The sequence below is a fragment of the Synechococcus sp. 8F6 genome (assembly GCF_002252665.1).
In the GTDB taxonomy this organism is placed as follows: Bacteria; Cyanobacteriota; Cyanobacteriia; order PCC-6307; family Cyanobiaceae; genus Cyanobium_A.
The window spans coordinates 1-53,514 of record NZ_NQKZ01000005.1 but is presented as its reverse complement, the minus strand read 5'-3'; the positions used below and the strand labels follow the sequence as shown (position 1 = coordinate 53,514).

The following is a 53,514-nucleotide window of genomic DNA, read 5'->3' as shown; positions in this document are numbered from 1 at the left end:
CAATTTCGCGGTCACCGAGTGCGATCTTTTGATCGCCACCGGCGCTCGCTTCGACGATCGGGTCACCGGCCGGCTCGATGGCTTCGCGCCCCGGGCCCAGGTGATTCACATCGACATCGATGCGGCTGAAATGGGCAAGACCCGCCTGCCGGATGTGGCGCTGGTTGCCGATGTGCAGGCCGCGCTGGAGGCTCTACTGGCGGCGTCTGCCGGGGAGAGCAGCGAAGGCCGCACCGAAGCTTGGTTGCAGCGGATCGACAGCTGGAAGCAGCACTACCCCCTGGTGGTGCCCGCTCCCGAGGGCGACATCGCCCCCCAGGAGGTGGTGGTGGCCCTGCGCGAGCTGGCGCCCGATGCCTTCTACACCACGGATGTGGGTCAGCATCAGATGTGGGCGGCCCAGTTTCTCCACAACGGTCCCCGCCGCTGGATCAGCTCGGCGGGCCTAGGCACCATGGGCTTCGGCATGCCTGCCGCCATGGGTGTGCAAACGGCCTTCCCCCACGAGCAGGTGATCTGCGTGGCTGGCGACGCCAGCATCCTGATGAACATCCAGGAGTTGGGCACCCTCAGCCAGTACAACCTGCTGGTGAAGGTGGTGGTGCTCAACAACGGCTGGCAGGGCATGGTGCGTCAGTGGCAGGAAAGCTTCTACGGCGAGCGCTATTCTGCCTCCGAGATGACCGGTGGCATGCCCAACTTCGCGGCCCTGGCGGAATCCTTCGGGGTGCGGGGCGTGCTGATCGACGATCGGGCCAGCCTGCGCCAGCAGCTCCAGGCGGCCCTCGACCATCCGGGCCCGGTGTTCATTGACGTCAAGGTGCGCCGCAACGAAAACTGCTACCCGATGGTGCCCCCCGGCGCCAGCAACGCCCAGATGGTGGGCTTGCCCAGCCATCCCGAGCTGGCCATCGACACCACCCGCCACTGCCATGCCTGTGGCAGCACCACCGAAAGCGCCCATCTGTTCTGCCCCAACTGCGGCGCCAAGCTTTGAGGTGGCTTGCGGCACTGATCGCGGCCCTCGTCCTGTTGTTCTGGCCTGGTGCGGCGCTGGCGGCTGAGATGCTGCAGGTACGGGGCGCCACCCTGTTGCAACTGGGTGATCAGAACCGCAGCTACACCGTCCAGTTGGCTTGCATCGTGGTGCCCGAGGCCCAGCAGAGCGAGGCGGTGGATTGGCTGCGTCAGGCCGCCCCCCGCCGCACTCGGGTCAATCTGCGGCCCATGGGCCAGAACCAGGGGGTTCTGCTGGCCCGGGTGCAGACCCTCTCGGCTCCCCAATACCGATCAGGCAGCGCTTCCGGCAGCACGGATCTGGCCAGCGGTTTGGTTGCCGCCGGCCTGGCTCAGGTTGCCGCTGACGCCGATCCCAGTGGGGATTGTGCCAATCTCGGCGCCTGATCCTGTTGCTTGGGCTGATTCCGTGAGTTTGAACCGCACTGCGAAAGGCATTGTGCTGGTGCCTTCCCTGCTGCTGGGCGGAGCCTTCCTGGCGGCCGGCGTATGGAGCGACGGACCCGCAGCCAGCAACAAGATGTTGGCCCTGAGCCTCGGGGGGGTGTTGATGGCCGCCGGCTTGCTGGCCCAATTGTTGCCCGACAGCCAGCCGGAAGAGTCAGATCCCGATTGAAGAGGCCCCCCACCGGTTAGCCCCCCAGCCGCGGCCTTCCTACTTCTTTTGCTGCTGCTTGGCCTGGGCCGAGAACTGGGCGATCACGTCATCGACGAATTTCTTGTCGGCGGTGGTGATCTTCGGGTAGCAGCCTTGCTTCACGCGGCCCACGATCTGCACGATGGTGCCGTTGATGATCTGGGAGGCCTCCAGCTTGCCTGCACCGGCGATCTGGCCGCCGTGGGTGGCGGTGACCACGTAGGTGATCGCCTTGGCGTTGGAGATCACAGCGTTCTGCACGGGCACCTTCTGCTCGACTGCCAGTTCGCAGACGTTGACGGCGGCGGCCAGAGCCATGTCGTTCATCGTCTCCAGGCTGGCGGGCTTGGCGGCCGCCGCGGCAGGGGCTGACGACTGGGCCAGGCCGGGCGCTCCGAGCAACGCCGTTGCTCCCGCTACAGCCGTGACGCCAGCGAAAGCCGTGGCGCTAAGGGCGGAAGCAGTGAACCGGGCCAGGGAAAAACGAGACACAGAAACCGTCGGACGGGTAAACAGCATCCTTCCACTGTGGCATCCGTGTCGGGCCCGTGATAGGGGAGCTGCGCTTGGGTGGCCGCCTTCACAGTTGGCCCCAGGCCCGTCCAGTGGCGCCAGAGTTGGTTTGGCTGCCCTTGTCGGATGCGCACCGTCAATCCCCTGCCTGCCGAAACCCTGGCTGCTCCCCTGGTGGTGCCATTCGCGGCGGTGGGTCTTGGGGCGATTGCCCAGGTGGGGGGCAAAAACGCCTCCCTGGGCGAGATGATCCGCGAGCTCGCCAGCGCGGGGGTGCGGGTGCCGGGAGGCTTCGCTACCACCGCCGCTGCCTATCGCCACCTGTTGCGCAGCAATGGCCTCATGGCACCGCTGGCGGAGCTGCTCACGGGGCTGGATGCTGACGACCTCGGCGCCTTGCAGAGCGCTGGCAAGGCCGCCCGTAGCCTGCTGCTGGATGCCGAGCTGCCCGCCGATTTGGCCGAGGCGATCCTGGCGGCCTATCGGGAGCTGGCAACACCAGATGGCGGTTTCCCAGCCGTTGCGGTGCGCTCCAGTGCCACCGCCGAAGACCTTCCCAACGCCAGCTTTGCCGGGCAGCAGGAGACCTACTTGAACATCGAGGGTGAGGCGGCCCTGCTCGATGCCTGCCGGCGTTGCTACGCGTCGCTGTTCACCGATCGGGCGATCTCCTACCGCCAGCTCAACGGCTTCGATCACCTCGAGGTGGCCCTCTCGATCGGGGTGCAGCGGATGGTGCGCTCCGACCGCGCCTGTGCCGGGGTGATGTTCAGCATCGACACCGAAACCGGCTTCCGCGATGCGGTGCTGCTCACGGCCGCCTACGGCCTGGGCGAAAACGTGGTGCAGGGGGCTGTCAACCCCGACGAGGTGCTGATCTTCAAGCCCACGCTGGAGCAGGGTTTCGCGCCGATCCTGAGCAAGCGGCTGGGCAGCAAGGCGATCCGGATGGTGGTTGGCCAGGCGGGGAGTGGCGAGGGTGGCGCGCCCGTGCACAACGAGCCGGTGCCCCAGGCCGAGCGCGATCGCTTCGCCCTCAGCGACAACGAGTGCCTCACCCTGGCCCGCTGGGCCTGCCGGATTGAGCGCCACTACAGCGCCCAGAGCGGGTCCCCCACCCCGATGGACATCGAGTGGGCCAAAGACGGCCTGACGGGGGAGCTATTCATCCTCCAGGCCCGCCCCGAAACCGTGCAGTCGCAGCAGCAACAGGCGGTGCTCCGCAGCTGGCACCTGGAGCCTCACCAGGCCGAAACCCTGGTGAGCGGCCGTGCCATCGGCGCCTCCGTGAGCAGCGGCGTGGCACGGGTGATCCGCCACCCCTCCGAGATTGAGCGCTTCGAGAGCGGCGATCTGCTGATCACCGAGCGCACCGATCCCGACTGGGAGCCGATCCTCAAGCGGGCTAGCGGGGTGGTGACCGACCAGGGCGGCCGCACCTGCCATGCGGCGATCATTGCCCGGGAGATGGGCATCACCGCCATCGTTGGCACCGGGGACGCCACCCGCCGCATCCACGACGGTGACCCCATCACGATCAGCTGCTGCGAAGGCGATGTGGGCCGGGTGTACCGCGGCACCCTGCCGTTCTCGGTGACGGAGCAGCCCATCGGCGATCTGCCCGCCACCCGCACCCAGATCCTGATGAACGTGGGCAACCCGGAGGAGGCCTTCAACCTGGCGGCCATCCCCTGCGATGGGGTGGGGCTGGCCCGGCTTGAGTTCATCATTGCCAATCACATCAAGGTGCACCCGATGGCCCTGCTCCAGCCGGACCGGGTTGCCGATCCAGCGGAACGCATGGCGATCGCCCAGCTGACGGCCGGCTACGCCAGCCCGGCCGAGTACTACGTGGATCTGCTGGCCCAGGGCATGGCCCGCATCGCGGCGGCCTTCTATCCCCGGCCAGTGATCCTGCGCTTGTCCGATTTCAGGAGCAACGAGTACGCCAAGTTGCTGGGGGGCGCCGCTTTCGAGCCCAGCGAGGAGAACCCGATGCTCGGCTGGCGGGGCGCCTCCCGTTATTACGCTCCCGCCTTCCGTGACGCCTTCGCCCTGGAATGCCAGGCCCTCAAGCGGGTGCGCGAGGGCATGGGCCTGACCAACGTGATCCCGATGGTGCCCTTCTGCCGCACCCCCGAGGAGGGCGACAAGGTGCTGGCTGAGATGGCCCGCTCCGGCCTGGTGCGGGGCGAGAACGGGCTGGAGGTGTATGTGATGTGCGAGCTACCCAGCAATGTGATCGGGGCCGAAGCGTTTGCGGAGCGTTTTGACGGCTTTTCGATCGGCTCCAACGACCTCACCCAGCTCACCCTGGGCCTGGATCGCGATTCGGCGCTGGTGGCGGAGCTGTTTGATGAGCGCCACGCCACCGTGAAGGCCATGATCCGGCTTGCGATCCAAACGGCCCGGCGCTGCGGCCGCAAGATCGGCATCTGCGGCCAGGCCCCCAGCGATTACCCCGATTTTGCCCGCTTCCTGGTGGAGGAGGGCATCAATTCGATCAGCCTCAACCCCGACGCCCTGATCTCCACCCGGCTGGAGGTGGCCCGTATCGAGGCGAGCCTGGGCTGAGCGCCCGACCAGATTCGCCTCTCCAATCCGTTTAGCCGATTCGCCGCAGTACCGGCCCCTGGCTGGGGCGGATCTGGGCCGGCAGCTGCTGGCTGGCGATCGGCTGCAGGGTGCGCATGTTGTAGGTGGTGTAAACGGTGCGGCCCGTCGTGCTGCCCTCTCCGGTGCCCTCGCCCCGGGGCCAGAAGGCATCGATCAGGGTGAGCGTCTGCACCGGTGGCGAGGGATCCTGCAGCCGACGGCGCGGCCCACTGCCCAGGGCGCCGAGGTTGAGCAGATCCAGCTGGCCCACCCGGCCGGGGAAGTAGGCGTGGTGGTGGCCACTGATGTAGGCGTGGGCACCGGTGCGCTCCAGCAGTTGGCGCAGGGCGTCGCTCTGTTGCAGCACGTTGCCAGGGGTGTCCCTGCCCTGCCCCACCGCATAGAAGGGCAGATGGCCCAGCACCAGGCGCAGCCGGGCCGACTGCGCCGCCGGGCTGCTCAGCTGGCGCTCGGCCCAGGCCACCTGCTCAGCCGGCACGGTGGCGGAGGAGGCATCCCACACCAGCAGGAACAGGTTGTGTTGGCGCACGCTGTAGGCGAACGGGAACCGGCTGGCATCCACGAAGGACAGCCCCAGCCCGTCTTCCTGCCCGCGCCAGTAGCGCTCGGCCTCCTGCCGGTCGAGCTCGAACGCGTAGCGCCCGCCGGAGCGGGCGGAGGAGGCATCGTGATTGCCCATGGTGATCGCCACCGGCAGCCCCGCCCGCCGCAGCGGCGCCAGCAGCTGGCGGTGGAAGGAGGCCCACATGGCACTCAGGTGCACGCGGCTGAGCCCCTGCTTCTGGCCGGCCACCATGTCGCCGCCGCAGAGCACCAGGTCGGGTTTCCAGCTGGGAATCAGCTCGACAGCCCGCAGCACCTCCGGCAGGTAGCTCGTGGAGCCATAGCTGCTGTTGAGGTCGCTGATGGCCACCAGCCGCAGGTCGCCCCGCGGTGGCAGTGCGGATGCCCCGACCCTGTTGGAGCTGGCTGCAGCAGGCCTTGAGGGCAGGCTGGTAGTCGCCCAGGCCCCCAAGGCCAGCCCCGCCAGACCCAAAACATCCCGCCGCCGCAAGGAGGAGCCTGGCCACTGGTGCATGGGGCGCTCATCCATGGGATGGTCTGCAGGCAAAGGACTGCCCCCTGCTTAGCGCCCGGGGCAAGGGGGATCAATCAAGCCGCTAGGCGCCACAACAGGGTGCCGTGGGCCATGGCTCGCACCACGCACAGCACCGCCAGGGCCATGCAGAGGGGGCAGTGGGTGATCCCCATGGGGCTGGCGCCGTATCAGTTCTCACCCTGGCAGGCCGAGGCGTTGTCCTGACGGCGGACCTCGAAACTGCTGAAATAACGCCATACATCGGCCGCCATCTCCGGTTGGGCCCCCCAGGAGACGGTTGTGCTGCGCCTGAGTGAGCTGAAACTTCCCCTCGACCACAGCGACGCCGAGCTGGAGGCGGCGGCGTGCCGGCGGTTGCGGATTGCTCCCGACCAGCTGCGAGCGGTGCGGTTGGTGAAGCGCAGCGTCGATGCCCGCAAGCCCCAGGCCATCGCCCTGGTGTACAGCCTCGATCTGGACTTGGCCCTCGATCCGCGGGCGGAGGCCCGCCTGCTGCAGCGCTTCGCGGGGGATCCCCATCTGCGGCCCAGCCCCGATACGACGTACCACCCGGTGGCCCAGGCCCCCGGCGCTGGGACCAATCCAGGGGTGGCCGTACCGCGTCCGGTGGTGGTGGGGGCTGGCCCCTGTGGCTACTTCGCGGCCCTGCTGCTCGCCCAGATGGGCTTCCGGCCCCTGCTGTTGGAGCGCGGCAAAGCTGTTAAGGAGCGCACGGCCGACACCTTCGGCTTCTGGAAAGGCAACCGCCCCTTCGACCCCAACTCCAATGCTCAGTTTGGGGAGGGGGGAGCAGGCACCTTTTCCGACGGCAAGCTTTACAGCCAGGTGAGCGAGGCGAAGCCCTACGTGCGCAAGGTGCTGGAAGCGCTGGTGGCCGCCGGTGCCAACCCAGACATCCTCACCTTGCATCACCCCCACATCGGCACGTTCAAGTTGGCCACGGTGGTGCGAGGCCTGCGCCAGCGGATTGAGGCCCTGGGGGGTGAGGTGCGCTTTCAGGCTCGGGTGGACCGCCTGGAGTTGGCGGATGGGGATCGCTCCGTGCAGGCCCTACGGCTCCAGAGCGGCGAGCGGATTGCGGCCAGCCATGTGGTGCTGGCCCTCGGCCACAGCGCCCGCGACAGCTTCGCGATGCTGAAGGACGCCGGTGTCGCAATGCAGCCCAAGCCCTTCGCGGTGGGCCTGCGCATCGAACATCCCCAGAGCCTGATCGACCGCGCCCGTTGGGGTGAGGCCACCGGCCATCCGCGCCTGGGCGCCGCCGAGTACAAGCTTGTGCATCACTGCAGCGGCGAAGCCAGCCAGGGCCGCAGCGTCTACAGCTTTTGCATGTGTCCGGGCGGCTTGGTGGTGGGTGCCACCTCAGAAGCGGGCCGGGTGGTGACCAATGGCATGAGCCAGCACTCCCGCAATGAGCGCAACGCCAACAGCGGCATTGTTGTGACGGTCGACCTCGACGATCTGGCCCCCTACGGCGATGGACCCAACGATCCCCTGGCCGGGGTGGCCTTCCAGCGGCACTGGGAGGGCCGTGCCTTCATCGCCGGTGGGTCCAGCTACCAGGCCCCCACCCAGCGGGTGGGGGATTTCCTGGCCGGTCGCCCCAGCAGCGGCGGCGCCAGGGCTGTGCACCCGTCGTACCAGCCTGGGGTGCGCTTTGGCACGCTTGAGGGTTGCCTGCCAGCGTTTGTGCTGGAGGCCATTAGGGAGGCCCTACCGGTGTTTGAACGTCGCATCCCCGGTTTCGCGATGGACGATGCCCTGCTGACGGGGGTGGAAACGCGCACCTCCTCGCCACTGCGGCTGCCCCGAGACAAAACAGCCCTGGAGTGTTGCAACACCCCAGGGCTCTATCCGGCGGGAGAGGGGGCCGGTTATGCGGGCGGGATCCTCTCTGCGGCCATCGATGGCATCAAGGTGGCCGAGCAGGTCGCCTTGGCGATCACTCGTCCTCGTCTTCAGCGCCCAGGGGAACCAGTCGGATCTGCTTGCGACCCAGTTTGATCTCAAATTCGTCGCCGGGTTTGAGATCGAGCATGCCGGTGTAGGCCTTGCCCACCATCAGGTTGCCGTTGAACTGAACCTTGGTGTTGAAGCTGAGCTTGCGGCCGCCTTTGCCGGTTTTGGCGGTGCTACCGAAATCAACACCTTTGGCGTTGAGCAGGGCCTCGTAAAAGGCCGTGAAATTCAGCCGCTCAGAGCCATCTTTCTTGTGGGAGACATAGCCGCAAGCTCGGACGAGATCGGACTTGCTCACATCTCCATGTTCCTTGACCTTTGCGAGGAGGTCAGCGCCAGTGAGCATGGATGAGATTTATGCAACATCTGCATTATTGCGCAGGATCTGTCCCGACTGCAAGCGAAGGGGTGGGAATCCGGCGTAAATCCGGATCGGTGCTGCGCCAAGACGCATGGATTTCGTCACATCCAGTCGCATGGGCGGCGAAAAAAAATTTGGTTTCGAACATCAGGTCTGGGAAACAATCCCGCTCCACTGCACCGCTTTCACTTGATCACGGCGCCAGGAGTGAAATAGCAGTGGCTCAGTGGCTGTGCAAAGGGGGCAGATTGCAATGCGTTCAGTCGCAACGCCGAGGTTCTCGAGTTGGCGGCGGGCAGCGGCGCGAATGTCCAGCCGATCGCGCTGGGGATCGGGGTCATCTTGCAGGGCGCCGCAGCAGCGCAAGGCCTCCAACAGGTCCGGCAGGTGTTCCGGCTCGTTGGGCGCCAGGGCCGCCGCCACCTGCTCGCTCACCGCCCGCTCCACCTGGTAGCAAGACCCACTGATCGCCGGACCCAGGGCCACCAGCAGCTCGGCGGCGCGGCTGCCGCTGGCTTGCAGTTGTTGCACGGCCGCGGCCAGGATGCCGCCGGCCACACCCCGCCAACCCGCATGGCAGGTGGCCACCCGGCCCGAAACCGGATCGGCGATCAGCACCGGCGTGCAATCGGCGCCGCAGGCCCAGAGACACTGGCCGCCGCCATCGCTCACCAGGCCATCGGCCTCGGGCCAGGGCTCGGCCGTGGCCTGGCTGGCCGGCAGCACCACGGCACTGTGCACCTGGCGCAGACGGTGCACGCTCACCCCGGCACTCACGTAGCCGGCCAGCACCTCAGGCCCCCGACCCTGCCACTGGCGGGTGAAAAAGGCGTGCTCAAAGCTGCCGAGCAGGTCGCACTGGAGGTAGTGGCCGCCATAGGTGCCCACCCAGGTCCAGCCCGGCAGGCTGTTGAAGTCCCGGTCGGGACGGTCAAAAGGGGGATCGAGCGCTTCGGCCATGGTCGGTGCCGGGTGCCAGTGGTGTCAGGCGTCGGGGAGGTCGCGCAGCAGCCAGAAGCCCTCGAAGCGCTGGTCGTCTTCGCGGGCCTGGACGGCGAGAAATTGCAGCCCTCCGGCCTGCTGGCGGGCCGCGGCGAAGGCCGTTACCGCCGCCTTCGCCTCATCGGCCGGAAGATCGCTCAGTAGCCAGCGGTCTTCCAATCCGGCCTCAAGCACCAGCTGTTGCCCGCTGATGTCCAGGCGCACCGGCTCCAACCCCGCCAGCCAACCGGCCAGGGCCAGGGCCCGGGAGGCACTGAACAGGCGAATCCCTGGCACCGGCACCTCTGGGGAGAGGTCTTCCGGCAGAGGCACCAGGCCGGCAAATCCCAGCTCCCAGTCGGCCGCGCTGGCGAGGGCGCCCACGGGCAGGGTGGCCCAGCCCCAGCTCTCGCCCCGAGCCGCTTCTGGCAGGGGTACGGCGATCGGGCGGATCGGCTGGGGTGGCGGTGCCAGGGGGCCGGCCATGTAGCCGCTCTCCTGGGGGTAAACGTCACGCTCCCGCTCCTGCAGCCAGGTCACCAGCGCATAGGTGCGCCGGCTGGGCACCAGTTCCAGGCCCAGACCCTCGGCGGCCCGTTGCACCATGGTGCGCATCGAGGCCCGCCAGCAGCGCAGCCGCCGTGGGGGCCCGAAGCCCTTGGCGGCAGCAGCGGCCAGGGCTTGCTCGAGGGCGTCCTTCAGCCAGATCGAGTTGACGCTGGAGGCGGGGCAGGCCTGCACCCAGCGAAAGATTGCAGCGGAGGGCTGTTCTGCGGTCTGCACCTGGGGCGTGGAGCAGATCAGCAGCTCCCAGCGCTTCTTGCCGTCGGGCTCGAGGATGGGCCGTGAGTAGTAGTCGAGCTCCCAGTCGGGGGAGAGGGCGGTTGTCACTGGGGCCTCCACTGGCTCCGCTGGAACAGGGGCCTTGCTCATCCGGCCTGTTGCTCCTGCTGGCGGAGCACCGAGCGGGCGCGGTTGGCACGGTCGGTGGCTTCGTCCATCACCTTGTCTTTGTCGATCAGCAGTTCGCCCGGCTGGCCTTCCAGCAGGGCGGTGTTGAGGGCGATGCGACCGCGGCCTGGATCGAGCTCGGTGATCAGGGCCTTGAGCCGATCGCCTTGGCCGAACACCTCGCGCAGCTCGCGCAATTGACCGCCGGTGATCGCCGACTGGTGCAGCAGGCCGCTCACGCCCCCCAGGTCCACAAACAGGCCGTAGGGCTTGATCGACACCACCTGCCCTTCCACCAATTGACCCACCTCCAGGTTCTGGAACAGGGCGGCGGTAGCGGCTCTCTTCTCCGACAGCACCAACTTGCGGGTTTCGGGGTTGACCTCCAGGAACGCCGCCCCGAGGGTTTTGCCCACCAGGGCTTCATGGTTTTCACCCTCCTGCAGCTGGGAGCGGGGAATGAAGCCGCGCAGTCCCTCCAGATCGCAGGTGACGCCGCCGCGATTGAAGCCGTTCACCTTCACCTGCACCACCTTGCCCTCCTTTTCCAGGGCGCGCACCTTCTCCCAGCTCTGGCGCAGGGCGAGGGCCCGGGCGCTGATGGTCACCATCCCGTCGGCATTCTGCTCGCGGGTCACCAGCACCTCGAGCTCGAGCCCCTTGGGAAAGCGCTCCTTGAGATCGGTGATCACACCAAGGCCGCATTCCGCTTTCGGCATGAACCCCGGGGCCTTGCCACCGATGTCCACGTACACCCCATCACTCTCCAGGCCTATCACCGTGCCGCGCACCACTTCCCCGGTGGTGCCGTGGGGTTCGTGCTCGTCGAGGGCGGCCAGGAACGCCTCCTCGTCAAATTCGAAATCGTCGACGCTGCGGGCCGGTGCGCTGCCAGCCTGATCGGCGCTCGAGGTGCGGCGCGACTGCCGCTGCTGATTGGAGTCTGGCCCCAGCAGGTCGGCCATGGTGAGGCCTTCCATGCCCCCCAGGTCGAAGAGGTCGTCGTCGTTGCGGGCTGGGGTCCGCACCGGGCTGGGGGGTGGAGCGGCGGCGGCCGGGGGTTCCGGAGTTCGGACGGATTCCGGCTTGGGCGGCGCCACGACGGGCTCGGGCGCTGCCACGACGGGCTGATCCTTGCGGATCATCAACACCTGGGGCGGCTTGCGCAGCGGGGCCACGGGCTGCGGCTGGGCGGCTCCAGGGGGCACCGGGCGCGATGAACCCGGTGCTGGCGCGGGAGATGACGCAGACGAGGGCGGTTGGCTGCCGGTACCGGCCATCTCCACTGGGGGCTGTGAGCCTCACACTGTAGAGATCCGTTCTGATGCAATGGAGTCTCGGCGCCACGTGCAACAACTGGCCTGGCCCCAGGTCGAGCAGATTGCAGCCCGGTGGGGAAGCACGGTGGTATGGCCCTGGGGTGCGGTGGAGCAACACGGGCCCCATCTCCCCTTGGGCACTGATGGCCTATTTGCCGAACGGGTGCTGGATGCGGCGCTCGCCGCCCTGGATGCGGACCTGCCGATCCTGCGGCTGCCGCTGCAGGCCATCGGCTTTTCACCCGAGCATCGCGGCTTCTGCGGCACCCTCAGCCTCCCGCCCGGTCTGGTGATCGACCAGGTGGTGGCCGTTGGCCGTGAACTGGCTGCCACCGGGTTTCGGCGGTTGGTGCTGTTCAACGCCCATGGGGGCCAGATCGCCCTGTTGCAAACGGCCGCGCGCCAACTCCGGGCGGAGTGCCCCGAGCTCGTGGTGTTGCCTTGCTTTTTGTGGAGTGGTCCGGAGGGAATCGCCGAGCTGATCCCGGAGCCGGAGCGCTCCGTCGGATTGCATGCCGGCCTGGTGGAAACCAGCCTGATGCTGCATCTGGCTCCTGAGCTGGTGGGCGAGGAGCGCCCCTGCGATGGACGCAAGGCTGGCCCCAGCCCGGCGGGATGGAGTTTGGAGGGGGCTGCCCCGCTGGCCTGGCTTACCCAAGACCTGAGCGATTCCGGTGTGATCGGCGATGCTCGGGGTGCTTCGGCGGCGCTGGGGGCCCAGTTGTTTGAGCGTCTGGTGGAGGGATGGCTGCAACGCTTCGACGCTCTGCTACGTAGCCCGTGGCCAACGACGGAGACCCCACCACCCAGCCGGACAGGTGCCCGGTAAGGGTAGCTACAGTTGGGGGATCTGTTCCAAGTGCACGGCAGCCATGGCAACCCTCGCCTCCCCTGCAGTTTCCGAGGCGACTTCCGCCCAGCAACTGCCCGATCAACTGCCCGACTTCAGCACCGACGCCTACAAAGACGCCTACAGCCGCATCAACGCCATCGTGATCGAGGGTGAGCAGGAAGCGCACGATAACTACATCGCCATCGGCACGCTGATCCCCGACCAGGCTGAGGAGCTTGCCCGGCTGGCCCGCATGGAGCTCAAGCACATGAAAGGGTTCACGGCCTGCGCCAACAACCTGGGCGTCACCGCCGACATGCCTTTTGCCAAGGAGTTCTTCGCACCGCTTCACGGCAATTTCCAGAAGGCCCTAGCCGAGGGCAAGGTGACCACCTGCCTGCTGATCCAGGCGATTTTGATTGAGGCCTTCGCCATTTCGGCCTACCACATCTATATCCCTGTCGCTGATCCCTTCGCCCGCAAGATCACCGAGGGAGTTGTCAAAGATGAATACACCCACCTCAACTATGGACAGGAGTGGTTGAAGGCCAACCTCGAGACCTGCCGTGAAGAGCTTGAGCAGGCCAACCGCGACAACCTGCCTCTGGTGCGCAAGATGCTCGAGCAGGTGGCTGGTGATGCGTCTGTTCTTCACATGGACCAGGAAGATCTGATGGCGGATTTCCTCACGTCGTACCAGGAAGCACTCATGGATGTGGGCCTCACCTCCCGTGAGATCGCCAAGATGGCAGCGGCGGCCTTGATCGGCTAACCCGCGTTGGCTAACCATCCCGCCAGGCCGATCCTGGCGGGATGTAGCGTCGGCGACATCCCCTGGGGATTGCCCATGTTCGGCCTCATCGGTCACTCCACAAGCTTTGAGGAGGCCCGTGCCAAAGCCCGCAGCCTCGGCTTTGAGGAGTTCGCTGAGGGCGACTTGGATGTGTGGTGCAGTGCCCCTCCCCAATTGGTGGAGCGGCTCGAGGTGACGAGTGCCACCGGGAAAACGATCGAAGGGGCCTACATCGACTCCTGTTTCGTTCCTGAAATGTTGAGCCGGTTCAAAACCGCTCGGCGCAAGGTGCTCAGTGCCATGGAGCTGGCCCAGAAAAATGGCCTTGACATCACGGCCCTGGGCGGCTTCACCTCGATCATTTTCGAGAATTTCAATCTGCTCAAAGAGCAGCAGATCCGCTCCACAACCCTGGAGTGGGATCGCTTCACCACCGGCAACACCCACACCGCCTGGGTGATCTGCCGCCAGGTGGAAACCAATGCCCCGTTGCTGGGAATTGATCTACGCCAGGCCCGGGTGGCCGTGGTGGGCGCCACCGGTGACATTGGCAGCGCGGTGTGTCGCTGGCTCAGCCAGCGCACCGGTGTCAAGGAGCTGCTGCTGGTGGCCCGTCAGCCGCAACCTCTGCTTCATCTACAGCAGGAGCTGTGCGGCGGGCGGATTCTCAGCCTCGAGGAAGCCCTGCCGGAAGCGGATGTGGTGGTGTGGGTGGCCAGCCTGCCCCAGACCCTCAGCATCGATGCGGCCAACCTCAAGTCGCCCTGCCTGATGATCGACGGGGGCTATCCAAAAAATCTCGACACCAAGGCCAGCGGTGCTGGCATCCATGTGCTGAAAGGGGGCATCGTTGAATTTTTCAGCGACATCACCTGGCAGATGATGGAAATGGCCGAAATGGACAATCCCAAGCGTCAGATGTTTGCTTGTTTCGCTGAAGCGATTCTGTTGGAGTTTGAAGGGATTCACACCAATTTCAGTTGGGGGCGCAACAACATCACCCTCGACAAAATGGATCTGATTGGAGCCGCCTCCGAGCGCCACGGTTTTCGGGCCCTGGGTCTGGCCCTGCAGTCCGATCCCAGCCCAGCGCTAACCACGGCCTAGTTCATCCCTCCTCCTCTTCCCTCCCAACATCCTTGCCATGGCTCGCCGCGCCCTGCTGGAGTTCGAAAAACCGCTGGTTGAGCTCGAGGAACAGATCGAGCAGATCCGCCAACTGGCCCGTGATTCGGAAGTGGACGTGAGCCAGCAGCTGCTGCAGCTCGAAACCCTCGCGACCCGGCGCCGCAAGGACATCTTCGATGCCCTGACGCCCTCTCAGAAAATCCAGGTGGCTCGCCACCCCCAGCGCCCCAGCACCCTGGACTACATCCAGGTGATCACCGATGAGTGGCTGGAGCTGCACGGCGATCGCCGTGGCAGCGACGACCAGGCGCTGGTGGGTGGCGTGGGCCGTATCGGTGACCAGGGCGTGGTGCTGCTGGGCCACCAGAAGGGGCGCGACACCAAGGAAAATGTGGCCCGCAACTTCGGGATGGCCTCACCCGGGGGCTACCGCAAGGCAATGCGGCTGATGGAGCATGCCGACCGCTTCCGTCTGCCGATCCTGAGCTTCATCGACACCCCAGGCGCCTATGCGGGGGTGCTGGCGGAGGAGCAAGGTCAGGGCGAAGCCATTGCGGTGAACCTGCGCGAAATGTTCCGGCTGCGGGTGCCCATCCTTGCCACGGTGATTGGAGAAGGAGGCTCCGGTGGAGCTCTTGGCATCGGTGTGGCCGATCGGCTGCTGATGTTCGAGCACAGCGTTTACACCGTGGCCAGCCCGGAAGCCTGTGCCTCGATCCTCTGGCGGGATGCAGGCAAGGCGTCAACTGCCGCTGAAGCCTTGAAGATCACCGGCCCCGATCTGCTCCAACTTGGGATTGTGGATCTGGTGCTGCCGGAGCCCTCCGGCGGCAACCACTGGGCCCCCTTGCAAGCCGCCGAAACCCTCAAGACCGCCCTGCTGGAGCAACTCGCCGAGCTGCAAACCCTCAGCGAGACCCAATTGATTGAGCAGCGCTACGCCAAGTTCCGGCGTATGGGGCGCGTCCTGGAGAGTGAGACCCCAGATCCCTCCCGCAGCTCTTAAGGTTTCCTTCGGTTCCATCGACGTCCTGGCGTTTGCCCTTGTCTGATCCAACGCCTAAGGCGCCTGTGGCCCTGATCTCCGGAGCCTCCCGGGGAATCGGGGCCACGGCGGCACGGCTGTTCGCCGCCGCCGGCTACGACCTGCTGTTGCTGGCCCGCCCGTCGCAGGAGTTCGATGCCCTGACGAGCGAGCTGGGCCAGAGCGGTCGCCGCGTTGAGACCATCGGCCTTGATTTGGGCGATTCCACAGCCGTGGGCCCCGGTCTCGAAGACCTCTGCAGCCGTGGTCTCATCCCTTCCGTGGTGATCAACAACGCCGGCATGGCCTATACCGGCTCCCTGGCGGAGATGCCGCTGGCGCAGTGGCAGCAGGTGATGCAGCTCAACCTCACGGCCGTGTTTCAGCTGTGTCAGGCGCTGGTGCCGCGCCTGCGGGCGGCTGGTGGTGGTCACATCATCAATGTCAGCAGCCATGCTGCCCACAACGCCTTTCCCGACTGGGGTGCCTACTGCATCAGCAAGGCCGCCTTGGTCTCCTTGAGCCGCTGCCTGGCGGCTGAAGAACGCTCCCACGGGATACGGGTCAGCACCCTCACCCTGGGTGCGGTGAATACGCCCCTCTGGGAGAGTGAAACCGTCCACAGCTCCTTTGATCGCCGTGCCATGCTTGAGGTTGAGCGGGCGGCCGAAGCCCTGCTGTATCTGGCCCAACAGCCCGCCACTCTGGTGGTGGAAGACCTCACCCTCATGCCGGCCGCCGGCGCGTTTTGAGCCCCTCCATGACCTCGACCCTGCCTTCAAGTCTTCCCTCCCGCGCAAGTGCCCCGGACGCGGGTCCGTTGCCAGTGAGTCTGCGGATCCGTGAGCGCTTGGATGCAGCAGGTGTGGCGTATCTCGCCAACGACAACATCGCCGAGCATCTCAAGGAGGGCGAGCTCGATCAGCTGGAAATTGAAGTGGCCGGCAAGGTGCGCGAGCTGCTGCGCAGCTTGGTGATCGATATCGACAATGATCACAACACCGAGGAGACGGCCGAGCGGGTTGCCCGGATGTACCTCCACGAAGTGTTCAAGGGCCGTTATCACCACCAGCCCAAGATCGCCAGCTTCCCCAACGTCAAGAAGCTCGACGAGATCTACACCGTTGGACCCATTTCGGTGCGCTCGGCCTGTTCCCACCACTTGGTGCCGATTCTCGGCAATTGCTGGATCGGCATCAAGCCTGGCGATCGGGTCATCGGGCTGTCGAAATTCTCACGGGTGGCTGATTGGGTGTTTTCTCGCCCCCACATCCAAGAAGAAGCGGTGATGATTTTGGCCGATGAGATTGAGCGTCTCTGTGAGCCCCAGGGCCTTGCGATCCTGGTGAAAGCCCAGCACTACTGCATGAAGTGGCGGGGCGTGAAAGAACCCCAAACCAGCATGGTCAATTCCGTGATGCGGGGCGATTTCCGGTTGGATCCCAGCCTCAAGGCTGAGTTCTTCGAGTTGGTCAAGCAGCAGGAAGCGTTGTTGTCCACCTGAGTCTCTGGGCTCTCGCCGTTAAGGAGTCGGCCGCACCGGGCCAAGAGGGGTTGAGGCCTGGCGGTTGGCGCCTCCCTCTGGTGTGGACACCGTCACGACCACCATCACTTCGCTCGAAACGTCCTGGGGCTGGAGCACATAAGTGGGGCCGCTGGCCCCGCTGATCAGCAGCCACTGGCTGGCACCAGGAGTGCGGCGGTACCAGTGGAAGGCCTGCGGCGGCAAGGCGGCCAAGAGGTCGGCAACGGCGGCGGCCTGGAGCACCTGGCCCTGCACCGCCTCTCCCTGCAGCACCAGTTGTTGCAAGCCATCGATCTGCTGCTGCACCGCGCTTTCCTGGGCCAGGTCGGCGCTGATCTGCTGGCGCAGCGCGCTGATCTGGGCCTGGGGATCGGCGCTTACCCCCGGCACGCAGGAGAGCTGACCGTCCACCAGCTGGCAGCCCACCAGGTCCTGGGCCTGCAGGGGCAGCATCAGGGCGGGCGTCGCTGCACCGGCCAGAGCGAGCAGCAGGGGCAGGGGAGCGAAACCAGAGAGGCAGCCCATCATCGCGTCGTGAACACAGCCTGATCTTGGCCGCAAAGGCCGACCTCAGCCAAGTTCTCCCCGAACGGCAGCCACCAGCGCCTGCACCAACGCCAGATCCTTGTCGCCAGGAGCCCGCTCCACACCGCTGGACGCATCCAGCCCCGTGGGCGTCAGCTGGGCCAGCAGCGGCGCCACCCGATCGGCCCGGATGCCCCCCGCCAGCCACCAGGGCAGGGGCGGAGTGAAACCCGCCAGCCACTCGCTGGGAATGCGGTGGCCCGTCCCCCCCAGCTGGTCGGGCACCCAGGCATCCAGGAGCAGGGCATCCACGGCGTGGGCGTAGTCCCACGCCTGTTTCAGGTCGTGGGGGCTGCGGATCCGCAGGGCCTTCCAAACCGTGCAGCCCAGGCTCGCCCGCAGCTGGTGGCAGCGCTCCGGCGTTTCCGAGCCGTGTAGCTGCACCACCCCATGGCCTTGGCCGCCGGCCAGCTCCGCCAGCTGCCGGTCGTCGGGATCGGCCACCACCAACACCCTCTGGCAGAGGGGGGCGGCCGCCTGAACGGCGGCAAACAGGGGTGGCCGTTGGCCTGGCTCCAGGTAGCGCGGTGATCCGGGCACGCCGATCACGCCGATCGCATCGACCCCCAGGCAGGCCACCGCCGCCGCCTGCTCGGGATCCCGCAGGCCGCAAATCTTCAGCAGGGGGGACGTCATGGCTTGGGCGCGTGCCGTTGGGCCTTTCTAGGATTCATGTTCTGACGCTTCGGGCCTGGCCTGGGCAGACACTCGGGTGGAGGGGCCGTGGGAGAGGGCTGGCAGCTGTTCAAGATCAGGGGAATTCCCCTGCGCATTCATCCCAGCTGGTTTGTGATCCTGGCGTTGGCCACTGCCGCCTTCCAGCAGCACTACAGCCTCAGCCTTAAGGATCCGGTTGGCGCGGCAGCGCTCTGGGGCCTGGGCCTGGCGACGGCGGTGCTGTTGTTTGTGTCCGTGCTGCTGCACGAGCTGGGCCATTCCCTGGTGGCCCTGGCCCAGGGGGTGCAGGTGCGCAGCATCACGCTCTTTTTGCTGGGCGGTGTCGCCAGCGTCGAGCGGGAATGCAGCACGGCCATGGGTGCCCTGCTGGTGGCCGCGGCAGGGCCCGCGGTAAGCTTGCTGCTGGGCGGGGCTCTGTTGGCTGGCACCCACACGGCGGACCACGTCTCGCCCTTGCTGGGGGCGATGGTGGCTCAGCTGGGCTCCCTCAACCTGGTGCTGGGCCTGTTCAACCTGCTGCCGGGTCTGCCCCTCGATGGCGGGCTGATCGTCAAGGCTCTGGTGTGGCAGGCCAGCGGCAGCCAGCGGCGGGGTGTGGAGGTTGCCAACAGCTGCGGTCGCCTGCTGTCGCTGCTTGCGATCGGTTTGGGCACGGTGGTGCTGTTGCGGGGCGGCGGCCTCAGTGGCGCCTGGTTGATGCTGCTGGGCTGGTTCGGTTTAGGGGCGTCCCGCAACCAGCGGCAGATGCTGGCCCTGCAGCAAACCCTCAATGCCTTGAAAGTGCGGGATGCGGCGGGGCGACGGTTTCGGGTGCTGGAGGCGGCTGGTCGGCTGCGGGAGCTCAGCCAGATTCGACTCTCCCAGGCCACCGAGGCCGACCAGGACGACTGGCTGCTGGTGTGCGACCGCGGCCGTTGGCAGGGGGTCATCGACGACACGCCACTGCAGCAGCTGCCGGTGCAGCGCTGGGACAGCGACCGCATTGGTGATCACATGCAGCCCCTTTCCAGCCTGCCGGCCATCCGCGAGTCAGCGCCCCTGTGGCAGGCGGTGCAGCAGCTTGAAGACAGCGGTGCCAACCGATTGCTCGTGCTCAGCCCAGCCGGATTGCCCTGCGGCACGATCGAGCGCCCTGAGCTGGGCGAAGCCGTGCTCGCCAAACTGGGCCTGCGCCTACCGGCACCGCTGCTGGCCACGGCTCGGCGCCACGGCACCTATCCCCTGGGCCTGGCTCTGCCTCAGGTGGTGCGCTCGATGCTGGCCTCCGGCGAGGCCAAGGGCGGCGTCGACCCGTTGACCCAATAGGGGGCACGGCCCGCGGCGATGCGGGCCCATTCCGCGGCGCTCAGCGGCAGGGGCACAACCCCAGCGGTGGCCGTGGGCAGAGCTGCCGCCGCGCATTGCTGCAGCAGTGCCTCCAGCTCCCTGGGGTCCAGCGGCAGGTCGGGCAAGGCGGGCGGGTTGGCGCCGAACACCAGCTGCCAGAGCTCGGCGGGTGGCTCCACCAGGATCGAGCCATGCTGCAGCAGGCACCCCTGGCGCCACAGCTGGGCGCTGCCGATTCGCTTGGCTCCTCCGGCATGCACCAGATCGGCGGCGGTGCTGCTGGCGAAGCAGTTGCTGCGTTGCAGGCTGGCGGCCTGACGACCCGGCTCCAGGGGTAGCCCCAGGCTGGCAAAGGCGTCGAGGAGCCAGCCGCAGGCCAGGGCGTAGGCCCGCTGGCGTTGCCGGGGCGCATCGGGCCAGACCAGTGCATAGGTGATCTCCCCGGCATGAAGCACCGCCCGGCCCCCACTCGGTCGGCGCACCAGCTCGATCAGCCCGCCAGCCGCCAGCTCGCCCCAGTGGGGCTCGAGGTGGTGCTGGTGAAATCCAAGCGACAGCGTTGGCCGCTGCCAGCGGTAGAGCCGAAACGCCGGTGCCCGTTGCTCCAGCAGCCACCCATCGATGGCCATCTGCCAGTCGCCCGCCAGGCAGCTGCTGGGCAGGGTGCGCAGGCGGGGTATGGGGGATGCTGAGGAAACCGCCATCGCCCCAGATTGCCCGGATGCTGTGGAGTTTGTTGCCCTATCTGCCCTTGGGCCTGCTGGCGGGGCTGCTCTCGGGGTTGCTGGGCATCGGTGGCGGGTTGGTGTTTGCGCCCCTGTTGTTGCTGGCGGGACTCGATCCGCACCAGGCCCTCGCCACCAGCACCCTGGCGATCGTGCCCACCACCCTGGGCGGCACCTGGACCCACCTCCGCAGCCGCAGTCTCCCGGTCCGGGGCAGCCTGGCGATCGGGCTGGGGGCCTGCCTCGGAGCCGGCCTGTTCAGCCAGATGGGCCTCGGCCTGCAGGGCTGGCACCTGCTCGCCCTGCAGGCCCTGATGTACGGCGTGCTTGCGTTCACGATCCGCCCCCAGTCCGCTCTGGCGGCCGTGGAGACGCCAAACCTCAATCAGCTCGGACTCACCACGGTGGGCTGGGTGGCGGGCTTGGCCACCGGTCTGCTGGGGCTGGGCGGTGGGCTGGTGATGGTGCCCCTGATGGTTCAGGTGCTGCGGGTGCCGATCCACCTGGCGATCCGCTTCAGCACCTTGGCGGTGCTGGTTTCGGCTGCGGTGGCCTCCAGCACGTTTCTGTTCGATGGCCGAGGGGTTCTACCGGTGGGCCTGGCCCTGGGTGCCACCGCCGCCATCGCAGCCCGCTGGTCGGCAGCGCGGCTCGATCGCGTCAGCGATGCCCAGCTGGTGTGGTTGCTGCGGGGTCTCACCCTGCTGCTGGCTGTGGATAGCGGCCGTCGCGCCCTGTTGCTGCTGTTGGGGTCGCCCAGCTGATGTCAGCTCGGGGGCAGCGGCGCCCAAAACTCGGCATCCAGCTCAAAGCCGAGCACGGCAGCCATTTGACCCAATCCCTGGCGGCACTGCAGCCCATGGCTGCGGGCCCAGGCATCCAGGCCGAACAGGCGGTGGGTAATCCACAGCTCCAGGGCTTCGGGGGCAAAGCGAATGCCCTCGGTGCGGCTGAAGTGATGGGGCACCAGCATCGCGACATGGCGGGTGAGTTGACCGCTGCTGCGCTCCAGCACCAGCGGCAGCCAGGGGAGTTCGGCATCGGCCCGCAGCGACCAGAGGCGCAGCTCGGGAATCTCCGAGAGCTCCCGGGGGTCATCGTCGGCCCGCGGCCAGTCGACGTTGAGCGTGAGGCTGCCGGCCTGCTGCACCAGGACGGCAGGGTTGAGTCGGGCCCAGGGCTGCAGGCCGCCCAGATCCAGATTGCGGATTTGCGACGCGGTGATCTCCACGGAATCCATCAAGACAGCAGCCATCAAGAGCTGTGACAGCAGGGCGGGTGAGGCTGGACCGTAGCCACCGCAGGGCAAAGAATGGGGCGCACCCTGTTGCGTTCACAGCCCGATGGTTTCTGCACTCAGCCAGGCCGAAATTCTGATTGCCCTGGTGGTGGCCGCCCATGCGGGCGTGCTGGCCGTTCGTCTGTGCTTCAGTCTTTACAAGGCTTGAGGCATCGCATCCATCCCCTTGGCAAGCGGGGGCTGGGCCGCTAGAAGCGTGCAAGACCTGCCGGGCCCTGCCCCATCGGTGCCAGCATGCCCTCTCCGCCCCCCTCTGCATTCAGGCCGGCTGCATCCAGACCAACTGCGGTCAAGCACGCTGCAGACATGTCCGCTCGGGGAGCTGTTTCACGTGATTCCGCACGAGCAAGCTCCGTGCCACGTGTCTCCAAATCGACGGGATTGGATCGCTCGCCCCCCCCTGTCGCTTCGGGGGGCGAAACGGCTGCATTGCAAGCCCTCTCCACCGAGCGCCAGGAGCTGCTCTGCAGCTTGATTGGCCTTGCCGTGAAGGTGGGATTGGTGGTGGTGGCGGGCGTGAGCCTGGCCCGCCTGGCTTCGGCTTACCAGGAGCGCATGGAGCGGCAGGGTGAGCTCTCCGCCGTGCTCGATCTGGAGCAGGCCAAGTTGTCCAAGGCCCGTGACCGGTTTGATCATTTGTTCATGGTGGAGGGGGAGCAGCGTCTGATCCGCGAGCAAAACCAGTGGATCGCTCCCAACCGCCTGCGGGTGGTGTGGCAAACCCCTGAAGCCAGCCAGCCCACCCCGTAAGTTGGGGCCCGCTGTTTAGACGGGTTTGATGGCGGACGCTGCTGGCGCCGGAACGGTTCTGATCACCGGCACCACCTCAGGGGTTGGGCTGAATGCGGCCAAAGCCCTGGCGGATCGGGGCTGGTTTGTGGTGACGGCCAACCGTGATCCGGTGCGGGCCGCTGCCGCCGCCGAATCCCTGGGCATTCCTTCGTCGCAGCTCAGCCACCTGCGCATCGACCTCGGCGACCTCGACAGTGTGCGCGTGGGGGTGGAAACCCTGGTGGCCTCCCTGGGACGTCCGCTCGATGCCCTGGTGATCAATGCCGCTGTCTACAAGCCTCGGCTCAAGGAACCTGAGCGGTCTCCCCAGGGCTACGAGATTTCGATGGCCACCAACCACCTGGGTCATTTCCTGCTGATTCAGCTGCTGCTGCCGGATCTGCAGCGCTCCAGCCACCCCTCGCGTCGGCTGGTGGTGCTCGGCACCGTCACCGCCAACTCCAAGGAACTGGGCGGCAAGATCCCGATCCCCGCCCCGGCGGACCTCGGCGATCTGGCGGGCTTCAAGGCCGGCTTCAAGGCGCCGATCGCCATGGCCAATGGCAAGCCCTTCAAGCCCGGCAAGGCCTACAAGGACAGCAAGCTCTGCAACATGATCACCACCCAGGAGCTGCACCGCCGGCTGCACGCCTCCACCGGCCTTGTGTTCAGCTCCCTCTATCCGGGCTGCGTGGCCGACACCCCCCTGTTCCGCAATGCTCCCAAGGCCTTCCAGAAGATCTTCCCCTGGTTCCAGAAGAACATCACCGGCGGTTACGTGAGCCAAGCCCTGGCGGGTGAGCGGGTGGCCCAGGTGGTGGCCGACCCCGCCTTCGCCGCGTCTGGGGTGCACTGGAGCTGGGGCAACCGCCAGAAGCAGGGCGGCAAGCAGTTCAGCCAGGAGCTTTCCGACAAGGCCAGCAACCCCGACACCGCCCAGGGGGTGTGGGCCGAATCGATGAAGTTGGTGGGGCTGGCCTGATCCAGCCCCTGACCGGCTCGACTTAGAAGCGGCGACGGAACGCGTCGTCGCTGCGGTTGTCCGTGTCGTCGAGCCGGCTCAGCTTCCACACATTGCGGCTCAGCCGCCGGGCCTTGAGACCACCGCGCTCCACGGCCTCACTGGTGGGCCTGACTCCCAGCAACTGGCTCACGTCCGCCGTTGTCAGGGGGGCGCCGGTTTGCAGGGCCAGCTGGGTGAGCTCGAGGCGCTGCCGCAGGGCGGCCAGATCAGCTTGGCCGCCGTCTTCGGCCTCCGACCAGATCCAGGGCAAGTCCTGCCCCGAGCCGGCCATCTTCTGCATCAGCCCCAAACCAATGAACGCCAGGGCCTGTTCAGGCTTCACCCCCTGGGCGGCCGCCTGGGCCATCCACTCGGGGATCGCGGCGTCGCCAGTGGTGTCGGCGGGGGGCATGGGTTCGGCCTGGGCGGCTTTGGCCCGGCTGCTGGGGCTTGAGTCAGGGGAGTTGGAGGTGGTGCGTCTGGTGGCCATGAACCCGTCCCATCAACGTTGGCTGGACGGTACCGGCTCCATCCCGATGGGCAAGGGGCGGGGGCATCAGGGTTAAGATCCTGCCGCAGCTGAGCCGATGAACGGGCAGTTGCCTGAAGGACACTCCCTTGCCAGCCCGCCAGCCATCGCGTGAAGACCTGGCGACCCGTCGGAGACGGGAGAGTTTGTCGGGCCCTTCAACCGGCATGGGATCAGCGAGGCCGGCTGGTGGATCCCCGCGATCAGGATCCTTGATCACCGGCACCCAGGTCGACTTCGACAGCGATGGGGCCAGCTGCGTGATCACCACCGACAGCGAAGGCTCCCGTCTGGCACGCCAGACCAGCCAGGTGCAGTCGATTGAACTGCGCACCTACGTCTTTCTCGACTCCCTGCAGCCCCAGCTGGCGGCCTACATGGGCACGGTGAGCCAGGGCTTCCTGCCGATCCCTGGCGATGCCTGCCTGTGGCTGGAGGTGTCCCCAGGTATGGCCGTGCACCGGGTCACCGATATCGCCCTCAAGGCCAGCACGGTGCGGCTCGGCCAGATGATTGTGGAGCGGGCTTTCGGCTCGCTGGCGCTCTACCACCGCGACCAGAGCAATGTGCTCCACTCCGGCGATGTGGTGCTGGAAGCCATCGGCAACCGCAAGGAGGACCGCAGCCGCGCCGAGGTGAGCTGGACGGAGATCATCCGGGCGATCACCCCCGACCATGCCGTGCTGATCAACCGCCAGAACCGTCGCGGCTCGATGATTCAGGCGGGTATGAGCATGTTCATTCTCGAAACGGAGCCCGCCGGCTACGTGTTGATTGCTGCCAACGAGGCGGAAAAGGCCTCCAACATCACTGTGGTGGATGTCAAGGCCGTCGGAGCCTTCGGACGTCTCACTCTGGCTGGGAAGGAAGGGGATGTGGAGGAGGCCGCCGCTGCTGCGATGCGGGCTATCTCACACATCAACAGCAGCGCTCGCTGATCCTGCCCTCAGCCGGGAAGCTCCAGCCAGCGGCGCAACTGGGGGGCCAGCTGGCGGGCTGCTTTGCCGCGACTACCAAGCTTGGCCTTGAGGTGGGGCCCCATCTGGGCATAGGAGCTGCCCGCCTCCCGCACATAGAAGATGCTGTCGTAGCCAGGCCCATGCCCCTGGGCTGCGCGCAGGATCTGGCCTCGGCAGATGCCCTCAGCCTCGGCCCGGGTGATGCCGGAGGGGTCGGCCAGCACCATCGCCGAGCGGAAGCTGGCGCCCCGGTAGAGCGAATCGTCCAGTTCCTTCAGCAGCCGGTGGATGCGTTCATGGTCGGTGGGGGCGTAGCGGGCGGAGTAAATGCCAGGGGCGCCGCCCAGGGCATCCACCTCGATGCCGGAATCGTCGGCCAGGGCCCAATGGCCCGTGAGCTGGGCCACGGCTTCAGCTTTGAGCCGCGCATTTTCGAGGTAGGTCGACCCGGTTTCCTCGATCTCAAGCCCCGGTGGCTGGGGCAGCACCTCCAGCTCAACCAGCTCGAGCATGGCGCTGATTTCGGCCACCTTGTGGGGATTGCCGCTGGCGATCACCAAGGTCGGCATCCACAAGGGAGCGGGGACTCCCATTGTGCTGCAAGGGGCGGCGGCGGGCAGGACGCCTACGGTTGCTCCGGGCCTCTCGGAGCCCACCAACGCGCTTGAAGACGGGAGTGTCGGCGGATGGAGTCAAGCCTGATCCTTCAGAACCTGCTCACCCCTCCGGTGCTGTTCTTTTTTCTCGGGGTTGCAGCGGTGTTGGTGGGCTCCGACCTAGAAATCCCAGCACCACTGCCAAAGCTCTTTTCGCTCTATCTCCTGCTTTCGATCGGCTTCAAAGGCGGCTTGGAGCTGCAGCACAGCGGTCTGGGCGGCCAGGTGCTCCCCACGATTGGTGCCGCCGTGGCCATGTCGCTGCTGGTGCCGATCGTCAGCTTTCTGGTGCTGCAGCTGCAGTTTGATGCTTTTAATGCCGCGGCAATTGCCGCCACCTACGGTTCAATCAGTGCGGTCACGTTCATCACCGCCGAAAGCTTTCTGGAAACCCAGAATCAACCTTTTGATGGCTTCATGGTGGCGGCCTTGGCATTGATGGAGTCCCCGGCCATCATCGTTGGCCTGATTCTGGTGAAGCTGGCGGCTCCCCAGAATCGGCCTGGCGCCCAGCCGATGCGCTGGGGTTCGGTGTTGCGCGAAGCCTTCCTGAACAGCTCGGTGTTTCTGCTGGTGGGAAGCCTGGTGATCGGCCTGCTGGTGGCGGCGTATAGCCCAGCCGGCATTGGCAAGATGGAGCCCTTCAGCGACAAGCTCTTCTATGGAGCCCTGACTTTCTTTCTGCTCGACATGGGCATCGTGGCGGCTCAGCGGATCCGGGAACTCCGCGAGGCAGGGGCTTTCCTGATCGCCTTTTCGGTGCTGATGCCCCTTTTCAATGCCCTCCTAGGGGCCTTGATCGTTTGGGGCCTGCAGCTGAGCCCCGGCAATGGCCTGCTGTTTGTGGTGTTGTGTGCCAGCGCCTCTTATATCGCTGTGCCCGCGGCGATGCGGATGACGGTGCCTGAAGCGAATCCCAGTCTCTACATCTCGGCGGCGTTGGGGATCACCTTCCCCTTCAACATCATTTTGGGGATTCCGTTGTACATGCTGCTGGTTAACACCATTCTCTCCGCTCCTGGCTGAATCGATGAAACGTGTGGATCTGATTTTCAGTGAGCGGGAACTCGACGGGGTGCTCAAAGCCATCGACGCTGCCGGGGCGGCGGGCTATTCCGTGATCAAACACGTGAGCGGTCGGGGGCCCCATGGCGCCGTGTCCGATGGGTTGGAGTTCAGCGGACTGGGGGCCAACGCCCACGTGATCGTCTTCTGTGAGGACGCCCTTCTGCCCAAACTGCGCCAAGGCTTGCAACCGCTGCTCAATTACTACGGCGGAGTGGCCTACGTGACCGCCGCCGATCCTCTCTGAGGCGCGTCCCCCAAAACCCTTGCCAGCACTGCACTGGCAAGCATTGCCTAACGTTTTGTGATGCACTGATCAGGCTGCCTTATCTGAAGGCGAGGTAACGGTGATGGGCAGACGGGCCGAAATGGCTTGACGGGAGGTTTGGCTGGCGACCATGGTTGCGAGCGAACATTCCACCCCCCTCCTCCAGGAGCAGGTAATGGCAACTGAAACCATGGGCATCGCCCTCGGCATGATCGAAACCCGGGGTCTGGTCCCCGCGATCGAAGCGGCTGACGCCATGACCAAGGCCGCCGAAGTGCGCCTCATCGGTCGTGAATTCGTCGGCGGCGGTTACGTCACCGTCATGGTGCGTGGCGAAACCGGTGCTGTGAACGCAGCTGTGCGCGCCGGCGCTGATGCATGTGAGCGCGTGGGCGACGGCCTCGTGGCTGCCCACATCATTGCTCGCCCCCACCGCGAAGTTGAGCCTGCTCTGGGCAACGGCAACTACGCCGGTCAAAAGGACTGAGCCGATCGGCGTCTGACGCCCTGATCGATCTCACCCCCTTACCCGCCCCAACCGGAGAAACTCCATGAGCAAGAAGTACGACGCCGGGGTCAAGGAGTACCGCGACACCTATTGGACTCCTGATTACGTTCCCCTCGACACCGACCTGCTGGCCTGCTTCAAATGCACCGGCCAGGAAGGTGTTCCCAAAGAAGAAGTGGCCGCTGCTGTGGCTGCTGAATCCTCCACCGGCACCTGGTCCACCGTGTGGTCCGAGCTCCTCACCGATCTCGACTTCTACAAAGGCCGCTGCTACCGCATCGAAGACGTTCCTGGCGACAAGGACGCCTTCTACGCCTTCATCGCCTATCCCCTCGACCTGTTCGAGGAAGGCTCGATCACCAACGTGCTGACCTCCCTGGTCGGCAACGTGTTCGGCTTTAAGGCCCTGCGCAACCTGCGTCTGGAAGATATCCGCTTCCCGATGGCGTTCATCAAGACCTGCATGGGTCCCCCGAACGGCATCGTGGTCGAGCGCGACCGGATGAACAAGTACGGCCGTCCGCTGCTGGGTTGCACCATCAAGCCGAAGCTCGGCCTGAGCGGTAAGAACTACGGCCGGGTTGTGTACGAGTGCCTCCGCGGTGGTCTTGACTTCACCAAGGACGACGAGAACATCAACTCGCAGCCCTTCCAGCGCTGGCAGAACCGTTTCGAGTTCGTTGCTGAAGCCACCAACCTGGCCCAGCAGGAAACCGGCGAAAAGAAAGGGCACTACCTCAACTGCACCGCCGCAACTCCTGAGGAGATGTATGAGCGCGCTGAGTTCGCCAAGGAACTGGGCCAGCCCATCATCATGCACGACTACATCACCGGGGGCTTCACCGCGAATACCGGTCTGGCCAAGTGGTGCCGTAAGAACGGCATGCTGCTGCACATTCACCGCGCCATGCACGCGGTGATCGACCGTCACCCCAAGCACGGCATCCACTTCCGTGTGCTGGCCAAGTGCCTGCGCCTCTCGGGTGGTGACCAGCTGCACACCGGCACCGTGGTCGGCAAGCTCGAAGGCGACCGTCAGTCGACCCTCGGCTACATCGACCAGCTGCGTGAATCCTTCGTTCCCGAAGATCGCAGCCGCGGCAACTTCTTCGACCAAGACTGGGGTTCCATGGGCGGCGTGTTCGCCGTGGCCTCCGGTGGTATCCACGTCTGGCACATGCCTGCCCTCGTGGCCATCTTTGGCGACGACTCGGTGCTGCAGTTCGGTGGTGGTACCCACGGCCACCCCTGGGGCTCCGCTGCTGGTGCTGCTGCCAACCGTGTGGCTCTTGAGGCCTGCGTCAAGGCCCGTAACGCCGGTCGTGAGATCGAGCGCGAAGGTCGCGACATCCTTCTGGAAGCTGCGAAGCACAGTCCTGAGCTGGCCATCGCCCTGGAGACCTGGAAGGAAATCAAGTTCGAGTTCGACACCGTCGACAAGCTCGACGTCAACTGAAGTCCATCGGTGCAGAAAGGAGGCGTGGTGATTGCCACTCCCCCTTTCTCTCCCGGAACGCTTCAGTGAACGCGATCCGAGCCCTTGCCTTCAGGGTTCAACCATTCCATCCACAACAGGATCCCCATGCCTTTCAAGAGCACCGTGGGTGACTACCAAACAGTCGCCACTCTGGAGACCTTCGGCTTCCTCCCGCCGATGACCCAGGACGAGATCTACGACCAAATTGCTTACATCATTGCCCAGGGTTGGAGCCCGCTCGTTGAGCACGTCCATCCCAGCAACTCCATGGCGACCTACTGGTCGTTCTGGAAGCTGCCCTTCTTTGGTGAGAAGGATCTGGGTGTGATCGTGAGCGAGCTGGAGGCTTGCCACCGCGCCTATCCCGACCACCACGTGCGTCTGGTGGGTTACGACGCCTACACCCAAAGTCAGGGTGCTTGCTTCGTGGTGTTTGAAGGCCGCTGATCATCAGCCCTTCAGGGGTTCTCGCTGAAGGCGGAACCCCAACTCCTTTTCTTGGCTGATCTGTCCGCGTTGCGGGTGGATCAGCACTTTTTCAGATATTCCATTCGACGGGCGGACATGGCCAGCACATCCAGCCGGGAAGCAGCTCTGGAGCGCCGCAGGGCCCTCACCAACGGCGGCAAGAAGGCCGCCAGCCGGTTCACCTCCGGGCCGAGCCGTGTGCGCTCGCTCGAAGATGCCCGGCCCACCCGCACGGCAGCTGCTGCGGCGGAATCCGCGCCTGCGATCTCTTCTGCACCGGCAGCCGTGAACCGGGCTCCTGCCCCCACCCAAAGCCGAACCCTTTCGGCTCCTTCGGGCGCTGGCCATCGCAGCCAGGCCCGCCCGATCGCCAACCCCAGCCGCGATCTCGTGCTGGCCCGGCGCGAAGCTCTCTCGAAGCGTGGCAAGAGGGCCGACAATTCCAGCGATCGCACCCGCACCGATCTGGCCAAGGCCACACCCAAGGCTCAGGTTGCCGCCCCTGCCCAGTCCCCAGCGCCAAAGCCTGAGATCGTTGCCACTCCTGCTCCGGCTCTGTCGAGCCTCAGCAGCCGAGGCGCTCAGGGCGCCGAGCGGCGTTCCACCCCCAAGCGTTCTGCTCAACGCGATCCCAGCCGTGCTTTGGTGCTGGCCCGCCGCGAAGTGCTCTCCAAGCGCGGCAAGGCGGCCAATGCACCCAAGAGCACCACGGCGGCTTCAGTGTCCCGTCAGGGCAACCCCGATATGAGTGCGCGCGAGCTCTCTCAGAAAGTGCGTGAGCTGCGAGCCAAGGTTGGTAGTGCTGGCTCCAGCCGCAGCGGCGGCACTCGCCCCTCCGGCCCCAACCGCCACGGCGCCAAGCAGGCCGCTGCCACTGTTGATGCCCATTGGAAGGTGGGTGTGAGTGAAACCAGCACCGGCCAGGTGGTCACCGGCACCCAGGCCAACCGCTCCCCCAAGACCACCGGCAATGAAGCTGCCACCTGCCGCGCCATCACCGGCACCGAATATCTCGGTGCCGAAGTGTTCCAGACCTTCTGCCAGAGCGGCCCGGTGGCCACCCAGCCCGCCAAGGTGCGCGTGAGCGCCACCAGCCACGGCAACCGTGTCACCGGCAATGAGGTGGGGCGGTCTGAAAAGGTGACCGGCGATGAGCCCGGCACCTGCAAGAACGTCACCGGCACGGAATATGTGTCGGCTAACCAGTCCGCCGCCTATTGCGGTGGCAGCAAGCCCAGCCCCCGCAAGGTGGGCCGCAGTCAGACCCAGGGCGGCCAGCCCGTTTCCGGTGTGATGGTGGGTCGCTCTGACAAGGTGACCGGTGATGAGCCCGGTTCCGGCAAGCAGCTCACCGGCACCCAATACGTGGCCGACCAGAGCCAGGTGACCGGTCGAGCCCCCACCAAGGTGGCCAGCCTGCACACCCTGCGGGGCACCGGGATCACCGGCACCCATGTGGGCCGCAGTGAGCACGTCACCGGTGACGAACCCGGTAGCTGCCGCCTGGTGACCGGCGATGAATACGTTGGCTCCCAGCAATATGCTGATTTCTGCGGTAGCAAGCCCGCTCCTGAGGCTCCCAAGGTGGGCTTCAGCGTTACCAACAAGGCCCAAGTGGTGAGCGGTACCCGCACCGGCCGCTCCTCCAACGTGACCGGCGATGAGCCCGGCACTTGCAAGGTCGTGACCGGCACCCCCTACGCCGGGCTCGAGCAGGCCGGCGATTTCTGCACCGGTAAGGCCGTTGCCCACATCCGCCAGCGCACACCCATGCGCGGTGCCAACCGCATGAGCGGCATCCAGCCGGGTATTGGAGGTGTGATGACCGGGGCCGAGCGCGGCGCCTGTGAGGCCGTGACGGGCACCCCTTACATCGGCAACGACCAGCTGGTTGAAGCCTGCGGTTCTGCCGCAGGTCACGATCCTGATTTCCCCCAACCCCTGGCTGGTAGCCAGCCCTGGCAGCAGTTCAGCATCCAATCCCCGGCTCGCGTCGCCCAGGTGGGTCGGGAGCGTACGGGGGCCGTCACTGGCACCAGCTACGAACAAGGCAGCAGGATTACCGGCCCTTTTGACTTGGCCGGTGACAAAGTCACCGGCACCGAGCAATTCCGCTTTGACCGCCGCGGTACCCAGCTGTCTCGCGGTCCGATTGAGCGTGCTCCGATTCACCCCAGCCCGATCGCTGCTCCCGTGAGCGTCGATGAGGATGCACGTCCTACATCTCGGGTTACCGGTGAAGGCATCTCGGCCGGTTTGAAGATCACCGGCGACGACTGGGACCGCGGCGAACGTGTCACCGGCACGGAGGGCGTTTCGGCTCGCCGCCGCAATCCGACCCGTCCGGGTGCGATGGCTGCCATGCCCGTTTTCCAGTCCAAGCGCAACGAGGAGCGCCCCGAACCCGTGAGCCGTGTCACGGGCTCCAGTGGCAACACCACGGCCGGCTCCCTGATCACCGTTTCCGGCGGGGCCCGCGGCTGAATCCCTGATGCCCCGACGCCCGCTCGCTACTCCCTATCGCCCTCTGGCTCCGACGGCTCCTCGCCGCCGGCCCGGTGTGGCTACCTCGAGCGAGACTCCATTCACCCCGAACGCTGGCTCGGCGGGAGGTCGCAGATTCGCTGGCGGCTCTCGCTCCGCCGCATCGGTGGGCCTACACCCCCTCAGCGATCGCCAGGGCAATGCGGCGCTGCAGGCCTACGACGAGCAGGTGAAGGGCGCCTTTGATCGGATCGTGCCGGTGCTCAAGCGCCTGTCGGCCCTGCAACACGAGGCCGACTTTATCGAGCAGGCTCAACGCCTGGCCAAGGCTGAGCTCGGTTTTGAGCTGCCCTTGCCGATTCTGGAGACGGCATGGGTGAGCCAACTCGACATGCGCACCCTGTTTGCCTGGTGCGTGTTCGAGACCTACGAGCAGACCAGCGACGGCTTCTTTCAGCACGATCCGCTGGAGGGCCAACCCGGCAGTCGTTCCGCGGAAGCCTTCAACGATTTTGTGCTCTCCTGCGGCTTCCACCTGCTCGACATCACCCCCTGCGCCGACGGACGCTTGGCCCACGCGGTGGCCTATGCCTTGCGCGTGCCCTTCAGTTCGGTGCGGCGTCGCCCCCACGCCGGCGCCCTGTTTGATGTGGAAAACACGGTGAATCGCTGGGTCAAAACGGAGCACCGCCGCTACCGCGAAGGGCTGCCCAATCCCGCCCATGCCGACACGCGCTACCTCAAGGTGGTGCTGTATCACTTCAGTTCTCAGGATCCTCAGCACGAAGGCTGCGCGGCTCACGGCAGCGACGATGGCTTGGCTGCCAGCTGCGGCCTCTCGCGCCTCAAGGACTTTCAGCAGGCGGTGGAGAACAGCTTCTGCTGCGGGGCCTCGGTGGATTTGCTGTTGATGGGCATCGACACCGACACCGATGCCATCCGCGTGCATGTGCCTGGCCTCGATGGCAGCACCAACCTCGAACGTTGGTTGGATGCCCAGGCGGTTTATGACGCGACCCGTCACCTCAACCCCGAGGAGGGCCGCGCCCGCATCCAGGCGATGGTGGAGCAATCAGCTGCCAGCAGCCCTGATCCCGGCATGGTGCGCCTGGTGAGTCGCTTCTTAGAGCACAACTTGTCCCAGATCGACTACGTGCGTCAGGTGCACGGCGGCCACTATGCCGACGCTGGCCATGCGGAGCGGTTCATCGGTGTGGGCATCGGCTTCAAGGAGATCCACTTGCGCAACCTCACCTACTTCGCCTACATGGACACAGTGGAGGAGGGGGCTCCCGATCTCGACGTGGGTGTCAAGATCTTCAAGGGTCTGAATGTGTCGCGCGGTCTACCGGTGCCTGTGGTGGTCCGCTTCGACTACAACGGCCAGGTGCCCGGCGCGCGGGAACGGGCGATCCGCCACTGCCAGCGGGTCCAGGCCGCCATGGAAAACCGCTACCCCGACCTGTTCCAGCAGGGCCTGCTCCATGCTCTCCTGACCGTTCGGGACCAGGATCGGTACATCCCTGCCGAAGCGGTAGGTTCCACCATCACATTCGCGAGCGGAGGAGGCCACTGACATGTTGATCTGCAAAGTGGTCAAGCCACTGGTCTCCACCAACCGAATCCCTGACTTCGAGCACAAGCACCTGCAGGTGGTGCTCGATGGCAGCACCCAGAAAGTGGCGGTCGATGCCGTCGGCTGCATCCCCGGTGACTGGGTGATCTGCGTCGGCAGCTCGGCAGCTCGCGAAGCCGCTGGCAGCAAGTCCTATCCGAGCGACCTGACCATCGTCGGCATCATTGACCACTGGGATCCTGATGCCGGCAAAGCCCCAGCCCCAGCGGGAGGGCCCAAGTAATGGAGATCATGCAGGTCACGGGCTCTTTGGTGTGCACCCAGCGTGTGCCTGGTCTCGACCACTCCAACCTGCGCGTGTTGCGTACGACCAAGGGCAAGCTCAGCGTGGCTGTTGATCCGGTGGGTGCCTCCCCGGGCAATTGGGTGTTCACCGCTAGCGGTTCAGCAGCCCGTTTCGCCTGCGGTAACCCTGAGGTGCAGACCGATCTGACGATCGGCGGAATCATCGACTTCTGGGAGCCCGACGGTTAGGGCGGCTCGGATCGTTCGCGATCCACCCGTTCTGTCCTCTCACCAGCTCCTACACCCCTGAGCCATGGCCACCCCCACTCCCCGACCCACCCCCAGCACAGCGTCCGCTGCCAAACCCGCCCCTCCGGCGGCAACGGCAGTCAGCGCCCCGCCGGCGACGGGAGCGGCGGCCGGCTCAGCCGTACCAGCAGTTGCCCCCAAGGCGCTGCCGGCGGCAGCGGCCAAGCCCGTCGCGGCGAAAGCCGTGGCCAAGCCGGCCGCCAAGGCGACGCCCCGTGCCTCCAGCACCACCCGCCGCTCCACTGCCACCTCCGCTAGCTCCCGTTCTGGAAGCGGCGGCCGCGGTGCCGGCACCAAACCCCCCACCACCCCTTCGCGCAGCAACGCCATGGCTCCTTCCATTCAGGGCATCGCCCTCGGCATGATCGAAACCCGTGGCCTGGTGCCGGCGATTGAAGCCGCCGACGCCATGACCAAGGCAGCTGAGGTGACCCTGATCGCCCGCGAATTCGTTGGTGGTGGCTACGTCACCGTGATGGTGCGCGGTGAAACCGGTGCTGTGAACGCGGCCGTGCGCGCTGGTGCCGATGCCTGTGAGCGCGTGGGTGATGGCCTGGTTGCCGCCCACATCATTGCCCGCCCCCACAGCGAAGTGGAGCCTGCCCTGATCGCCACCGCCACCACCCGCCGTCTCTGATCGCCATGGGCGCCGTTCATCCGCGCGTCCTGGGATACCTCGGTCGCGCTCTGAGTCTTGAACTCTCTGCGGTTCAGCAGTACATGACCCAGGCCTCCCTCGTGGAGCTCTGGGGTGATGGCGATGCCGCTGAACGGTTCCGCCGCGAAACCGTGGAGGAACTGCAACACGCCGAGCGGATCATTCAGCGCATGTTGGCCCTTGGGGTGGCACCGGCCGCATCTCAATTGCGGCCCGTCTCCCATGCCGCGGACTTGGTCGGCTTGTTGCGGCTCAACCTTTCTCTGGAAACGGACCTCATCAACCACTACGCCGAGGCCGTGCGCTTCTGTGTGCTGGTCGGTGACGGCGACAACGAGGCCTTCTTCCGTGGCCTCTGGTCGGACGAACAACACCACGGTGAGGATCTGGGTGACTGGTTGCGCAGCCTTGGCCCCAACCACGATCCGTCGATGGAGCGGGCCACCTTCTAGTTCCAGGATTCCGCGGCTGATGCCTAGAGTCCGGCGGCCGATCTGTTCATCTCGAACACTGCCGATCGACACCCTCTCCCCTTGTTCGCCCCCTCCTTGCCACTCCCGATCCAGCTGGCCTGGATGCTCCCCTTGTATGGGTTCAGCGGCATGGTCTTGTCTTTGCCGTGGGCAGCGGGCTGGTTCAAGCGCAACGGTCCGCGGCCGGCGGCCTACCTCAATCTGCTGGTCACCCTGCTGGCCGTGGGGCACAGCTCAGTCATCCTGAAGCAAGTTTGGACCCTCGGTCCCCAGCACTTCGAGTTTCCCTGGTTCCAGGCGGCCGATCTCAACCTGCGCATCGGTTTCGATCTCTCCCTGACCAACCTGGCGGCGTTGGAGCTGGTGACCACCATGAGCCTGGTCTGCCAGGTGTTCGCCCTGGGCTACATGGACAAGGAGTGGTCTCTCGCCCGTTTCTATGCCCTGGTTGGTTTCTTCGAAGGGGCGATGAGCGGGGTTGTGCTGAGCAGCAACCTGTTCATGAGCTATTTCCTGCTGGAGATGCTCACCCTCTCCACCTATCTGCTGGTGGGGTTCTGGTATGCCCAGCCCCTGGTGGTCACCGCTGCCCGCGATGCCTTTCTCACCAAACGGGTGGGGGATGTGCTGCTGCTGATGGGGGTGGTGGCGCTGTCGGCCTGGGCGGGCTCGATGGAATTCAACGACCTCTATGCCTGGGCCGGCAACGCCCGTGAGCAGCACCTGATCACCCCCCTGGCCGGCACCCTGCTGGGGCTGGGGCTGATCGCAGGGCCGATGGGCAAGTGCGCTCAGTTCCCCATGCACCTCTGGCTGGATGAGGCGATGGAGGGTCCGAACCCCGCCTCGATTCTGCGCAACTCAGTGGTGGTGACCTGCGGTGCCATCGTGCTGATGAAGCTGATGCCGATCGTGGCCCTTTCTCCCCTGGCCACGGATGTGTTGCTGGCGGTTGGCACGATCAGCGCCGTGGGTGGTGCCCTGGTGGCGCTGGCCCAAGTGGACATCAAGCGCGCGTTCAGTTACTCCACCACTTCCTCTCTGGGCCTGGTGTTCATCGCCATCGCCCTGCAACTCCCCGGCATCGCCCTGCTGCTGCTGTTTGCCCATGGTCTGGCCAGGGCACTGCAGTTCATGGGCGTGGGCAGCATCATCGCCACCAGCAACTGCCAGGACCTGACCGAGCTGGGAGGGCTGGGCACCCGCATGCCCGCCACCACCATGGCCTTCCTGCTGGGCAGTGCCGGCCTGTTGGGGCTGGTGCCCCTGGGCAGCTTCTGGTGCATGGGGCTGATGGTGGAAAATCTGCGCTCCGATGAGCCGCTGTTTGCCCTGGTTTTCCTGCTCACCAATCTGCTGGCTACCGCCAATGTCACCCGGGTGTTCCGCTCGGTGTTTCTTGGACCCGTGCTGCCCAAAACCAAGCGGGCACCTGAGGCCAACTGGTTGATGGCCCTGCCCATGGTGAGCCTTTCGGTGCTGGTGGTGCTGCTGCCCTGGATCATGCAGCGCATCGATACGGTGCCCGGCATTGCCGCCTTCCCGCTGCCCGTGGGTCTGGCGGTGGCTGGCAGCGGCCTGGTGGGCCTGCTGATCGGCTCTGTGGTGCACCTTGATGAGTTCTGGTCGCGCTCCACCAAGTCCAGCCTGCGCGTGCTGCAGGACCTGCTCGCCTACGACTTCTATACCCCTGAGATCTACCAGCGCACCGTTGTCTTGTTGGTGGCTTCCCTGGCCCGCCTCACCCGCTGGTTTGACGTCACCGTGATCAAGGGGTTGGCGGATGGGGTCGGCCGGTTGTCGCTGACCACGGCGGAAGGGCTCAAGCTCAGCATCAGTGGTCAACTGCAGAGCTACGTGCTCACGGTGATCGTGGCGATCGTGCTGCTGCTGGGTTCGCTCCAGCTGTTGCCAGGAGCGGGCTGATCATGCTGCTCACCAGCCTTCTGCTGATTCCCTTCGCCGGGACCCTGGCTTTGTTGCTCTGGCCGGGCGGCCCCAGCCCCTCGCGGCTCCGGCTGATCACCATCGCCATCCTGGTGCTGCAACTGGGGATGAGCGTGGCGGTGGCCCTGGCCTTTGATACGGCCCAGGCCGGCATGCAGCTGCAGGAGCGGCACGCCTGGCTGCCGGGGATCGGCCTCGACTATGCCCTGGGCGTGGATGGGCTGTCGCTGCCGTTGGTGCTGATCAACGGCGCCCTCACCCTGGTGTCAGCGGTGATCACCCGCGACATCGAGAAGCGACCGCGCATCTACTTCGCCATGCTGCTGCTGATCAGCGGCGCGGTGAACGGGGCCTTTCTGTCGGAAAACCTGCTGCTGTTCTTCCTCTTCTACGAGCTGGAGCTGATTCCGCTCTGGTTGCTGGTTTCGGTGTGGGGTGGGGTGAACCGGGCCTATGCGGCCACCAAATTTCTGATCTTCACCGCTGCCTCGGGCATGTTGATCCTGGGGGCCTTCCTGGGGCTGGCCCTGCTCACCGGCAGTGTGGATTTCAGCCTCACGCCGGTGCTCAGCGACCGACTGGCCATGGGCGGCCAGCTGTGGCTGCTGGGGGCCTTGCTGATCGGGTTCGGCATCAAGATTCCGCTGGTGCCGCTGCACAACTGGTTGCCCGACACCCACACCCAGGCCTCCACGCCGGTGTCGGTGCTGCTGGCGGGCGTCTTGCTCAAGCTGGGCACCTACGGCATGTTGCGCTTCGGCCTGCAACTGTTCCCCGAGGCCTGGGCGAAGCTGGCGCCGGTGCTGGCGATCTGGGCCGCGATTTCGGTGCTGTACGGCTCCCTGGCCGCCATCGCCCAGACCGACATGAAACGAATGGTGGCCTACAGCTCCGTGGGCCACATGGGCTATGTGCTGCTGGCAGCTGCATCTGACACGCCCGTGAGCCTGCTGGGCGCGGTGTTCCAGATGGTGAGCCACGGCCTGATCTCGGCTCTGCTGTTCCTGCTGGTGGGGATTGTGTATCGCAAGACGGGCACCCGTGATCTGGCGGTGTTGCGCGGCCTGCTCAATCTTGAGAGGGGTCTGCCGTTCACCGGCTCGCTGATGATCGTGGCGGTGATGGCCAGTGCCGGTTTGCCTGGCATGGCCGGCTTCATTTCGGAATTTCTGGTGTTCCGCGGCAGCATTGCCGAATACCCGGTAGCCACCTTGCTTTCGATGGTCGGCTCCGGTCTCACGGCGGTGTATTTCCTGCTGCTGGTGAACCGGGCCTTCTTCGGTCGCTTGGCGATCACGCCCCCCAGTGCGGATGCGGTTGCTGATGCGCGCCTGGATGTGCAGCTGGCGCCAGTCGCGCCGCGGGAAACCGTCCCCGCCGTGGCCCTGGCGGCCGCAGTGGTGGTGCTGGGTCTGGTGCCCAGTACTCTCGGCCGGCTGAGCGAGGTGGCCACCACCGCGCTGGCCAGCATCACAGCGATACCGGGAGGGCTGGGCTGAGATGCCGATCGTTCCCGCCGAGCTGGTGCATGCCAACCTCTCGATCGACCGAGAGGAGGTGCAGCGCCGCCTGCTGGCCGGTGAAACCCTTCTGGGTGAGAGCGCCGATCACCTGGTGGAGGTGGTGGATGTGCTCAAGAGCTATGGCGAGGTGCTGGATGCCTACAGCATCAACCTGATCTACCAGGCCGAGCATCAATTTCTCAACCCTTTTCCGATCTTCAAATACCTCGATGGGGATCTGAACCCTGCCAAGATCTGGCGCCATCTCAACCACGACCGCATCAACTTCGAATATGCGGAGTATTGCCAGAAGGCGATGTTCTGGCATGCCACCGGTGGCATGGATGCCTACTTTGATTCCGAGGCTTTTGCAACCAATTGCCGCCGCATCATTGCGGCCAAGAGCCGGCGTGATCCGCTGCTGGCCGTCCTCAACCCGCTGTTCCCCGGCTTCCTGCCCGAATTGATCCGTTCGGCCGCCACCACCCATGCCCTGGGCCAGTTCTGGCGGGTGATGAGCGATCTGTTCCTGGATCTGGCCGCAGCTGAAGCCGACGGACGGGTGTGCACCATTGCCGATGTCGTGGAGTTCATCAAGAACGGCCTGGTGGCCGCAGCCGCCAACCCGATTCACTACGGAGTGGAGGTCGGCGGCCAGAGCTACTGGGTGCTTCCGCCGGAAGCGGAACTCACCTTCCTGGTGGATGTGGCGGTGCCCTATGTGGAAGCGGTGTTTCTGCGAGGCATGCCCTTCCTGGGCACGGTGAGCTTCAACGCCCAGGCTCAGCAGATCTCGCCCGACCAGGCTCAGTTCACCTATGGGGCGCTCTACGCCGATCCGCTGCCGAGCATGGGCTCCGGCATTCCGCCCAGCCTGCTAATGCAGGACATGTACCGCCACCTGCCGGAGCGGTTGCACCAGTGGTACCTGGAGCGCACGCGCGGCGAAGGCGACGTGCGCGTGAAGATCTGCATGAGCTTTCAGAAATCGATGTTCTGTGTCACCAACGCGGCCATCAATGGCACCATGCCCCATCCGCTCGACAGCAGCGATCCAGAGGCCCGGGCGGCCAATCAGGCCTATGCAGGCGCCTGGGCCCAGCGCCTGGGTATTGCCCGCACGGATTGCTTGGAGGCGTAGCGTCGAAGGCATGGATCAAGCCTGGATTGCACGTCCCAAGTCCGAGCAGCCTGAGCGGCTGGAGCGGCGCCTGGAATTCGAGGATTACGCCAGCACCAGGGATTTTCTGGAGCGGCTCAATGCCCTCTGCGAGGCGCAGCAACGCTTCCCGGATATCAGCTTCGGGCGCACCTACGTCAATCTCACAGTGCGGGCGGAGGCCGAAGGCAGCCTGATCGGAGCGCCCGAGTGGTCCTTCAGCGCCGCCATCGATGCCCTGATCGCCTGAACCCCTTATGGGATCTGATCCCGACAGCCCGATTGCCGCTCCGACAGTCTCGGACGACACCGCCATCGACCTGCAGTTGGCCTACGAGAGTGCCGGGATTCAGGAGATGCTCGATCAGCTCGATCGGGAATTGATCGGTCTGCGGCCCGTCAAGGCCCGCATCCGCGAGATCGCCGCCCTGCTGGTGGTGGATCGGGCCCGCCACCAGGTGGGGCTGGAGACCACCCCGCCCAGCCTGCACATGTCGTTCACGGGACGGCCGGGCACGGGCAAAACCACCGTGGCCGCGCGGATGAGCAAGATCCTGCATGGGCTGGGCTACGTGCGCAAAGGCCACGTGGTGACCGCCACCCGCGACGACCTGGTGGGTCAGTACATCGGCCACACCGCTCCCAAGACTCGTGAGATGCTCAAAAAGGCGATGGGTGGGGTGCTGTTCATTGATGAGGCTTACTATCTCTATCGCCCTGAAAATGAGCGTGACTATGGCGCCGAGGCGATCGAAATCCTGCTGCAGGTGATGGAGAGCAATCGCGACGATCTGGTCGTGATCTTTGCAGGCTACAAGGAGCGGATGGATGTGTTCTACCAATCCAATCCTGGCCTTTCCTCGCGGGTGGCCAACCACATCGATTTTCCCGACTACAGCGCCGCTGAACTGTTGGCCATCGCCCAGTTGATTCTTGCCGCTGAAAATTATCGGTTCAGTGAGGAGGCGGCAGCTGCCTTTGCTGACTACATCCAGCGGCGCATGCAGTTGCCGTTTTTTGCCAACGCCCGCTCCATTCGTAATGCCATCGACCGGGCTCGGATGCGCCAGGCCAATCGGCTGTTCAGCCGCATGGGCACGCCGCTCACCAAGCTCGATCTGATGACGATTGAGGCCGAAGACATCACCGCCAGCCGCGTGTTTGCCGGTGAAGTGGAAGGGCTTGATCCTGCCCGGCCGCTCACCTAAGGCCCGACTAACGCCGCTTGCGGGAATCAATTTGCAGCAGGTCGCGCACCTGCTGCACTTGGCGGGAAAGGGCTGGGTCGCTGTTGAGTTTGCGGTCGATCTGCTCCACGGCGTACATCACTGTGGAGTGATCCTTGCCGCCGAAGGCTTCGCCGATGCGCGGCAAGCTGAGGTTGGTGCTCTGACGCATCAGGTACATCCCCACCTGACGGGCCTGGCTCACGGCCCGCTTGCGGCTGGCACTGCGCATCTCCTCGACGCCCACGCCAAACACCTCGGCCACCTTCTCCATCACCTGGCTCGGTTTTACTTCCACATCGCCGCCGGCAGGATCGAGCATCGGCGCCACCGATTCCACCGTCATTGGCAGACCGGTGATCGAGGCGAAGGCCACGGCGCGGGTGAGAGCGCCTTCGAGTTCGCGGATGTTGGAGGTGAAGCGGCCGGCGATGAACTGGATCAGGTCGTGGGGCAGAACCATCTGCTCCTGCTCGGCCTTCTTGTGCAGGATCGCCATGCGGGTTTCCAGGTCCGGGGCCTGGATGTCGGCGATCAGCCCCATCGAGAAGCGGGAGATTAGCCGCTCCTGCAGCCGGGGGATCTGGGACGGGGGCCGGTCGGAGGCGATCACGATCTGGCGCCCCGCCTCGTGCAGGGCGTTGAAGGTGTGGAAGAACTCCTCCTGGGTGTATTCCTTGCCTTCGATGAACTGGATGTCGTCGACCAGGATCAGATCGGCGGCCCGGTAGCGGTCGCGGAAGGCCTGCATGCCGTCCTTGCGGATCGCCTGGATCAGATCGTTGGTGAAGGTTTCGGTGCTCACGTAGAACACTCGCGCCTCGGGATTGATCTCCAGGCGGTAGTGGCCGATCGCCTGCATCAGGTGGGTCTTGCCCAGCCCTACCCCACCGCAAAGAAACAGGGGGTTGAACTCCCGGCCGGGGGCCTCGGCTACCGCCAGGGCGGCGGCGTGGGACATGCGGCTGTTGGGTCCCACCACGAAGCGGTTGAACACATAGCGAGGGTTGAGGCCTGGTGCCAGCTTGCGGGGCGTTTCGCCGGTGGCGCGGGGCGTGGCGGATGGCCCGGCGGGGATCACGGGGGCGGTCGACCCATGGGTTCCATTGCCGCCAGCGGCGATGACGTCATCGCCGCTGGCGGCGCTGACCAGCACCTGCACCGGCCGGCCGGCGATTTCACTGGCGACGGCCTCGATCGTGCCGAGATAGTTCTTGCGCAGCCAGCCGCAGGCAAAGCTGTTGGGCGCTTCGAGCTGGAGCTGGTTGGCACTGAAGCCCTCGCAGCGGGCCGGGCGGATCCAGGTCTCGAAGGTGGGTTTGCTGAGGTTGGCCTGGAGCGCCTGCTGAACCTGGTGCCACAGCTCGTCTCCCTGCTGCACCGACCGCGCCGTTTCGTGGGTGCTGAATCTACGCGTGGTGTGGCGGCCGAGCCGTCTTTAATGAAACGGATTCCGACCTGGCCCCACGCCGCCCCCATGCCGCGCCTTTCCCCCCCGTGCCGAGCTGCGCTGATTGCTCCCGTTGCGCTGCTGCTGGTGGGTTGCAGCCAGGGTCTGCCTGGTCTGCCGGGCCGCCCTGGTGCCCAGACGCCGATCAGTGATGCGGCTCCCACGCCGCCGCTGCAGCAGGGCAACACCTTGATCGTGGATGCGGTGGCCAAGGTGGGGCCGGCGGTGGTGCGGATCGACACCGTCAAGCGCCTGGTGAACCCCCTGGGTGGGCTGTTCGGCCGCGGGCCCACCATCCAGCAGCAGCAGGGTCAGGGCTCGGGCTTCATCACCCGCTCCGACGGGGTGCTGCTCACCAATGCCCACGTGGTGGAGGGGGCCAGTGAGGTGACGGTGACCCTGCCCGATGGCCGCAGCTTCAATGGCAAGGTGCTGGGCACTGATCCCCTCACCGATGTGGCCGTGGTGAAGGTGGTGGCCTCCAAGCTGCCGGTGGCTCCCCTGGGCGATTCCGCCAAGGTGCGGCCTGGCGAGTGGGCCATCGCCATCGGCAACCCCCTCGGCCTCGACAACACCGTGACCGCTGGGATCATCAGTGCCATCCAGCGCACCAATGCGGTGGGTGAAGGACAGCGGGTGCCCTACATCCAGACCGACGCGGCCGTGAACCCCGGCAACAGCGGCGGACCCCTGATCAACGACCGTGGTCAGGTGATCGGCATCAACACGGCGATTCGCCAGGCACCTGGGGCGGGCCTGAGCTTCGCGATCCCGATCAATGTGGCGCGCCAGATTGCGGCACAGATCCTGGAGAAGGGCTCCGCCAGCCACCCCTACATCGGCGTGCGGCTGCAGGCCCTGACGCCCCAGCTCGCCCGGGAGATCAACGCCAGCACCGATGAGTGCCGCCTGCCGGAGGTGAATGGCGTGGTGGTGGTGGAGGTGATTCCCGGCAGCCCGGCGGCCAAAGGCGGACTCAAGCCCTGCGACCTGATCGATCAGGTGGGCGGCAAGGCAGTGAAGAACCCCTCCGAGGTGCAGCTGGCGGTGGATCAGGGCCGGGTGGGCCAGCCTTTAGCTGTGTCGCTGCGCCGTGGCGATGAGCGGCTGACCCTGCAGCTCAAGCCGGCGGAGCTGCCGCGCCAGGGGTGAGGGCGGGGATGGGCCAACCCGCTGGCAGTCAATTGATCGTGATGGCCCGTTGGCCAGCCCCGGGGCGCTGCAAGCGCCGACTGGCGGGTTCCCTCGGCGCAGCGGCGGCGGCCCGGATCCAGTCTCGGCTCACCAGCCACACCCTGGCGGTGGCCCGCGGCGGGCGCCGACGGCTGGGCTTTGAGCTGGTGCTCGCGGTGGATGGGTTGGCGGGGCGGGCCGCTCGCCGCTGGGGTGTGGAGCTGGGAGCCGATCGCGTGCAGCTGCAGGGCCCCGGCGGGCTGGGTTTGCGGATGCAGCGCCAGGTTCAGCGGGCGTTCCGCGCCGGGGCCCGGCAGGTGGTGGTGATCGGTAGTGATCTGCCCCAGTTGGATGGCGATGACCTGGTGGCGGCGTTTGCGGCCCTGGAGAGCCGCGCGGCGGTGCTCGGCCCGGCTCATGATGGGGGCTACTGGTTGCTCGGGCTGCGCCAGCCGCAGCCCGCCTTGATGGCGGGCATCGCCTGGGGCACTCCCAGGGTGCTCACGCAGACGCTGGCGGCGATCGACCGTCTGGGGCTGGAACCGGCACTGCTGGCGCCACGGGGCGACCTCGATTGGGCGATGGATCTGCGGCCGTGGCGCTGAGCGGTTCGCCGATTGCGGTGGTGATCGCCGCGCGCAACGAGGCGCCACGGTTGCCGCTGTTGCTGGCCGACCTGGCCGCTGCTCCCCAGCTGGTGGGGGAGATCCTGGTGGTGGACGGCGCCAGCGACGACGCCACCGCCCGGGTCGCCGCGCTTGCGGGGGCGGCGGTGCAAGCCAGCTCCCCTGGCCGGGGCCGGCAGTTGGCCCTGGGTGTGGCGAGCACCGAATCCCCCTGGCTGTTGTTGCTGCATGCCGATGCCCGGTTTGAGCCGGGCTGGGATCGGGCGGTGAGGGTGGCCCTGGGCCTGCCAGACGCCGCCTGGTATTTCGATCTGGCCATCGCCGCTGCCCAGCCCGCCCTGCGACTGGTGGAGCTGGCCGTGGCCCTGCGCAGCCGCTGGCGCCAACTGCCCTATGGCGATCAGGGTCTGCTGGTGCCGCGTCGCCTGCTGGCGCGGGCCGGGGGGGTGGCGCTGATCCCGTTGATGGAGGATCTGGAGCTGGTGCTGCGCCTGCGGCACTTCAGCCAGCTGCGGCCGCTGGGGGCCCGGCTGCAGGTGGATGGGCGCCGCTGGCAGGCGCTCGGGGTGTGGCAAACGGCGCTGGCCAATGCCCAGCTGCGGCGCTCCTGGCGGCGGGGCATTCCGCCCGAAGCCTTGGCGGCCCGCTACTACGGCAGCGCAGTGCGGGAGCGGCGGCGGGGTTAGCGGGCGTACCAGAAGGCGCAGCGCCGTTGCAGCGGTTCGAGCTCCCAGCCCTGGGCGGCGTAGAAGTCCACCACGTCGGGGTCGGCGAACAGGCTGACCCGATCCACCTCCATCGTTTGCAGCTGGTCGAGCACGTAGACCATCAGCTGCTTGCCCAGCCCGGCCCCCTGGTAGAGGGGGTGCACTGCCACATCCCAGACCGTGGCTTCCACCACGCCATCGCCGGTGCAGCGGGCGAAGCCCACCAGCTTGGGAAGGCGTGGGTCGTGACGCCACAGGCCCACCCGCAGCAGGCTGTGTTGCAGCGCCTTGCGCACCCGCCGCAGGGGGCGGCGGCTCCAGCCCACCGCGTCACAGAGCTGCTCCAGCTCGATCAGGTCGATCTCGCGATCGCAGCTGAGCACCAGGCTGAGCTGGGGATTGGGCGTGGGGCAGAGCCGGTGCTGCTCCCCGTAGAGGCTGGTGAGGAGCTCGGCCGAGGCCACGACGGGCGGGTGCAACGCAATGGAACGATCCTGCCCGATGGCCGCCCAGGGGGCGCTCGCCGGGCCAGCCTGGTGCCCCCGATCGTCGATCTTCTGGAGCACGTCGATCTTCTGGAGCACGATGTCTCACGTCCGTTGCTGGTGGCCCTGCATGGCTGGTTGCTGGCCGGGCGGCTCTGGCGGCCGCTGGCCGCCGAGCTGGCGCCGAGCTGGGAGCTCTGGGCCCCCGATCTGCCCGGCTTTGGCCAACGGCCTCGGCCGCTGAGGCTGCACGCCAATCTGGCCAGCTACGGCCGCTGGCTGGCCCAGGCGGCCCGGGAGCAGGCCGGCGAGCGCCCGATCGTGTTGCTGGGCCATTCCCTGGGGGGCAGCGTCGCCTTGCACGCCGCGCCCCATCTGGGGCCGCAGCTGGTGGGCCTGGTGCAGATCGCCGCCGGGGGTGGCGTCTACCAACCGCGGGCTTTTGCCCAGGTGCGACGCGGCGGTGCCCTGTTTCTGCGCTGGCGCCCCAGCTGGCTGGCCGAGCTGCCCGGCACTGACCCCCTGCGCAGCCCGCTGCTGGCCGAGCGCCGTGCCGCCCAGGGGCTGCTGGCCTGCAGCACAAACCGCGGCGCCGTGCGTCAGATCCCCCAGCTCACCGCCCAACTGCAGGTGCCCAGCCTCTGGATTGCCGGAAGCCGCGATCAGGTGATGGCGCCGCGTTATGTGCGCCATCTGGCCGGCTATGCCAACCAGCACCAGTTTGTGGAGCTGGCCGGAGCGGGGCATCTGCCGATGCTCCAGATGCCCGAGCAGCTCGCAGGCACGATCGGCGACTGGCTGCAGGATTGGCTTGGTTGAGTTAGAGGGCCGCCAGCCCTCGCTCCTGCAGGTCGGCCAGCTGGGCATAGAGACCGCCCGCCCGCTGCAGTTCGGCGTGGGTGCCCTGCTCGATCAGGTGGCCCTTGCGCAGCACCAGGATGCTGTCGGAGGTTTCCACCGTGGCCAGGCGGTGGGCGATGACAATGGCGGTGCGCTGCTGGAGCAGTCGCGCCAGATCGCGCTGCAGGGTCGCCTCGGTGGAGGGATCCATGAAGGCGGTGGCCTCGTCCATCACCAGCACGGATGGATCCCGGATCGCCACCCTCGCCACGGAGAGCAGCTGGCGCTCGCCCGAGGAGAGGTTGCCGCCCCGTTCGCGCAACGCCGTGGCCAGGCCGTCGGGCAGGCGCCGCAGCAGGGGCTGGAGGCCCAGCTCGCCGCAGATCCGTTGCAGTTCGTCGCTGCTGATCTGGGCATCAAGGCGCAGATTGTCGGCCACGTTGCCGCTGAACAGGAAGGTGTCTTGCAACACCACCCCGAGGCGCTGGCGCAGGGTGGGGATGGGCAGCTGCCGGATATCGATGCCATCGAGCAGGATGCGCCCGCGCTGGGGCTCATAAAGCCGGCAGAGCAGACGGATCACGGTGGTTTTGCCGGAGCCGGTGGGGCCCACCAGGGCCACGTGCTCCCCAGGGGCAATGCGGAACGAAAGGTCGGTGAGGATCGGGTCGTCGTCGCGGTAGGAGAACGACACGTTCTCGAAGATCACCTCGCCGGCACTGGCACGCTGGCTGCCGCTGGCAATCGCCGCCGCCGTGCGTTGAGCCGAGGGAAGCTCGGCAATCTCGATCGGCTGATCGAGCAATTCGCCGATGCGTTCCACAGCGGTGAGCCCGCCTTGGATCTGGGTGAAGCGCTCGGCCAGCTGGCGCAGAGGGTCGAACAGGCGCTGGGAATAGAGGATGAAGGTGGTGAGCGTGCCCAGGCCCATGGCGCTGCCCAGCACCATCCAGCCGCCCAGGGCCAGCACCACCGCGACGGCGCTGAGGGCCACCCATTCGATGAAGGCCGAGATGGCGCTGTCGTAGAGGATCGTGCCGCCGACTGCTTCGCGGTAGGCGGCCGTGACCTGGGCAAAGCGGGCGCTGTTGGTGGCCTCCCGCCGGAACATCTGCACCACCTCGAGGCCCTGGAGGTTTTCCTGCAGATCGGCGTTGAGCTGGCTGAGCTCCTCGCGCACGCGGTAGTTGGCCTTGCGGTAGCGCCCCTGCAGCCAGAGGATGCCCAGCACCACCGGCACCTGGCTCACGAGCAGCAACAGGCCCAGGCGCCACTCGATCGAGATCATCGTGACGGCGATCACCAGCAGGGTCACCAGGTCGGCGAGCACGCCCACGGCGCCGCTGCCGAACACCTCGGCCAGGGCATCGACGTCGCTGGTGAGCCGGGTGAGCAACTTGCCCACAGGGGTGCGGTCGTGGAACCGCAACGACAGCGCCATGGCGTGGGCGAACAGGTCGTTGCGGATCCGGGCGGTGAGCCGCTGGCCGACGGCCTGAACGTTGAAGGTCTGGATGCCCTGCAGGCCCAGGCGCAGCAGCACCGCCAGCAGCAGCAGCAGCACCAGCAGCCTCATGGCCTCGGGCACCGGCAGGCCGTCGAGCCAGCCGAGGGTGGGCTCGCGCCGCAGCACGGCGATCGCCTGGCCCACCAGCAGGGGCTGCACGGCGGCGGCGAAGGCCACCGGAATCAGCAGCAGCAGGGTGAGGCCCAGGCGTCGGCGGTCCAGGCTCAGGTAGGGCAGCAGGCGCAGCAGGCGCTGGCGGTCGAGGCGCGCCATCAGCGGCCCTGGGGTGCTGCGGCCACCAGTCCGAGCCGATCGATGATCCCCTGGAGTGGGCCGTCGTCGAGCCGGAGGGCCAGGGGGTGACCCACCAGCCGGGCGGTGCTGTGGAACAGATCTTCAATCGCCACCAGGCCGTTTTCCTCCAAGGTGCGGCCGGTGGCCACCAGGTCGACGATCGCCTCACTCATGCCAGTGATCGGGCCGAGCTCCACCGATCCGGCTAGGTGGATCAGCTCCACTGGCAGATCGAGGGCATCGAAGAAGGCCTGGGCGCAGCCGGTGAACTTGCTGGCGACGCGGCAATGGGCGGGCAGATCGGCGGCGCGGCGATAGCCGCTGCTGGCCTTCACCGCCACACTCATGCGGCAGCCGCCGAAGCCCAGATCCAGCAGCTGGGCAACCGGCAGCTGGTGCTCACGGATCACGTCGTAGCCCACCACGCCCAGCTGGGCCTGGCCGTAGGCCACATACACGGGCACATCGGCATTGCGCACCAGCAGCGCCCGGGCCTGCCCGCAGGCACTGGGCACCATCAGTTGGCGGTTGCCAGGCTCGAGCAGGGCCGAGAAATCCAAGCCGGCGGCGGCAAAGCGGGCCACCGAATCCTTCAGCAGGGCGCCTTTGGCCAGGGCAACGGTGATCATGCCTGGGCTGCAGCGGTGATCATGGGGGAACGCCACAGGCTGGACTTTAACGATGCCCCAACTCCGCGTCGGCCTGATCCCGGTGCTGCACGACAACTACGTGTTTGTGTTGCAGCGCCAGGGCCAGGCCGCCGTGGTGGATCCCGCCGTGGCTGAGCCTGTGTTGGCCGCCTTGGAGCAGCAGGGGCTGAAGTTGGTGGCGATCCTGCACACCCACCACCACAGCGATCACATTGGCGGCACGCCGGGGCTGCTGGCCCGCTGGCCCGGTGCGGCGGTGCTGGCCAGCCGCGACGACCAGGCTCGCATCCCGCTCCAGACCCAGGGGTTGGTGGATGGCGACCGGTTTGACCTGTTGGGTGAGACGGTGGAGGTGCTGGCCGTGCCGGGGCACACCCGCGCCCATATCGCCTACTACTTGCCCATTTCGGGGCATCTGTTCTGTGGCGACACTCTGTTTGCCGCAGGCTGCGGGCGGTTGTTCGAAGGCAGCCCGGCCCAGATGCAGGCCTCGCTGCAGCGCCTCGGCCAGCTGCCCGAGGCCACCCGGGTGTGGTGCGCCCACGAGTACACCACCTCCAACCTGCGTTGGGCCGCCGCCACCGTGGCGCCCGGCGATCCCTGCGCTGCGGCGATCCAGCAGCGGCTTGCGGAGGTGTTGACAGCCCGGGCTCAGGGGGAGCCCACCATCCCCAGCACGGTGGGGCTGGAGCGCGCCACCAACCTGTTTCTGCGTGCCGGCAGCGCTGAGCAGTTGGCTGTCCTGCGCAGCAGCAAGGACCACTGGGCGGCCTAGGGGCGGGTCAGGGCTGGGGGGCGGCCAGCACCTGCAGCGGCACGCGGGTCGGGAAGAGCACCCCTGGGGCCCCGGGCCGTAAGGACAGCTGGCAGCGCACCCCGCGGTTGTATTCGGCGTCGAGGGGCAGCCGCAGCCGCAGCCTCAGGTGATCGAGCTGTACTTGATAGAGCCATTCCCGGCCCAGAAACTCACGCCCCTGCACCCAGGCCTGGCCGTCGGGGTCGGGGCGGAGCTGGATGGCCTCGGGGCTGATCAGCACCTCCAGCGGCTCCTGGGCTTGCTGTGTCGTGCCCGTCGCCAGGCTCGCTTCGCCTGGGCTGGCGATCAGGCAGCCGAGGACTGTGTGGAGGCGATCGCCCTGGCGCTCGGCTGGCAGCAGGTTGCCTTGGAGCACGAACCGTCCCACGAAGGCCGTGGCGGGCTGCTGCACCAGCTGCCGTGGACTGGCGCACTGGTGCAGTACCCCATCGCGCAGCACCGCCACCCGATCGCAGATCGCCAACGCCTCTTCTGGGTCGTGGGTGACGATCAGACCGCTGGCGCCACAGCGGGAGAGCACGGCGGGTAGTTCGCTGCGCAGGCGCAGCCGCACCTCCACATCGAGGTTGGAGAAGGGTTCATCGAGCAGCACCACCGACGGCCCTGGAGCCAGGGCGCGGGCCAGGGCGAGGCGCTGGCGTTGGCCGCCGGAGAGTTCGTGGGGATAGCGGCTTTCAAGCCCCTTGAGCCCGAGCAACTCCAGCAACCAGCTGGCCCGGCTGCTGTCCTGGCCGCGCCGCAGCCCGAAGCAGGCATTGCGCCAGGCATCGAGGTGGGGGAACAGGGCGTAGTCCTGAAACACCATGCCAACGCCGCGGCGCTCGGGTGGCAGCCAGCGGCCAGCTCCGGCGACGGTGCGGCCATCGATCGACACCGAGCCGCGCTCGGGCCGCTCAAAGCCGGCGATCAGCCGCAGCAGGGTGGTCTTGCCGCAGCCCGACGGGCCTAGCAGGCCCACCAGCTCCCCCTGGCCCAGGGCCAGATCGATTCCCTGGAGGGTCCACTCGTCGGGGGCGGCGTTGGCGTAGCGGTGCCAGATGTCTTTGAGTTGCACGTGCTCACGCAGCGGCAACTCAGCAGGGATCAGCTCGGTGAGGGGGCTGGCGATCGGCGCAGGGCCAGCAAGGGCCATAAGCTCTCCCTTCATCCTGACCTGGCATGAGCCCATCGATGCAGCTGGAAGCCGTGATCACCGCCGAAGCCCCGGCGCCCGTGGGCCCTTACAACCAAGCCGTGAAAGCCAGCGGTGTGCTGTATTGCTCCGGCCAGATCGCCCTGGATCCAGCCACTGGGGGCATGGTGGGCGGTGGTGACGTGGAGGCTGAAACCCGCCAGGTGCTCACCAACCTCAAGGCCGTGCTGGAAGCCGGCGGCAGTAGCCCCCAGCAGGTGCTGCGCACCACGGTGTTTCTGGCCGATCTGGGCGATTTCGCACGGGTGAATGCGATTTATGCGGAGATGTTCGGCGATGGGGTGTCCCCGGCCAGGGCGTGCGTCGAGGTGGCAGCGTTGCCGAAGGGCGCCCGGGTGGAGATCGACGCCATCGCCCTCAGCGCCTGATTCCAGAAAGGCGGATGTTGCTCAACCAGGCAGATCGAGGGGACAGTCCATCAGGCTGGCGGCCTGGTCGTCGACGGCCCTGAGGCGCTCGAGGATCGATTGCAGGTCGAGCGCTGAAAGTTCCCCATCCCGCCCCCACTTCATGACGGATCGGCCGATGTCCGTGGAGTCGCCGGCCCGAGTGGAGAAACCATTGCCGGAGTCCATCGCCATGGTTGAAACCTCCGTGTGTCGGTTTCAACACTAGCCAGGGAGTGGAGGGTTGTCTGCCCCTCGGAGCGGGGGCAGCTGATCAAACAGGTTCCCCTGGATCAGCGTTGCCCAGGCGGCAGGAGCCTTGATTGGCGCTAAGGCCTTTGCGACCCGGCGCCGCGAGGCAGCGGGCTTGGGCGGCAGATCGGGCTCCGTGCGCAGCCATGGATTAGCTCTGAACACGGCGTAGGGAGAGGAGATGGTCATGGCGCCTGCAATCGGTACACCTGTACTAGCAGCTTTGGCTATCACCGTCAAGCACCGTTGGCTTGTCCGGGATGATGGAGAGGAATGGCTCAGGTTTTGGTGTGAAGCTGCTCGAGGGCTGGCGTGTGTGGTTGCTGGTGCTGGTTCTCAATGTCCTGGCTGGTGGCCTGTGGTTTCTTGATCGGGACGTGGCGCGCCCTGCCCCTGGGGGCAGCCTCTGGGATGCGTTCCGTTTTTTGGGCGGTGGTTGAGCCCTGCCGCATCGGCTCCACCGCTGTCGCCTGGCGCACGCCGCCCCCCTAAGCTCCCAGCAACGGGGCGTGGCGCAGCTTGGTAGCGCGGGTGCTTTGGGAGCACTAGGTCGCAGGTTCGAATCCTGTCGCCCCGACTGACTTTTCACCGATCGACCAAGGGCCATGTGAGCAAACAGGTGAGCAAATCACCGGTTTGCACGCCTCCCGTTCAATGAAACTCCTTTCCTGGTCTGGCCGGCCTTGGTTCCAGCCCTTGGCTTCGCTCTGCTTGTGAGCATGGCCGCGGCAGTGGCCAAGTCGACCAGTCGTTGAGCCTCGCGCCAGCCAATGGTGGTGTCGTGCATATCCGGTGCCAGGCCTTTCGTGGCAGGGCTTCTCGCCCAGTGCTCCGGAACGTTTGCACGAGGAATCCGGAGAAGCAGCCTCTGGCGGCAGTGGGAAGCTCAGCTCCAGATTCAGCTGACTCTGGCCACGGCAAAGGCCGATACGAGCGGTTGGGTTCTGCCCACGTGGATGTCCTGCAACAGGGCACAACCCTCTGGCTCCGCGAGCAACGCCAACTAGCCAGGTCCTTCAGTCGTGAGGTCGCTCAACGCAGAGCGCTGAATCGAAATTCATCTGGGATTTGCTCACCCATGTGAGCAGCGCCCTCCCCTATTGGGGCAGATTCCGCCGGCTCCAGCCGGTGATGGTTGACTCCACGTTCTCCAGATGCCACTGCAACGGGCCTCGGCCTTGAGTGCATCCCCAGCGGCGGTAGTGCTTGCCAGGAACCAGAACCCCCCGCAGCCTCAGCTTGCGGAGGGTTTCACGGCTCATGCCCAGGGATGCACACGCTTCTGGGGTGCTCATCCAGACCCGCTGACGGGCCGGTGTTGCGGTGCTGTCCATCAGCTCCCCGCCAGCTGTGCTTTGAATCCCTTCAGCGTGTCGAGGAGCCAGGAACGGCGGTAGCTCTTCACTTGACGGGGAGCGCCATCGACGAACTGCTGGCGGCATGGCGGCTCCTTGCCGAACTCCTGGCGGTAGGCCTGGGCTACGAGCTTGCCTGCTGAGCAGAACTTTGTGCGCGGCAGCACCTGCTGGAACACCTCCAGCCAGGCATCGCCCAGGGTCAGCTCATCGTCTGCATTGATGGCGGGCACACCCCCTGAACTCGCGGTGAGAACGCTGCTGCGCACGATGTCCTTGAACAGGAGCTCGTCCCGCTGATCGAGGCCGCCGAGCTTCTCGAACAGGGCGACGCTCTGCTCCACCAAGGCGATCACCTCGGCTTCCCTGAGCCTGGGTGGGGGCGTCATCACCGGCGCCGGCTGAGCCTGCTGGAGGCTCTCCAGAAACCAGCCGTCCATCCACACCGCAAACGGTGCGCTGATCCAGCGGGCCAGGTCGACCGCGACCTGGGGATGGACCCAGGTGCCGCCGCCACCGGCACCGCCGGAGCGGGACTCAACAAGGGCGTGGACGGAAATTCCGGCCACGCTCTCCAGGGCGTCCAGATACAGCTGGCACCGGTCTGACTCGCGGTAGTCCTTCCAGCGCTTGCCATTGGCCTTGCACATGGCCGTGGCGTTGACGTAGCCATCGGTGCTGCGCCGTGCGATCGGGGTGCCGTTCCAGGAACGGGACACCAGGGTGTGCGTCTTCATGGGAATGAAAGCTTCGGTGAACTGGGCCAGGCGTGGTGGGGTGAGGCCCCAGCTGCCTGTGGTGACGGCAACGTCATGGCAACGCCTCCCGCAGCACCGCCATCACTGCGGCATCCCAGAGGATTTGCTGGCCGCGTTGGCCCCGTGCGCAGGTGGGCAGGGGCTGGCCCCAGTCGCGTCCGACTTCGGTGAGCTGCCAGTCATCCAGGTCATTGCGCACCTGCAGGCCGCAGGCCGCCAGTCCGCGGTTGGTTGTCCCGCGTCAAGCCCCTTGGCCGATTGGCGTCAATCAAGTTGGCCGGTTAGGGGAACTGATCGCCCCCAGGTTGTCGCTGGACGACAACCGGGGGG

General features: G+C 66.4%; 60 protein-coding genes and 1 tRNA gene (1 of these 61 only partly in view). 40 read left to right on the top strand and 21 right to left on the bottom strand.

Annotation, left to right across the window (positions count from 1 at the left end; all coding sequences use genetic code 11):
* The 3 genes in view from ilvB to CJZ78_RS05455 are tightly spaced (at most 35 nt apart) and all read left to right on the top strand, a layout consistent with a single transcriptional unit that may run on beyond the window.
* Positions 1-997: the 3' portion of a biosynthetic-type acetolactate synthase large subunit gene (gene ilvB / locus CJZ78_RS05465; RefSeq protein ID WP_233128537.1), read on the top strand. It extends 776 nt beyond the left edge of the window; 997 of the gene's 1,773 nt are visible here — the last part of the coding sequence; the start codon falls outside the window, past its left edge; its stop codon occupies positions 995-997.
* 35 nt (positions 998-1,032) lie between these two features.
* Positions 1,033-1,404 (top strand): hypothetical protein, encoded by a 372-nt coding sequence (locus CJZ78_RS05460; RefSeq protein WP_369802022.1) that lies wholly within the window; start codon positions 1,033-1,035, stop codon positions 1,402-1,404.
* Positions 1,376-1,633: a GIVxVP protein gene (locus CJZ78_RS05455; RefSeq protein WP_369802021.1), complete on the top strand. Its 258-nt coding sequence runs from the start codon at positions 1,376-1,378 to the stop codon at positions 1,631-1,633. Before CJZ78_RS05460 ends, CJZ78_RS05455 begins: the two co-directional genes overlap by 29 nt.
* Before the next feature lie 39 nt (positions 1,634-1,672).
* On the opposite strand, the gene CJZ78_RS05450 is transcribed toward CJZ78_RS05455, so the two are convergent.
* Positions 1,673-2,056, bottom strand: a complete 384-nt coding sequence (locus CJZ78_RS05450) for a hypothetical protein (protein ID WP_094559893.1) — start codon at positions 2,054-2,056, stop codon at positions 1,673-1,675.
* Between the two features lie 237 nt (positions 2,057-2,293).
* Here CJZ78_RS05450 and ppsA point away from each other — a divergent pair, with 237 nt between their 5' ends.
* Complete coding sequence (gene ppsA / locus CJZ78_RS05445; protein ID WP_094559892.1) at positions 2,294-4,741, top strand: phosphoenolpyruvate synthase; 2,448 nt, start codon at positions 2,294-2,296, stop codon at positions 4,739-4,741.
* A gap of 31 nt (positions 4,742-4,772) precedes the next feature.
* Here ppsA and CJZ78_RS05440 read toward each other — a convergent pair whose 3' ends face one another.
* Entirely contained in the window at positions 4,773-5,876 is a 1,104-nt protein-coding gene (locus CJZ78_RS05440) for a metallophosphoesterase (protein WP_233128521.1), read from the bottom strand.
* A gap of 285 nt (positions 5,877-6,161) precedes the next feature.
* Between CJZ78_RS05440 and CJZ78_RS05435 the strand changes: the two genes are divergently transcribed.
* Positions 6,162-7,886 carry an NAD(P)/FAD-dependent oxidoreductase gene (locus tag CJZ78_RS05435; protein ID WP_094559891.1) on the top strand — a complete coding sequence of 575 codons (1,725 nt, stop codon included), beginning with the start codon at positions 6,162-6,164 and terminating at the stop codon, positions 7,884-7,886.
* Here the strand turns inward: CJZ78_RS05435 and CJZ78_RS05430 are convergent.
* The 4 genes from CJZ78_RS05430 to CJZ78_RS05415 form a co-directional block, all read right to left on the bottom strand.
* Positions 7,825-8,187 carry an AbrB family transcriptional regulator gene (locus CJZ78_RS05430; protein ID WP_094559890.1) on the bottom strand — a complete coding sequence of 121 codons (363 nt, stop codon included), beginning with the start codon at positions 8,185-8,187 and terminating at the stop codon, positions 7,825-7,827. The genes CJZ78_RS05435 and CJZ78_RS05430 overlap by 62 nt on opposite strands.
* A gap of 162 nt (positions 8,188-8,349) precedes the next feature.
* Positions 8,350-9,162 carry a peptidoglycan editing factor PgeF gene (gene pgeF / locus CJZ78_RS05425; protein WP_094559889.1) on the bottom strand — a complete coding sequence of 271 codons (813 nt, stop codon included), beginning with the start codon at positions 9,160-9,162 and terminating at the stop codon, positions 8,350-8,352.
* 24 nt (positions 9,163-9,186) lie between these two features.
* Positions 9,187-10,116 (bottom strand): Tab2/Atab2 family RNA-binding protein, encoded by a 930-nt coding sequence (locus tag CJZ78_RS05420; RefSeq protein ID WP_094559888.1) that lies wholly within the window; start codon positions 10,114-10,116, stop codon positions 9,187-9,189.
* Positions 10,113-11,414 (bottom strand): S1 RNA-binding domain-containing protein, encoded by a 1,302-nt coding sequence (locus CJZ78_RS05415; protein WP_094559972.1) that lies wholly within the window; start codon positions 11,412-11,414, stop codon positions 10,113-10,115. The genes CJZ78_RS05420 and CJZ78_RS05415 overlap by 4 nt, the downstream gene beginning before the upstream one ends.
* Before the next feature lie 49 nt (positions 11,415-11,463).
* On the opposite strand from CJZ78_RS05415, the gene CJZ78_RS05410 reads away from it, so the two are divergent.
* From CJZ78_RS05410 to folE, 6 genes are all read left to right on the top strand, one after another.
* On the top strand, positions 11,464-12,282 hold the full coding sequence (locus CJZ78_RS05410) for a creatininase family protein (protein ID WP_094559887.1): 819 nt from the start codon (positions 11,464-11,466) through the stop codon (positions 12,280-12,282).
* Positions 12,283-12,325: 43 nt separating this feature from the next.
* Entirely contained in the window at positions 12,326-13,057 is a 732-nt protein-coding gene (locus CJZ78_RS05405; protein ID WP_094559886.1) for an aldehyde oxygenase (deformylating), read from the top strand.
* A 75-nt stretch (positions 13,058-13,132) separates the two neighbouring features.
* Positions 13,133-14,185: a long-chain acyl-[acyl-carrier-protein] reductase gene (locus CJZ78_RS05400; RefSeq protein ID WP_094559885.1), complete on the top strand. Its 1,053-nt coding sequence runs from the start codon at positions 13,133-13,135 to the stop codon at positions 14,183-14,185.
* 37 nt (positions 14,186-14,222) lie between these two features.
* Positions 14,223-15,212, top strand: a complete 990-nt coding sequence (locus CJZ78_RS05395) for an acetyl-CoA carboxylase carboxyltransferase subunit alpha (RefSeq protein ID WP_094559884.1) — start codon at positions 14,223-14,225, stop codon at positions 15,210-15,212.
* Between the two features lie 71 nt (positions 15,213-15,283).
* Positions 15,284-15,982: an SDR family oxidoreductase gene (locus CJZ78_RS05390; protein ID WP_094559971.1), complete on the top strand. Its 699-nt coding sequence runs from the start codon at positions 15,284-15,286 to the stop codon at positions 15,980-15,982.
* A gap of 8 nt (positions 15,983-15,990) precedes the next feature.
* Complete coding sequence (folE, locus tag CJZ78_RS05385; RefSeq protein WP_094559883.1) at positions 15,991-16,734, top strand: GTP cyclohydrolase I; 744 nt, start codon at positions 15,991-15,993, stop codon at positions 16,732-16,734.
* Between the two features lie 18 nt (positions 16,735-16,752).
* Here folE and CJZ78_RS05380 read toward each other — a convergent pair whose 3' ends face one another.
* The gene (locus CJZ78_RS05380) at positions 16,753-17,280 is read right to left on the bottom strand and encodes a hypothetical protein (RefSeq protein ID WP_233128520.1); all 528 of its coding nucleotides are present in this window, start codon (positions 17,278-17,280) and stop codon (positions 16,753-16,755) included.
* Positions 17,281-17,325: 45 nt separating this feature from the next.
* The gene (locus tag CJZ78_RS05375; protein ID WP_094559881.1) at positions 17,326-17,976 is read right to left on the bottom strand and encodes a phosphoribosylanthranilate isomerase; all 651 of its coding nucleotides are present in this window, start codon (positions 17,974-17,976) and stop codon (positions 17,326-17,328) included.
* A gap of 87 nt (positions 17,977-18,063) precedes the next feature.
* Here CJZ78_RS05375 and CJZ78_RS05370 point away from each other — a divergent pair, with 87 nt between their 5' ends.
* The gene (locus tag CJZ78_RS05370) at positions 18,064-19,323 is read left to right on the top strand and encodes a site-2 protease family protein (RefSeq protein ID WP_094559880.1); all 1,260 of its coding nucleotides are present in this window, start codon (positions 18,064-18,066) and stop codon (positions 19,321-19,323) included.
* Here CJZ78_RS05370 and CJZ78_RS05365 read toward each other — a convergent pair.
* Positions 19,257-20,048, bottom strand: coding sequence for a hypothetical protein (locus tag CJZ78_RS05365; RefSeq protein ID WP_094559879.1), 792 nt, complete (start codon positions 20,046-20,048; stop codon positions 19,257-19,259). The two genes, CJZ78_RS05370 and CJZ78_RS05365, sit on opposite strands and share 67 nt — an antisense overlap.
* 17 nt (positions 20,049-20,065) lie before the next feature.
* On the opposite strand from CJZ78_RS05365, the gene CJZ78_RS05360 reads away from it, so the two are divergent.
* Complete coding sequence (locus tag CJZ78_RS05360) at positions 20,066-20,833, top strand: sulfite exporter TauE/SafE family protein (protein ID WP_198953847.1); 768 nt, start codon at positions 20,066-20,068, stop codon at positions 20,831-20,833.
* 2 nt (positions 20,834-20,835) lie between these two features.
* On the opposite strand, the gene CJZ78_RS05355 is transcribed toward CJZ78_RS05360, so the two are convergent.
* Positions 20,836-21,309, bottom strand: a complete 474-nt coding sequence (locus tag CJZ78_RS05355) for a CRR6 family NdhI maturation factor (RefSeq protein WP_094559969.1) — start codon at positions 21,307-21,309, stop codon at positions 20,836-20,838.
* A gap of 103 nt (positions 21,310-21,412) precedes the next feature.
* On the opposite strand from CJZ78_RS05355, the gene psaM reads away from it, so the two are divergent.
* The 3 genes from psaM (at position 21,413) to CJZ78_RS05340 (ending at position 23,122) form a co-directional block, all read left to right on the top strand.
* Complete coding sequence (gene psaM, locus CJZ78_RS05350; protein WP_094559878.1) at positions 21,413-21,517, top strand: photosystem I reaction center subunit XII; 105 nt, start codon at positions 21,413-21,415, stop codon at positions 21,515-21,517.
* 206 nt (positions 21,518-21,723) lie between these two features.
* Positions 21,724-22,119, top strand: a complete 396-nt coding sequence (locus CJZ78_RS05345; protein WP_233128519.1) for a hypothetical protein — start codon at positions 21,724-21,726, stop codon at positions 22,117-22,119.
* A gap of 28 nt (positions 22,120-22,147) precedes the next feature.
* The gene (locus tag CJZ78_RS05340) at positions 22,148-23,122 is read left to right on the top strand and encodes a protochlorophyllide reductase (protein WP_094559876.1); all 975 of its coding nucleotides are present in this window, start codon (positions 22,148-22,150) and stop codon (positions 23,120-23,122) included.
* Between the two features lie 22 nt (positions 23,123-23,144).
* Here CJZ78_RS05340 and CJZ78_RS05335 read toward each other — a convergent pair whose 3' ends face one another.
* Positions 23,145-23,510, bottom strand: coding sequence for a hypothetical protein (locus tag CJZ78_RS05335; protein WP_094559968.1), 366 nt, complete (start codon positions 23,508-23,510; stop codon positions 23,145-23,147).
* A 329-nt stretch (positions 23,511-23,839) separates the two neighbouring features.
* Here CJZ78_RS05335 and CJZ78_RS05330 point away from each other — a divergent pair, with 329 nt between their 5' ends.
* Positions 23,840-24,610: a BMC domain-containing protein gene (locus CJZ78_RS05330; protein ID WP_094559875.1), complete on the top strand. Its 771-nt coding sequence runs from the start codon at positions 23,840-23,842 to the stop codon at positions 24,608-24,610.
* An 8-nt stretch (positions 24,611-24,618) separates the two neighbouring features.
* Here the strand turns inward: CJZ78_RS05330 and rdgB are convergent, their stop codons facing one another.
* Entirely contained in the window at positions 24,619-25,200 is a 582-nt protein-coding gene (gene rdgB, locus CJZ78_RS05325; RefSeq protein WP_094559874.1) for an RdgB/HAM1 family non-canonical purine NTP pyrophosphatase, read from the bottom strand.
* A gap of 117 nt (positions 25,201-25,317) precedes the next feature.
* On the opposite strand from rdgB, the gene CJZ78_RS05320 reads away from it, so the two are divergent.
* The 16 genes from CJZ78_RS05320 (at position 25,318) to cbbX (ending at position 40,674) form a co-directional block, all read left to right on the top strand.
* Entirely contained in the window at positions 25,318-26,313 is a 996-nt protein-coding gene (locus CJZ78_RS05320) for a sodium-dependent bicarbonate transport family permease (RefSeq protein WP_094559873.1), read from the top strand.
* Between the two features lie 4 nt (positions 26,314-26,317).
* The gene (locus CJZ78_RS05315; protein ID WP_094559872.1) at positions 26,318-26,599 is read left to right on the top strand and encodes a transcriptional regulator; all 282 of its coding nucleotides are present in this window, start codon (positions 26,318-26,320) and stop codon (positions 26,597-26,599) included.
* A gap of 196 nt (positions 26,600-26,795) precedes the next feature.
* On the top strand, positions 26,796-27,107 hold the full coding sequence (locus tag CJZ78_RS05310) for a BMC domain-containing protein (RefSeq protein ID WP_094559871.1): 312 nt from the start codon (positions 26,796-26,798) through the stop codon (positions 27,105-27,107).
* A gap of 64 nt (positions 27,108-27,171) precedes the next feature.
* Positions 27,172-28,584: a form I ribulose bisphosphate carboxylase large subunit gene (locus CJZ78_RS05305; protein ID WP_094559870.1), complete on the top strand. Its 1,413-nt coding sequence runs from the start codon at positions 27,172-27,174 to the stop codon at positions 28,582-28,584.
* Positions 28,585-28,710: 126 nt separating this feature from the next.
* Positions 28,711-29,052, top strand: a complete 342-nt coding sequence (locus CJZ78_RS05300) for a ribulose bisphosphate carboxylase small subunit (protein ID WP_094559869.1) — start codon at positions 28,711-28,713, stop codon at positions 29,050-29,052.
* Between the two features lie 117 nt (positions 29,053-29,169).
* Positions 29,170-31,557 carry a CsoS2 family carboxysome shell protein gene (locus CJZ78_RS05295; protein ID WP_094559868.1) on the top strand — a complete coding sequence of 796 codons (2,388 nt, stop codon included), beginning with the start codon at positions 29,170-29,172 and terminating at the stop codon, positions 31,555-31,557.
* 7 nt (positions 31,558-31,564) lie between these two features.
* Positions 31,565-33,133 carry a carboxysome shell carbonic anhydrase gene (locus tag CJZ78_RS05290; protein WP_094559867.1) on the top strand — a complete coding sequence of 523 codons (1,569 nt, stop codon included), beginning with the start codon at positions 31,565-31,567 and terminating at the stop codon, positions 33,131-33,133.
* A gap of 1 nt (position 33,134) precedes the next feature.
* Complete coding sequence (locus tag CJZ78_RS05285) at positions 33,135-33,416, top strand: carboxysome peptide A (RefSeq protein WP_094559866.1); 282 nt, start codon at positions 33,135-33,137, stop codon at positions 33,414-33,416.
* The gene (locus CJZ78_RS05280; protein ID WP_094559865.1) at positions 33,416-33,667 is read left to right on the top strand and encodes a carboxysome peptide B; all 252 of its coding nucleotides are present in this window, start codon (positions 33,416-33,418) and stop codon (positions 33,665-33,667) included. Before CJZ78_RS05285 ends, CJZ78_RS05280 begins: the two co-directional genes overlap by 1 nt.
* Positions 33,668-33,731: 64 nt before the next feature.
* Positions 33,732-34,364, top strand: a complete 633-nt coding sequence (locus CJZ78_RS14750) for a BMC domain-containing protein (protein WP_094559864.1) — start codon at positions 33,732-33,734, stop codon at positions 34,362-34,364.
* Between the two features lie 5 nt (positions 34,365-34,369).
* Positions 34,370-34,837, top strand: a complete 468-nt coding sequence (locus CJZ78_RS05270; protein WP_094559863.1) for a ferritin-like domain-containing protein — start codon at positions 34,370-34,372, stop codon at positions 34,835-34,837.
* Between the two features lie 81 nt (positions 34,838-34,918).
* On the top strand, positions 34,919-36,784 hold the full coding sequence (locus CJZ78_RS05265) for an NAD(P)H-quinone oxidoreductase subunit F (protein WP_254988204.1): 1,866 nt from the start codon (positions 34,919-34,921) through the stop codon (positions 36,782-36,784).
* Positions 36,785-36,786: 2 nt separating this feature from the next.
* Positions 36,787-38,304: an NADH-quinone oxidoreductase subunit M gene (locus tag CJZ78_RS05260; protein ID WP_094559862.1), complete on the top strand. Its 1,518-nt coding sequence runs from the start codon at positions 36,787-36,789 to the stop codon at positions 38,302-38,304.
* A 1-nt stretch (position 38,305) separates the two neighbouring features.
* Complete coding sequence (locus CJZ78_RS05255) at positions 38,306-39,448, top strand: CO2 hydration protein (RefSeq protein ID WP_094559861.1); 1,143 nt, start codon at positions 38,306-38,308, stop codon at positions 39,446-39,448.
* Between the two features lie 10 nt (positions 39,449-39,458).
* A complete protein-coding gene (locus CJZ78_RS05250) occupies positions 39,459-39,716 on the top strand; it encodes a 4a-hydroxytetrahydrobiopterin dehydratase (protein ID WP_094559860.1) in 258 nt (85 codons plus the stop codon).
* A gap of 7 nt (positions 39,717-39,723) precedes the next feature.
* Complete coding sequence (cbbX, locus tag CJZ78_RS05245; protein ID WP_094559859.1) at positions 39,724-40,674, top strand: CbbX protein; 951 nt, start codon at positions 39,724-39,726, stop codon at positions 40,672-40,674.
* 7 nt (positions 40,675-40,681) lie between these two features.
* Here cbbX and dnaA read toward each other — a convergent pair whose 3' ends face one another.
* Positions 40,682-42,073 carry a chromosomal replication initiator protein DnaA gene (gene dnaA, locus CJZ78_RS05240; protein ID WP_094559858.1) on the bottom strand — a complete coding sequence of 464 codons (1,392 nt, stop codon included), beginning with the start codon at positions 42,071-42,073 and terminating at the stop codon, positions 40,682-40,684.
* 96 nt (positions 42,074-42,169) lie between these two features.
* Between dnaA and CJZ78_RS05235 the strand changes: the two genes are divergently transcribed.
* From CJZ78_RS05235 to CJZ78_RS05225, 3 genes are read left to right on the top strand one after another with little or no spacing between them, the layout of a single operon-like run.
* Positions 42,170-43,294 (top strand): trypsin-like peptidase domain-containing protein, encoded by a 1,125-nt coding sequence (locus tag CJZ78_RS05235; protein WP_094559966.1) that lies wholly within the window; start codon positions 42,170-42,172, stop codon positions 43,292-43,294.
* Between the two features lie 8 nt (positions 43,295-43,302).
* The gene (locus CJZ78_RS05230) at positions 43,303-43,920 is read left to right on the top strand and encodes a TIGR04282 family arsenosugar biosynthesis glycosyltransferase (protein ID WP_094559857.1); all 618 of its coding nucleotides are present in this window, start codon (positions 43,303-43,305) and stop codon (positions 43,918-43,920) included.
* Entirely contained in the window at positions 43,911-44,627 is a 717-nt protein-coding gene (locus CJZ78_RS05225; RefSeq protein ID WP_369802020.1) for a TIGR04283 family arsenosugar biosynthesis glycosyltransferase, read from the top strand. Before CJZ78_RS05230 ends, CJZ78_RS05225 begins: the two co-directional genes overlap by 10 nt.
* Here the strand turns inward: CJZ78_RS05225 and CJZ78_RS05220 are convergent.
* Entirely contained in the window at positions 44,624-45,112 is a 489-nt protein-coding gene (locus CJZ78_RS05220) for a GNAT family N-acetyltransferase (protein WP_094559856.1), read from the bottom strand. The two genes, CJZ78_RS05225 and CJZ78_RS05220, sit on opposite strands and share 4 nt — an antisense overlap.
* On the opposite strand from CJZ78_RS05220, the gene CJZ78_RS05215 reads away from it, so the two are divergent.
* A complete protein-coding gene (locus tag CJZ78_RS05215; protein WP_369802019.1) occupies positions 45,068-45,952 on the top strand; it encodes an alpha/beta fold hydrolase in 885 nt (294 codons plus the stop codon). The two genes, CJZ78_RS05220 and CJZ78_RS05215, sit on opposite strands and share 45 nt — an antisense overlap.
* A 1-nt stretch (position 45,953) precedes the next feature.
* Here the strand turns inward: CJZ78_RS05215 and CJZ78_RS05210 are convergent, their stop codons facing one another.
* Together CJZ78_RS05210 and hisG are read right to left on the bottom strand one after the other, a co-directional pair.
* The gene (locus CJZ78_RS05210) at positions 45,954-47,753 is read right to left on the bottom strand and encodes an ABC transporter ATP-binding protein (RefSeq protein WP_094559855.1); all 1,800 of its coding nucleotides are present in this window, start codon (positions 47,751-47,753) and stop codon (positions 45,954-45,956) included.
* Complete coding sequence (gene hisG, locus CJZ78_RS05205; protein WP_094559854.1) at positions 47,753-48,403, bottom strand: ATP phosphoribosyltransferase; 651 nt, start codon at positions 48,401-48,403, stop codon at positions 47,753-47,755. Before hisG ends, CJZ78_RS05210 begins: the two co-directional genes overlap by 1 nt.
* A gap of 52 nt (positions 48,404-48,455) precedes the next feature.
* Between hisG and gloB the strand changes: the two genes are divergently transcribed.
* Positions 48,456-49,199, top strand: a complete 744-nt coding sequence (gloB, locus tag CJZ78_RS05200; protein ID WP_094559853.1) for a hydroxyacylglutathione hydrolase — start codon at positions 48,456-48,458, stop codon at positions 49,197-49,199.
* Positions 49,200-49,206: 7 nt separating this feature from the next.
* Here the strand turns inward: gloB and CJZ78_RS05195 are convergent, their stop codons facing one another.
* Positions 49,207-50,388 (bottom strand): ABC transporter ATP-binding protein, encoded by a 1,182-nt coding sequence (locus CJZ78_RS05195; RefSeq protein WP_233128517.1) that lies wholly within the window; start codon positions 50,386-50,388, stop codon positions 49,207-49,209.
* Positions 50,389-50,399: 11 nt separating this feature from the next.
* On the opposite strand from CJZ78_RS05195, the gene CJZ78_RS05190 reads away from it, so the two are divergent.
* Entirely contained in the window at positions 50,400-50,801 is a 402-nt protein-coding gene (locus tag CJZ78_RS05190) for a Rid family detoxifying hydrolase (RefSeq protein ID WP_233128516.1), read from the top strand.
* 21 nt (positions 50,802-50,822) lie between these two features.
* Here the strand turns inward: CJZ78_RS05190 and CJZ78_RS05185 are convergent, their stop codons facing one another.
* Positions 50,823-51,014, bottom strand: a complete 192-nt coding sequence (locus CJZ78_RS05185) for a hypothetical protein (protein ID WP_094559850.1) — start codon at positions 51,012-51,014, stop codon at positions 50,823-50,825.
* A gap of 560 nt (positions 51,015-51,574) precedes the next feature.
* Between CJZ78_RS05185 and CJZ78_RS05175 the strand changes: the two genes are divergently transcribed.
* Positions 51,575-51,648 (top strand) — tRNA-Pro (locus CJZ78_RS05175).
* A 520-nt stretch (positions 51,649-52,168) separates the two neighbouring features.
* Here CJZ78_RS05175 and CJZ78_RS14800 read toward each other — a convergent pair.
* The 3 genes from CJZ78_RS14800 to CJZ78_RS14025 form a co-directional block, all read right to left on the bottom strand.
* A complete protein-coding gene (locus CJZ78_RS14800) occupies positions 52,169-52,366 on the bottom strand; it encodes a helix-turn-helix domain-containing protein (RefSeq protein ID WP_369802025.1) in 198 nt (65 codons plus the stop codon).
* Positions 52,367-52,404: 38 nt separating this feature from the next.
* Positions 52,405-53,163: a KilA-N domain-containing protein gene (locus CJZ78_RS05170; RefSeq protein WP_094559848.1), complete on the bottom strand. Its 759-nt coding sequence runs from the start codon at positions 53,161-53,163 to the stop codon at positions 52,405-52,407.
* Positions 53,164-53,236: 73 nt separating this feature from the next.
* A complete protein-coding gene (locus tag CJZ78_RS14025; RefSeq protein WP_158217037.1) occupies positions 53,237-53,383 on the bottom strand; it encodes a hypothetical protein in 147 nt (48 codons plus the stop codon).
* Between the last annotated feature and the right edge of the window lie 131 nt (positions 53,384-53,514).

What these genes read in the sequence shown, in the direction of transcription:
- CJZ78_RS05405 (WP_094559886.1), top strand. Translation starts at nt 12,326, where the DNA reads ATGGCAACCCTCGCCTCCCCTGCAGTTTCCGAGGCGACTTCCGCCCAG.
- pgeF (WP_094559889.1), bottom strand. Translation starts at nt 9,162, where the DNA reads ATGGCCGAAGCGCTCGATCCCCCTTTTGACCGTCCCGACCGGGACTTC.
- CJZ78_RS05170 (WP_094559848.1), bottom strand. Translation starts at nt 53,163, where the DNA reads ATGAAGACGCACACCCTGGTGTCCCGTTCCTGGAACGGCACCCCGATC.
- rdgB (WP_094559874.1), bottom strand. Translation starts at nt 25,200, where the DNA reads ATGCCGACCTTGGTGATCGCCAGCGGCAATCCCCACAAGGTGGCCGAA.
- CJZ78_RS05260 (WP_094559862.1), top strand. Translation starts at nt 36,787, where the DNA reads ATGCTGCTCACCAGCCTTCTGCTGATTCCCTTCGCCGGGACCCTGGCT.
- CJZ78_RS05365 (WP_094559879.1), bottom strand. Translation starts at nt 20,048, where the DNA reads ATGGCGGTTTCCTCAGCATCCCCCATACCCCGCCTGCGCACCCTGCCC.
- CJZ78_RS05190 (WP_233128516.1), top strand. Translation starts at nt 50,400, where the DNA reads ATGAGCCCATCGATGCAGCTGGAAGCCGTGATCACCGCCGAAGCCCCG.
- CJZ78_RS05210 (WP_094559855.1), bottom strand. Translation starts at nt 47,753, where the DNA reads ATGGCGCGCCTCGACCGCCAGCGCCTGCTGCGCCTGCTGCCCTACCTG.
- CJZ78_RS05295 (WP_094559868.1), top strand. Translation starts at nt 29,170, where the DNA reads ATGGCCAGCACATCCAGCCGGGAAGCAGCTCTGGAGCGCCGCAGGGCC.
- folE (WP_094559883.1), top strand. Translation starts at nt 15,991, where the DNA reads ATGACCTCGACCCTGCCTTCAAGTCTTCCCTCCCGCGCAAGTGCCCCG.
- CJZ78_RS05285 (WP_094559866.1), top strand. Translation starts at nt 33,135, where the DNA reads ATGTTGATCTGCAAAGTGGTCAAGCCACTGGTCTCCACCAACCGAATC.
- CJZ78_RS05255 (WP_094559861.1), top strand. Translation starts at nt 38,306, where the DNA reads ATGCCGATCGTTCCCGCCGAGCTGGTGCATGCCAACCTCTCGATCGAC.
- CJZ78_RS05280 (WP_094559865.1), top strand. Translation starts at nt 33,416, where the DNA reads ATGGAGATCATGCAGGTCACGGGCTCTTTGGTGTGCACCCAGCGTGTG.
- CJZ78_RS05395 (WP_094559884.1), top strand. Translation starts at nt 14,223, where the DNA reads ATGGCTCGCCGCGCCCTGCTGGAGTTCGAAAAACCGCTGGTTGAGCTC.
- CJZ78_RS14750 (WP_094559864.1), top strand. Translation starts at nt 33,732, where the DNA reads ATGGCCACCCCCACTCCCCGACCCACCCCCAGCACAGCGTCCGCTGCC.
- cbbX (WP_094559859.1), top strand. Translation starts at nt 39,724, where the DNA reads ATGGGATCTGATCCCGACAGCCCGATTGCCGCTCCGACAGTCTCGGAC.
- hisG (WP_094559854.1), bottom strand. Translation starts at nt 48,403, where the DNA reads ATGATCACCGTTGCCCTGGCCAAAGGCGCCCTGCTGAAGGATTCGGTG.
- CJZ78_RS05420 (WP_094559888.1), bottom strand. Translation starts at nt 10,116, where the DNA reads ATGAGCAAGGCCCCTGTTCCAGCGGAGCCAGTGGAGGCCCCAGTGACA.
- CJZ78_RS05230 (WP_094559857.1), top strand. Translation starts at nt 43,303, where the DNA reads ATGGGCCAACCCGCTGGCAGTCAATTGATCGTGATGGCCCGTTGGCCA.
- CJZ78_RS05355 (WP_094559969.1), bottom strand. Translation starts at nt 21,309, where the DNA reads ATGGATTCCGTGGAGATCACCGCGTCGCAAATCCGCAATCTGGATCTG.
- CJZ78_RS05430 (WP_094559890.1), bottom strand. Translation starts at nt 8,187, where the DNA reads ATGCTCACTGGCGCTGACCTCCTCGCAAAGGTCAAGGAACATGGAGAT.
- CJZ78_RS05375 (WP_094559881.1), bottom strand. Translation starts at nt 17,976, where the DNA reads ATGACGTCCCCCCTGCTGAAGATTTGCGGCCTGCGGGATCCCGAGCAG.
- CJZ78_RS05290 (WP_094559867.1), top strand. Translation starts at nt 31,565, where the DNA reads ATGCCCCGACGCCCGCTCGCTACTCCCTATCGCCCTCTGGCTCCGACG.
- CJZ78_RS05185 (WP_094559850.1), bottom strand. Translation starts at nt 51,014, where the DNA reads ATGGCGATGGACTCCGGCAATGGTTTCTCCACTCGGGCCGGCGACTCC.
- CJZ78_RS05330 (WP_094559875.1), top strand. Translation starts at nt 23,840, where the DNA reads ATGGGATCAGCGAGGCCGGCTGGTGGATCCCCGCGATCAGGATCCTTG.
- CJZ78_RS05315 (WP_094559872.1), top strand. Translation starts at nt 26,318, where the DNA reads ATGAAACGTGTGGATCTGATTTTCAGTGAGCGGGAACTCGACGGGGTG.
- CJZ78_RS05305 (WP_094559870.1), top strand. Translation starts at nt 27,172, where the DNA reads ATGAGCAAGAAGTACGACGCCGGGGTCAAGGAGTACCGCGACACCTAT.
- CJZ78_RS05300 (WP_094559869.1), top strand. Translation starts at nt 28,711, where the DNA reads ATGCCTTTCAAGAGCACCGTGGGTGACTACCAAACAGTCGCCACTCTG.
- CJZ78_RS05310 (WP_094559871.1), top strand. Translation starts at nt 26,796, where the DNA reads ATGGCAACTGAAACCATGGGCATCGCCCTCGGCATGATCGAAACCCGG.
- CJZ78_RS05380 (WP_233128520.1), bottom strand. Translation starts at nt 17,280, where the DNA reads ATGGGCTGCCTCTCTGGTTTCGCTCCCCTGCCCCTGCTGCTCGCTCTG.
- CJZ78_RS05340 (WP_094559876.1), top strand. Translation starts at nt 22,148, where the DNA reads ATGGCGGACGCTGCTGGCGCCGGAACGGTTCTGATCACCGGCACCACC.
- CJZ78_RS05195 (WP_233128517.1), bottom strand. Translation starts at nt 50,388, where the DNA reads ATGAAGGGAGAGCTTATGGCCCTTGCTGGCCCTGCGCCGATCGCCAGC.
- CJZ78_RS05250 (WP_094559860.1), top strand. Translation starts at nt 39,459, where the DNA reads ATGGATCAAGCCTGGATTGCACGTCCCAAGTCCGAGCAGCCTGAGCGG.
- CJZ78_RS05440 (WP_233128521.1), bottom strand. Translation starts at nt 5,876, where the DNA reads ATGGATGAGCGCCCCATGCACCAGTGGCCAGGCTCCTCCTTGCGGCGG.
- CJZ78_RS05410 (WP_094559887.1), top strand. Translation starts at nt 11,464, where the DNA reads ATGGAGTCTCGGCGCCACGTGCAACAACTGGCCTGGCCCCAGGTCGAG.
- CJZ78_RS05360 (WP_198953847.1), top strand. Translation starts at nt 20,066, where the DNA reads ATGCTGTGGAGTTTGTTGCCCTATCTGCCCTTGGGCCTGCTGGCGGGG.
- psaM (WP_094559878.1), top strand. Translation starts at nt 21,413, where the DNA reads ATGGTTTCTGCACTCAGCCAGGCCGAAATTCTGATTGCCCTGGTGGTG.
- CJZ78_RS05235 (WP_094559966.1), top strand. Translation starts at nt 42,170, where the DNA reads ATGCCGCGCCTTTCCCCCCCGTGCCGAGCTGCGCTGATTGCTCCCGTT.
- ppsA (WP_094559892.1), top strand. Translation starts at nt 2,294, where the DNA reads ATGCGCACCGTCAATCCCCTGCCTGCCGAAACCCTGGCTGCTCCCCTG.
- CJZ78_RS05400 (WP_094559885.1), top strand. Translation starts at nt 13,133, where the DNA reads ATGTTCGGCCTCATCGGTCACTCCACAAGCTTTGAGGAGGCCCGTGCC.
- CJZ78_RS05415 (WP_094559972.1), bottom strand. Translation starts at nt 11,414, where the DNA reads ATGGCCGGTACCGGCAGCCAACCGCCCTCGTCTGCGTCATCTCCCGCG.
- CJZ78_RS05270 (WP_094559863.1), top strand. Translation starts at nt 34,370, where the DNA reads ATGGGCGCCGTTCATCCGCGCGTCCTGGGATACCTCGGTCGCGCTCTG.
- CJZ78_RS05320 (WP_094559873.1), top strand. Translation starts at nt 25,318, where the DNA reads ATGGAGTCAAGCCTGATCCTTCAGAACCTGCTCACCCCTCCGGTGCTG.
- gloB (WP_094559853.1), top strand. Translation starts at nt 48,456, where the DNA reads ATGCCCCAACTCCGCGTCGGCCTGATCCCGGTGCTGCACGACAACTAC.
- CJZ78_RS14800 (WP_369802025.1), bottom strand. Translation starts at nt 52,366, where the DNA reads ATGAGCACCCCAGAAGCGTGTGCATCCCTGGGCATGAGCCGTGAAACC.
- CJZ78_RS05335 (WP_094559968.1), bottom strand. Translation starts at nt 23,510, where the DNA reads ATGGCCCAGGCGGCCGCCCAGGGGGTGAAGCCTGAACAGGCCCTGGCG.